The 43,713-nt window shown below is 32.4% G+C and carries 31 protein-coding genes and 2 pseudogenes; 20 read left to right on the top strand and 13 right to left on the bottom strand.

The features are described 5' to 3' along the window. Positions 1–311 precede the first annotated feature (311 nt). From VKJ25_RS12890 to VKJ25_RS12880, 3 genes are all read left to right on the top strand, one after another. On the top strand, positions 312–2,102 hold the full coding sequence (locus VKJ25_RS12890; RefSeq protein ID WP_324237032.1) for a sodium:solute symporter family transporter: 1,791 nt from the start codon (positions 312–314) through the stop codon (positions 2,100–2,102). 295 nt (positions 2,103–2,397) lie between these two features. Continuing rightward, on the top strand, positions 2,398–2,901 hold the full coding sequence (locus VKJ25_RS12885; RefSeq protein ID WP_324237031.1) for a hypothetical protein: 504 nt from the start codon (positions 2,398–2,400) through the stop codon (positions 2,899–2,901). Positions 2,902–3,412: 511 nt separating this feature from the next. After that, positions 3,413–4,009 (top strand): hypothetical protein, encoded by a 597-nt coding sequence (locus tag VKJ25_RS12880; protein ID WP_324237030.1) that lies wholly within the window; start codon positions 3,413–3,415, stop codon positions 4,007–4,009. 76 nt (positions 4,010–4,085) lie between these two features. Here the strand turns inward: VKJ25_RS12880 and VKJ25_RS12875 are convergent. The 4 genes and pseudogenes from VKJ25_RS12875 to VKJ25_RS12860 all read right to left on the bottom strand — a co-directional run bounded on the left by VKJ25_RS12875 (position 4,086) and on the right by VKJ25_RS12860 (position 7,276). Beyond that, positions 4,086–4,649: pseudogene (locus VKJ25_RS12875) on the bottom strand (Uma2 family endonuclease). Between the two features lie 491 nt (positions 4,650–5,140). After that, positions 5,141–5,440, bottom strand: coding sequence for a TMEM165/GDT1 family protein (locus tag VKJ25_RS12870; RefSeq protein WP_324237029.1), 300 nt, complete (start codon positions 5,438–5,440; stop codon positions 5,141–5,143). Between the two features lie 601 nt (positions 5,441–6,041). Then, positions 6,042–6,509 (bottom strand): TMEM165/GDT1 family protein, encoded by a 468-nt coding sequence (locus VKJ25_RS12865; RefSeq protein ID WP_324237028.1) that lies wholly within the window; start codon positions 6,507–6,509, stop codon positions 6,042–6,044. Positions 6,510–6,928: 419 nt separating this feature from the next. After that, complete coding sequence (locus VKJ25_RS12860) at positions 6,929–7,276, bottom strand: YkgJ family cysteine cluster protein (RefSeq protein ID WP_324237027.1); 348 nt, start codon at positions 7,274–7,276, stop codon at positions 6,929–6,931. A gap of 243 nt (positions 7,277–7,519) precedes the next feature. Between VKJ25_RS12860 and psb30 the strand changes: the two genes are divergently transcribed. Then, entirely contained in the window at positions 7,520–7,660 is a 141-nt protein-coding gene (gene psb30 / locus VKJ25_RS12855) for a photosystem II reaction center protein Ycf12/Psb30 (RefSeq protein ID WP_324237026.1), read from the top strand. A gap of 477 nt (positions 7,661–8,137) precedes the next feature. Here psb30 and VKJ25_RS12850 read toward each other — a convergent pair whose 3' ends face one another. Further along, a complete protein-coding gene (locus VKJ25_RS12850; RefSeq protein WP_324237025.1) occupies positions 8,138–8,365 on the bottom strand; it encodes a GNAT family N-acetyltransferase in 228 nt (75 codons plus the stop codon). A gap of 445 nt (positions 8,366–8,810) precedes the next feature. Here VKJ25_RS12850 and VKJ25_RS12845 point away from each other — a divergent pair, with 445 nt between their 5' ends. Further along, positions 8,811–10,643, top strand: coding sequence for an ABC transporter ATP-binding protein (locus tag VKJ25_RS12845; protein ID WP_324237024.1), 1,833 nt, complete (start codon positions 8,811–8,813; stop codon positions 10,641–10,643). Positions 10,644–11,096: 453 nt separating this feature from the next. Here the strand turns inward: VKJ25_RS12845 and VKJ25_RS24620 are convergent. Then, positions 11,097–11,216 (bottom strand): annotated as a pseudogene (locus tag VKJ25_RS24620) (DUF2887 domain-containing protein); the annotation flags it as partial. A 314-nt stretch (positions 11,217–11,530) separates the two neighbouring features. On the opposite strand from VKJ25_RS24620, the gene VKJ25_RS12835 reads away from it, so the two are divergent. Then, positions 11,531–11,854 carry a hypothetical protein gene (locus VKJ25_RS12835; RefSeq protein ID WP_324237023.1) on the top strand — a complete coding sequence of 108 codons (324 nt, stop codon included), beginning with the start codon at positions 11,531–11,533 and terminating at the stop codon, positions 11,852–11,854. Between the two features lie 639 nt (positions 11,855–12,493). On the opposite strand, the gene VKJ25_RS12830 is transcribed toward VKJ25_RS12835, so the two are convergent. Next, complete coding sequence (locus VKJ25_RS12830) at positions 12,494–13,438, bottom strand: alpha/beta fold hydrolase (protein WP_324237022.1); 945 nt, start codon at positions 13,436–13,438, stop codon at positions 12,494–12,496. 720 nt (positions 13,439–14,158) lie between these two features. Here VKJ25_RS12830 and infC point away from each other — a divergent pair. Together infC and VKJ25_RS12820 are read left to right on the top strand one after the other, a co-directional pair. Then, on the top strand, positions 14,159–14,692 hold the full coding sequence (gene infC, locus VKJ25_RS12825; RefSeq protein WP_324237021.1) for a translation initiation factor IF-3: 534 nt from the start codon (positions 14,159–14,161) through the stop codon (positions 14,690–14,692). Positions 14,693–15,450: 758 nt separating this feature from the next. Then, on the top strand, positions 15,451–18,495 hold the full coding sequence (locus VKJ25_RS12820) for a HEAT repeat domain-containing protein (protein ID WP_324237020.1): 3,045 nt from the start codon (positions 15,451–15,453) through the stop codon (positions 18,493–18,495). A gap of 328 nt (positions 18,496–18,823) precedes the next feature. On the opposite strand, the gene VKJ25_RS12815 is transcribed toward VKJ25_RS12820, so the two are convergent. Further along, on the bottom strand, positions 18,824–19,891 hold the full coding sequence (locus VKJ25_RS12815) for a Gfo/Idh/MocA family protein (RefSeq protein WP_324237019.1): 1,068 nt from the start codon (positions 19,889–19,891) through the stop codon (positions 18,824–18,826). 440 nt (positions 19,892–20,331) lie between these two features. Here VKJ25_RS12815 and VKJ25_RS12810 point away from each other — a divergent pair, with 440 nt between their 5' ends. The 3 genes from VKJ25_RS12810 to VKJ25_RS12800 all read left to right on the top strand — a co-directional run bounded on the left by VKJ25_RS12810 (position 20,332) and on the right by VKJ25_RS12800 (position 21,687). Continuing rightward, positions 20,332–20,622: a 2Fe-2S iron-sulfur cluster-binding protein gene (locus tag VKJ25_RS12810; RefSeq protein WP_324237018.1), complete on the top strand. Its 291-nt coding sequence runs from the start codon at positions 20,332–20,334 to the stop codon at positions 20,620–20,622. Positions 20,623–21,027: 405 nt separating this feature from the next. Beyond that, positions 21,028–21,321: a ferredoxin gene (locus VKJ25_RS12805; protein ID WP_324237017.1), complete on the top strand. Its 294-nt coding sequence runs from the start codon at positions 21,028–21,030 to the stop codon at positions 21,319–21,321. A gap of 57 nt (positions 21,322–21,378) precedes the next feature. Further along, a complete protein-coding gene (locus VKJ25_RS12800; protein WP_324237016.1) occupies positions 21,379–21,687 on the top strand; it encodes a ferredoxin in 309 nt (102 codons plus the stop codon). Between the two features lie 102 nt (positions 21,688–21,789). Here VKJ25_RS12800 and VKJ25_RS12795 read toward each other — a convergent pair whose 3' ends face one another. Next, entirely contained in the window at positions 21,790–23,442 is a 1,653-nt protein-coding gene (locus VKJ25_RS12795) for a SpoIID/LytB domain-containing protein (protein WP_324237015.1), read from the bottom strand. Between the two features lie 885 nt (positions 23,443–24,327). On the opposite strand from VKJ25_RS12795, the gene dps reads away from it, so the two are divergent. The 3 genes from dps to VKJ25_RS12780 all read left to right on the top strand — a co-directional run bounded on the left by dps (position 24,328) and on the right by VKJ25_RS12780 (position 26,409). Next, positions 24,328–24,831, top strand: a complete 504-nt coding sequence (gene dps / locus VKJ25_RS12790) for a DNA starvation/stationary phase protection protein Dps (protein WP_324237014.1) — start codon at positions 24,328–24,330, stop codon at positions 24,829–24,831. 412 nt (positions 24,832–25,243) lie between these two features. Beyond that, a complete protein-coding gene (grpE, locus tag VKJ25_RS12785; protein ID WP_324237013.1) occupies positions 25,244–25,870 on the top strand; it encodes a nucleotide exchange factor GrpE in 627 nt (208 codons plus the stop codon). 182 nt (positions 25,871–26,052) lie between these two features. After that, positions 26,053–26,409, top strand: a complete 357-nt coding sequence (locus VKJ25_RS12780) for an STAS domain-containing protein (protein WP_324237012.1) — start codon at positions 26,053–26,055, stop codon at positions 26,407–26,409. Positions 26,410–27,197: 788 nt separating this feature from the next. Here the strand turns inward: VKJ25_RS12780 and VKJ25_RS12775 are convergent. Then, the gene (locus tag VKJ25_RS12775) at positions 27,198–28,331 is read right to left on the bottom strand and encodes a PP2C family protein-serine/threonine phosphatase (protein WP_324237033.1); all 1,134 of its coding nucleotides are present in this window, start codon (positions 28,329–28,331) and stop codon (positions 27,198–27,200) included. A 411-nt stretch (positions 28,332–28,742) separates the two neighbouring features. Here VKJ25_RS12775 and VKJ25_RS12770 point away from each other — a divergent pair, with 411 nt between their 5' ends. Further along, the gene (locus tag VKJ25_RS12770) at positions 28,743–29,234 is read left to right on the top strand and encodes an ATP-binding protein (RefSeq protein WP_324237011.1); all 492 of its coding nucleotides are present in this window, start codon (positions 28,743–28,745) and stop codon (positions 29,232–29,234) included. Between the two features lie 147 nt (positions 29,235–29,381). Here the strand turns inward: VKJ25_RS12770 and VKJ25_RS12765 are convergent, their stop codons facing one another. After that, positions 29,382–30,164, bottom strand: a complete 783-nt coding sequence (locus tag VKJ25_RS12765; protein WP_324237010.1) for a DUF1350 family protein — start codon at positions 30,162–30,164, stop codon at positions 29,382–29,384. A gap of 743 nt (positions 30,165–30,907) precedes the next feature. On the opposite strand from VKJ25_RS12765, the gene VKJ25_RS12760 reads away from it, so the two are divergent. From VKJ25_RS12760 to VKJ25_RS12750, 3 genes are all read left to right on the top strand, one after another. Then, positions 30,908–32,869 (top strand): CASTOR/POLLUX-related putative ion channel, encoded by a 1,962-nt coding sequence (locus tag VKJ25_RS12760; RefSeq protein ID WP_324237009.1) that lies wholly within the window; start codon positions 30,908–30,910, stop codon positions 32,867–32,869. 420 nt (positions 32,870–33,289) lie between these two features. After that, entirely contained in the window at positions 33,290–34,201 is a 912-nt protein-coding gene (locus tag VKJ25_RS12755) for a ribonuclease T2 (protein ID WP_324237008.1), read from the top strand. Positions 34,202–34,651: 450 nt separating this feature from the next. Beyond that, positions 34,652–37,099 (top strand): putative PEP-binding protein, encoded by a 2,448-nt coding sequence (locus VKJ25_RS12750; protein ID WP_324237007.1) that lies wholly within the window; start codon positions 34,652–34,654, stop codon positions 37,097–37,099. 13 nt (positions 37,100–37,112) lie between these two features. Here VKJ25_RS12750 and VKJ25_RS12745 read toward each other — a convergent pair whose 3' ends face one another. Both VKJ25_RS12745 and VKJ25_RS12740 read right to left on the bottom strand, forming a co-directional pair. After that, positions 37,113–37,772, bottom strand: a complete 660-nt coding sequence (locus VKJ25_RS12745; RefSeq protein WP_324237006.1) for a DUF2232 domain-containing protein — start codon at positions 37,770–37,772, stop codon at positions 37,113–37,115. 65 nt (positions 37,773–37,837) lie between these two features. Beyond that, positions 37,838–38,542: a Crp/Fnr family transcriptional regulator gene (locus VKJ25_RS12740; protein ID WP_324237005.1), complete on the bottom strand. Its 705-nt coding sequence runs from the start codon at positions 38,540–38,542 to the stop codon at positions 37,838–37,840. Between the two features lie 1,239 nt (positions 38,543–39,781). Here VKJ25_RS12740 and VKJ25_RS12735 point away from each other — a divergent pair. Next, positions 39,782–41,494, top strand: a complete 1,713-nt coding sequence (locus VKJ25_RS12735; protein ID WP_324237004.1) for a hypothetical protein — start codon at positions 39,782–39,784, stop codon at positions 41,492–41,494. Positions 41,495–41,505: 11 nt separating this feature from the next. Further along, complete coding sequence (locus tag VKJ25_RS12730) at positions 41,506–43,449, top strand: hypothetical protein (protein WP_324237003.1); 1,944 nt, start codon at positions 41,506–41,508, stop codon at positions 43,447–43,449. The last annotated feature ends 264 nt before the right edge of the window (positions 43,450–43,713 follow it).

Raw genomic sequence — 43,713 nt, 5'->3', positions numbered from 1 at the left:
TCAAGAGGATGGCATTGGGAAGCCAAATCCCTACAATCAAATATTACACTTTTTTTTGCACATAAAAAAACAACTAATTACTGAGTTTTAATATATTTAATTGAGGAATAGTTTGATGGAAATAATTGATTATATAATTGTCACAATTTACTTGTTATTTATCATAGCTTTGGGATTGTTTCGAGAAAGAAAAGCTTCAAGAGGATGGCATTGGGAAGCCAAATCCCTACAATCAAATATTACACTTTTTTTTGCACATAAAAAAACAACTAATTACTGAGTTTTAATATATTTAATTGAGGAATAGTTTTATGGAAATAATTGATTATATAATTGTCACAATTTACTTGTTATTTATCATAGCTTTGGGATTGTTTCTAGAAAGAAAAGCATCCACAGGAATTGAATCTTACTTTCTCGGAAATCGTAATCTTCCTTGGTGGGTTTTGGGTGCTTCTGGTATGGCTTCTAATACCGATTTAGCTGGTACTATGGTATTAACTGCTTTAGTTTATGCTTTAGGAACTAAAGGATTTTTTATTGAAATTAGGGGCGGTATTGTCTTAATTATGGCTTTCTTAATGACGTTTATGGGAAAGTGGAATCGTCGCGCTCAAGTAATGACTATTGCTGAATGGATGGAGTTACGTTTTGGCAAGAATAGGGAGGGAAATATTGCTAGAATTATTAGTGCGGTTGCTAATATTATTTTTGCTATTGGTACGATGAGTTATTTTGCTGTGGGAGGAGGAAAGTTTTTAGGAGGATTTCTGGGTATTGATGATAGAGTTGCAGGAATATTTCTGATTTTCTTGGCTCTTATTTATACTGCTGTCAGTGGATTTTATGGGGTGGTTTTGACTGATGTTTTTCAGGGAGTTTTGATTTTTGTAGCGATTTTATATATCTGTTTTATTGCTTTTCAAACGGTAACTTTGCCAGAAACTTTTGCTATCTCAATTCCTGGTACGGAACAATTACAAGAATGGAATTTAACAGAATGGAGTAGTATTATTCCTCCAATAAAAATTGATTTGCCAGGAGATTATAGTATCTTTAATTTGTTTGGTGGAGTCATGTTATTTTATATCTTTAAAGTATTTCTAGAAGGTGGTGCTGGAGGCGGTGGTTATATGATTCAACGTTACTTTGCTGCCAAGAGCGATCGCGAAGCTGGTTTACTTTCTTTATTCTGGATTTTTTTATTATCATTTCGTTGGCCTCTGGTTACATCTTTGGCAATATTAGGAATAGATTATGGTTTAAAAAATCAGATTATTTCTGACCCAGAATTAGTGTTACCTACTGTAATTTCTGAATATATTCCGGTGGGAGTTAAGGGTTTATTGGTTGCTTGTTTTATTGCTGCTGCGATGTCAACTTTTGATTCAATTATTAATGCTAGTGCTGCTTATTGGGTGAAGGATATTTATCAAGCCTATCTTCAACCTGAAGCTACTAATCAACAATTAATTAATCAAGGTCGTTTAGCTTCTATTTTAATTGTTGTTTTGGGATTGATTTTTAGCTTTAATATTACGAATATTAATGATATTTGGGGATGGTTAACTTTAGGATTGGGAACTGGGTTGTTTATTCCTTTAGTTTTAAGATGGTATTGGTGGCGATTTAATGGCTATGGATTTGCTATTGGTACTGGTGCTGGTTTGGTGGCAGCGATTTTGACAAAAGCGGTTATTTTACCTTTATTGAACTTGCCTCAGCTTCAAGAATATATTCTGTTTTTAGTGCCGAGTATTTGTTCTTTGTTAGGATGTATTTTCGGAACATTGTTAACTCCAGCAACTAATTTAGAAGTGATTGATAATTTTTATCGGGTAACTCGACCTTTTGGTTTTTGGGGAGTGGTTAGTCAGAATTTACCAACTAATATTCAGGCAAAAATTGAAAGAGAAAATCGACGAGATATTTTGGCAACTTTGATTGCTATTCCCTGGCAGTTAGTTTTATTTTTGATGGGAATGATGTTTATGATGAAACAGTGGGATAATTTTGGTATTTTATTATTGATGTTTATTTTGTTGTCGATAGGATTATATTTTACTTGGTTTAAACATCTGGATAAAATACAAGAATTATGAATAGGTGGCAATATTGGTTTGGGTTGGGAGACCAAACCCCTACGGTTTTTTTTACCAATTATTCAAGATGAAAGAGAAAAAACTGTTTTTTGAGATTAATAAACTATTCTTTATCCTTTTAAATTTTATAAGTAATCTTTAGTAAATTTTAACAATTTTTCTATTTTCCTAATAACTACTCCCTACTCCCTATTCTTGATGAGAAATAAATTGTAAAAATACTTAATACTATTTAATGCTAATTTAGTCGAATTTTTGTTAACCTATAAATAAGTCACTAAATATATATAAAGTCATGGCAATTATTTCTCCAAATCTGGAGTCCAATCAACAACGCTGGCAAACAATAATTTGTTTAACTCTAGGTTTCTGGTTAAGCGCCTGCATAATTTTAGACCTAGTAATTATGCCAAGTATGTATGTTTCTGGAATGATGAATACTTCAGATTTTACATTGGCAGGTTCAGTAATGTTTTCTTTATTTAACCGAGTTGAGTTATTTTGTGCCAGCTTAGGTTTAACAGGTTTATTAGTTTTGAGTGCTGTGCCAAATCATTTCATTAAAAGCAATAAAACAGCAATTATTTTCTCTATCTTATTATTGGCGATCACTATCATTGATACTTATGGTTTAACTCCTCAAATGACTGCTTTAGGTATTAATCTAAATTTGTTTGAGTCAGTTAATGAAGTTCCTGTGGCAATGAATCAAATGCACGGTGGTTATTGGTTATTAGAAATAATTAAGTTAGTTGTTGGTGCTACTTTATTTGCTTGGTGTTATCGACAAAAAAATTGAGTTAGTAATTATTTATTACGGTGCTAGAAGATAGTTAAAAAAATTCGGGTGAGTAAATTTTACTTGAGATATAATTAGTCTCAATTAGTAAATATTTACTGACCCTAAAATTTGGAGTGTGAGGAAGATGGAGAGTGTCGAGATAATGAAAGTATTTGGGAGTAAGAATTTTGTATGCTTGGTTAAAAATTAAGGTAAATTTAATCAATTATCAGAAGTTTCTCCCGGTAAATTTCTACAAGAAGTTTGAGAAGATTATCTATTAAGTAGATTAGAAAAATATCTTTAATCAGAGATTTATATAGATGTAGAAAAATTAATGCTTGGGAAAATTCACTTGAGAGGAAGTTATGACAAATTTTCATCTGAAGGTAGTTGAAGACTTGGGTAAGTTTAATCAATTACTAGAAGTTTATCCTAGTAAATTTCTACAAGAAGTTTGAGAAGATTATCTATTAAGTAAATTAGAAAAATATCTTTAACCAGAAATGTAATAAATGTAGAAAAATTAATGCCTTATAGTAAATTTACCTTAGAGGAAATTCTAGCAAATTTTAATTTGAATGTCGTTGAAGACTTGGGTAAATTTAATCAATTACCAGAAGTTTTTCCCAGTCAATTTCTACAAGAAGCTTTAGAATATTATCTACCACTAGCAACAGCGATCGCTTCAGAAAAAGCTCGTTCAGAATTTATTATTGCGCCGATATTAGCAGAAGTAAAAAAAATATCTAATAATCAAATAAGTTTATTTTCTGGCATCGAATTTAATGTTAATCCAGAATTAGGATTAAATGGTTTTTGCGACTTTATTATTAGTTTATCAACCCAACAAATAGTTCTCAAAGCACCAGTGATAACTTTAGTAGAAGCTAAAAATGATAACTTGAGAAATGGTTTAGCTCAATGTATGGCAGAAATGGTTGCTGCCCAAATTTTTAATCAAAACAAAGGTAAAGAAATTCCCAAAATTTATGGGGTTATTACGACTGGTACTACTTGGCAATTTCTAGAATTAGAAGCTGAAATAATAACTATAGATTTAGAGGAATATTCTGTCTATAATTTACCGAAAATTTTAGGAATATTAAGTAGTTTTGTTAGTTAGTATTTACAACTGTAGGGAAGTTTCATGGAACGTCCCTACTTTGGTTTTTATAAATCTAACTCTAGTTTTTATAAACCTAATATAACCAACCAAATAAATCTGCAATAGATAATTGCCAATCTGTTAATAAATTGAGAACTGGTAAATTATCAGAATTATATCTAATTTCTGGTTGTTTATTAGGTTGGAAAATTACTACAGATTCATCTTCAGGCTCTATTAACCAACCTAACTGAGTACCATTATTAAGACAGAAAATAATCTTATTAATTAATTGATTAGCACCTTGGTTTGGGGAGAGAATTTCTATTACCCAGTCTGGTGCTATTTCAAATTAATTTTCGATTCTACCATTAGGTTTTCTTGGAATACGTTGCCATGCAAAAACTGAAATATCTGGAACTATGGAACGTCCGTTAAAAGTACATCTTAATTCTGGGAATGCCATTACTGATTGTTTTGGTCTACCAATTTGATTAATAGTTGATACTAGATAAGCTTGAATTGTGCTATGTTCTCCTTGTGGGATTGGTTTTTGATAAATTTGATTATTAATATATTCGTTTTCTGGCTTTGTTTCTGGCAGTTCTAGAAACTCTTCCAGAGTAATTTGTTTAGATGAATTAACAGCGGTTAACATAATTATTTTACCTCTATCTGGATTTTTCTTAATTAGTTAATTATATCTATTTTTTAATATCTACTCATCTGGATTTGGAAACCAAACCCCTAGGATATTTATTGGAGAAAACATACTGCTTCAGCAAAGGTAAAAGGGTAAAATTATTTTCTTGTTTTTCGATTAGGGAACGTCGCTGCAAATATTTAATAATATTCGATAAGAAAGGATTAATTTTAACTGTTAAAGTAAATTATGAACCTAAATTACTAACAGTTAAAACTTATAATCTTCAAACATAAATTTATTACATTAAAGGGAAAAAACAATATTTCAGAAATAGATAAATCTGAAGAAAATTCATCATAAGCAAATAATGTACAGTAATCCTAAATAGGTTGTAAGATTTTATAGTAGGGGTTTGGTCTCCAAATCCCCTTTTTTTTTGGGTTTGGAAACCAAACCCCTACAATTTTTTTTTACAAATTATCTAGGCATTGCTATATTGAAATTTAACTATTTTCCGAATCTTCAGGTTCCTCTTCACCAGACAATAAAAGACGAATACCCATAATAGCAAATCCAATCGCAGCAGTAATTTTTACTATATTTGTTGGTAAAATTTCTGCTATTCCTTGACCTACTAAAACTCCTAAAAAACTCGTTAATAATAGAGCAGATGCAGTACCGAAAAATACCGCTTGGGGAAATTTGGAAGAACCACCCAAAGCGATCGCTGCTAATTGACTTTTATCTCCTAATTCTGATAGGAAAACTGCGATAAAACTTAAACCTAAAAGTTGCCAATCCATAGTTAATTAATAAGTAACAAGTAAGGAGGAAAAAGGAAAAAGGAAAAAGGAAGAAGTAGGAAGGGAGAAATAGGAAGTAAGAAGTTAAAAAGCAAGTAAGAAGTAAGAAGTTATACCAATTATTCAAAACTTTGCTAGACTTGGATTTTCTATTTCTAAATACTATCTATTAATGTCATTTTATTGTTAAGTAACCTCTGTGATTTTTCTAGTTATTTTTATAAACTTTTAAGCATAAAATTACTTTTTATAAATGTTATTATGCAGTGAAAATTGTGGCAATAACTATTACTAGCTAAGTCTTTCAGCAATCTAAAAGTCATAAATTATCTATTCATCATTGTAGGTGCTGTAAGCTTTGGCAAATAATTTTTTCCCTCTTCAAATCAAATCGTTTTTGAGAATAACTTTGAGAATAACTTTGTACTCTCCAATTAAGAAAGAAAAAGCAAATTTTTCATTAAATACAACTCTTTGATTGAAAATTTAGTAGAAGTCAAACATATAATTACTTCATTGATTAAAAATCTGTTTCCTCCTGTCGCTGACATAAAGCATAGCGCAACATAAATGCATATAATTTTGGAGTATGAGCTAATAGCTAATTGCCAAATAATTGAGGAAAACTTTCATAAAAAACTTCTACAATTAAAGTAAAAGATATTAGTAATAAAATAATTCCTGCTGACCTTTCTATAGTTTTTGGAGAAAGATGACTAGCTAACCATTGCCCTAACAATACTCCCAATAAACTTGTAATTACTAATGCACTACCTGCACCGGCAAATACTATCCAAGGAGATTGAGATTCGGCAGCCATTAATAATGTAGTAATTTGAGTTTTATCACCAATTTCTGCTAAAAGTATTGTCACAAAAGTTGAAGTAAATACTGCCCAAGCTCCTGTTTTTTTTCCTTTTGCTTTTTCTGGTTCTGATTGATAATTAATAGGAGGTAAAATTTCTCCTTTTTGTGAACTAACTCCTGAAGGTAAGCTCTCAGAAACTTTTTTTTGTTCTAAATTTATTTCGGTTTGACCTATATTTTCATTGTTCTGGAAAAAATTCATTTACAACTATAATAAATTACTAAATTACTGAATATATCTATAGCAATGCCCATACTTGTGCGACACAAAATTATAGGTTAAGTAAGCATTAAGCATTTAGCTGTCAGCTATTAGCCTTCAGCTATTTCTTTGAGTCGGCAATAAAAACTTTATTAATTGAGCTAGAAAAATCTTACTACAAAAATTAGCTCCAAAGTCTATATTCATTAAAACTCCCCCCTTAATACTAGGATTTTATACTGTTAACGCAGTTCCTCCCCAGGAAATGCTTAAGGTTTTAAGGAACCGGGAAAAGAAACAGGAAATAGAACATAAAAACAAAATATATGTACCTTATTAACCAGGGAAACACTATAGTTTTTTTCAATCTGATTTATTGTTTCAGATAACACTTTGAATGTCAAATAACTAATTATTAATTATTCCACTGCTTGATTAAACCGAAGCATTTCTAAACTCTTCTCCCCATACATATCTCCAATATGTTGCCGACAACAGTCAATAGCAAATTCATTTAATTCTTCTGGTTCTATACCATACATTTCTTTAAAAGTATCTGCTTCAACTCGACAAAACCTTGGTCTATCAGAATAAATACGACATTCTCGACTTAAATGGTTATAATTAATACACCATCCATCTACTCCTATTAAACTGATATAATGCTTGATTTCTTCTGGAGATAAATATTCCTCCAATTCTGGGCGCTCCGTCGGTTCTAAGTAACAACAAGCACCACAATTTTTTACACAACGCCAAGTAACCATACTTTTTTAATTAAAATTTAAAATTTAAAAACTTATTTTTCAAAATTAGCAATAACAAACTCTTGATGATAATAAACTAAGACTCAAGCTATGGGAACCCAGAAACCGGGTTTCTTAGCGTAAGTCCTGTAAACTAAAATATTGATTTTTGTAAAATTTATTAAATTAGATAGGCGATCGCTTGATACAATAAAAAACGGTTTTCAGTTCAGTATCTATTTTATTAATCTATAAGAGGAAAATATGGGTTTTTTAACTGATTTTTTCAATTTTTTCAGCAATATTAACTTTGAAACTATTGCCCAGTTAACAATGCTGGCCATGGTTGTAATTTCTGGCCCGATAGTAATTGTGTTACTAGCAGCTCGGGGTGGCGATCTTTAATACTTTTCGTGTAGAACATTAGGTGGTAGGTAGTAAACCAATACATCTAAAATTTTGCAATAGTAGGGGTAGGTTATTCTTCAAATTAATAACATTATTTGATGAGACAAACCAACCCCAAAATTCAACGTACAAAATTATAGCTCGGAGCGGATTAGTTTTTTAAATTTATCAATTCATCAGATAAAATAAACCCGCGACTACAAATAATATTACTCATAATTTTCTCAACATTTATTGGCTTTATTTCTGTAGAATATTTAAATAAATATCGTAAACATTTAGCAGTCAGCTATCAGCTATTAGCTATTGCCTTAAGTTTTAGATAAAAGCTTTATTGATTAATTGAGCTAGATTAAATCTTATGTTTACTTCTCCTCTACTCTCCTTACTTAGGGTTAAGACATTATTGCTGAACGCTGATAGCTAATAGCTAAGTGCTTACGAACTATCAGACTGATATTCTTTTCTTGATATTTAATAATATAACACATTAGTTTGATAATAATAAACATCTTTTTCGTATTTCATTCCCAATTTTTCCATTACTCGTTGATAAGCAATATTTTCAGGTTTAGTTATCCCTACAATTTCCTTGAGTTTCAACTCTTCAAATCCATATCTCAAACTGACTTTTGTCGCTTCTGTTAATAATTCTTGATACCAATATTTAGGATTTAATAAATAACCAAGCTCAATTTCCAAAGTACGGTCTAGTCAGTTATCATTTATCAGTTATCAGTACCTTCTACTGAAGTAAAAGGTTTAAAATACTGAAGTTTATTTGTAAGCATTCACCTGTCAGCATTCCGCAAAAAATGCTGCCTAAACAGCCATCAGAAGAGTGCTTTTAGTTTTTGATAAAAGCTTTATTATACGGTTCCCGATAAATCAGAATTAATTTTACTATAAAAGCCCGTTTTCAAGTCTATATTCCTGTAAATACCTTCCTTAAAAATGAGGTTTATATTGCTAATAGCTGAATGCTTAGGTTGATTTTTTTGCATCCCCTTGAAAGGGGAGACTTGAGACCTGATTTTCTAGTCATAATTATAGCCTCAAAAAAGACTATTAATTGTCAAAAAATAGTTGATATGGTACCTTGTAAAACATCAAACCATTCACAGCTTAACTGAAAAAATAAAACTTCATGAGTAGTATCTCACCAAAAAACAATAGTAGGAAATACCAAAATAATAATAGTGAAACAGACTGGCAACTAATTCAACGCTTACTAAACTACGGTTTCCGTCACAAAATATTAGTAGCTACCTCACTAATATTATTATTTCCACTCTCAATTTCCGGAGCAGTTCAACCGCTATTTATCGGACAAGCAATTTCTCGAATTTTAGGAGAAGAAACATGGTTATTTCTCCAACAAATGTCATTATCTCAAGGATTAAATATTTTAGCAATTGTATTAACCTTAACTATTATTATCAGACTCATATTTCAATCTATCCAAGGCTTTTTAGTTCAAAAACTTGGGCAACAAATTACTAATGATATTAGAAACGATTTATTTAAACATGTTCTTTCCTTGGGAGTTAGATTTTTTGACAGTACTCCAGTGGGAAAATTAATTACTCGTCTTACCAGCGATGTTGAAGCTTTAGGAGATGTATTTTCCACTGGTGCTATTGGAATAGTCAGCGATTTATTTTCAATTTTAATAATTGCTATAACTATGTTTAGTCTGCAATGGAAATTAGCTTTAATGTTAATATTAATGATGATACCAGTCACCATAATTATTATCTATTTCCAACAACAATATCGAAAAGCTAATTATAAAGCTAGAGATGAACTTTCCAGTTTAAATGCTCAACTCCAAGAAAACTTATCTGGTATAGGAGTAGTGCAATTATTTCGCCGAGAAAAATTTAATTCAGAATTATTTAGAGCCAATAATTTAGACTATGTTAAAGCCGTAGATAAAACCATTTTTTATGACTCAGCAATTTCTGGTATTTTAGAATGGATTTCTTTAATAGCGATCGCTGCCGTTTTATTCTTAGGAGGGCGATTTGTTTTAGCAGGAAATCTAGACTTTGGTACTCTATCTTCTTTCATTTTATATGCTCAACGTTTATTCGATCCCTTAAGGCAATTTGCCGAAAAATTTACAGCTATTCAAGCTGGATTAACTGCCGTTGAACGTATTAGTAATCTTCTCAATGAAAAGGTAGAAATTATTGACCCAGAAGGAGAAATTAAAAAGTTACCAAATCTGCAAATTAATAACTCCCAAATAGGCGAAATTAGGTTTGAAAATGTGTGGTTTGGTTATAAACCAAATGAATATGTTCTGAAAAATCTCAACTTCATTATTAAACCAGGAGAAAAAGTTGCTTTAGTCGGACCAACTGGAGCTGGAAAAAGTTCTATTATTCGCTTACTTTGTCGTTTATATGATGTGAATAAAGGTAAAATTTTGGTTGATGGAATTAATATTAAAGATTTACCTCAAGCCGAATTAAGAAAACATATTGGAGTTATTTTCCAAGATGGATTTCTATTTGCTGGAGATGTAAAAAGTAATATTGCCTTGGGAGAAAATTACTCATTTGAAGAAATTCAAGCATCAGCAAAAAGCACAAATATAGATAAATTTATTTCTGAATTACCCCAAGGATATAATACTCAATTGAGAGAACGAGGAGCTAATCTTTCTGGAGGTCAAAAACAATTATTAGCATTTGCTCGTGCAGCTATTCGTAACCCTAGAATTTTGGTACTTGACGAAGCAACTGCTAATTTAGATGTGGTAACAGAAGCTTTAATTCAATCAGCATTAGAACAACTTTTAGTAGAAAGAACTGCCATTATTATTGCTCATCGACTTTCGACAATTAGAAATGTTAATCGAATATTTGTGTTGAAAAAAGGAGAGTTAATTGAGTCAGGTACTCATCAACAATTATTAGAAAAAAATGGTCTTTATGCTAGTTTATATAATTTACAAATGTTAGGAACTTGATGAATATTTAGGTTTTGAGAAAAACGAATTTTCTTTAAATCATCAATACCAAACATACTTTCTAACTCTTAACGAATCATTTGTGGTAACTCTTCCAATATAATAGTCTGGAATAAAGGAAATAATTTGTTGGGTTTCCTTACCTCAACCCAACCTACAGTTTCAGTTAATTTAATTTACCAATAACTTGCCGTACTTGCTCAATTTTCAACTCGAAAATTTCTGCAACAGCAAATTCTTTTCTTAATCAGCCAGGAATCACCTTTAATTTTCCTATAATTTCTCCTTCAGTTTTTGATTCTGTCATTAATTATTCAGCAAAATGAATTTTCTTTAAATCATCAATACCAAACATACTTTCTAACTCTTAACGACTCATTTGTGGTAACTCTTCCAATATAATAGTCTGGAATAAAGGAAATAATTTGTTGGGTTTCCTTACCTCAACCCAACCTACAGTTTTTGAAATTGTACCTCCGTAAAATAAATTGGTTGGTCAGTATCTTGAGGTAAAAATACCCCATCTATTTGAAAGGAAGTCTGTTTTAATTCTACTGAATCAAAACGATAATCGCTGAAGTTTTCTGGTAGTTATCCCCACAACTCAAAGAAAGTTTCGGGTAAATCTTGGAAAATTCGATAAAATATATGGTCGGTTTTCATGTTGTATGAAGTTGAGCGAGAAACCGGGTTTCTAGAAAATTATAGCAATCTGAAATAAGTTGTAATATTTTATCTAACTAGGTTTGGTTTCTACATCCCTTTTTCCATTTAGTTTGGAGAACAAACCCCTAGAGTTTTTTTCACAAATCATTTAGGATTCTTATAACTTAATACTAGGTGTTTCAGCCGATGATAAGATAAGATTGAGAGGAAAAAGATTAATTATGAAGACAACTGCCAAAGTAACCCTATTCTTCAGTTTATATATCTTGGGTTCCACACTTTCTTCATGCCAAGTAATGGCAGGATATCTTGTTGAAAAAGTTGCTGACTGTGCATTATTCAATCAATGTCCGCAACGAAGACAAAATACCTACAGACAGTCGCAACGAGAGACAGTTACCAAACAAAATACCTACAGACAATCACCAGCAGAAACACTTCCCAGACGAGAAACTCAAAAACAGTCTTCATCATCAGAACAAGCTTTAAGAAATTACTATCAAACTCTAAACAATTATAACTATCAAAGTGCCTGGAATTATTGATCTTCTGAAATGCAATCAACAGGTTATCAGTCCTACATAGATTGGTGGACTCAAGTTAAAAGCATAGAAGTATTAAGCACCAAATTAGTATCAGAAGATAGATTTAATTCTACAGTAGACAGCAGATTAAGGTACATGATAAGATCAGGATACAAATCCAATGAAAAGCTTCGCTTTTATTTAGCTTGGGACAGAGATTCCAATCGTTGGCTAATTGCTCAAGTAGAATATTATTAGTATCAGAAGAGAGATTTAATTCTACAGTAGACAGCAGATTACGCTACATTACAAAATCTGGTCGATAAATCAATCAAAAGCTTAGGTTTGATTTAGTTTGGGATACAACTTCAAACAATTGGCAAATTAATAAAATTGAACGTTTAGCATTTCTGAATTAGGCTCTGAATTTCTGAATTTGAGCTTGTATTCTGTGAATATCTTAAAAAAACGGCGACAAGAGGATTTTCCCCTTGCATCGGCAAAAAAATCATGTTATGGTTTGTATCGTGGTTTCTTTCCGTACATAAGCATGATTTTTTATTCAATGTCAAGATACAGAAAATTGCTCTATTAGGGAATGCTAACAAAATGTAATACACAGCCTATCCCAACTATTTCAATGCGTTAGGCTCCGCTAACTTAAATATTAACCACCCAATCAAGAATTAAACCATTAACAATTTCCGGACATTCATCATGGGCACAATGACCAGCATTATCCAATTCTACTAACTCCAAACGAGGATTAAGTTCAGTAAACTGACTAGGATTAGCCAACTTCGGAGGAATCAATAAATCCTGCTTACCCCAAATTAATAAAATCGGAACCTTCAAAGTAGGAAGTACCGCCTTCACACTAGGCCCCAATTTAGTACTACCCATAATCTTAAATACAATACAAAAAGCACGGGCAGCACCCCGGTCTCTAGGTGGCCTTGCCAAGATGTCCACCAATTCATCCGTAATTAAATCCCCATTATAATAGGCAAATTTAACCCACCGACGGATAACCGCAGGCTTACGAACAATAAAAAATAAAGCCCTTAACAGAAATGGAGAAGCAACCATATTTTGAATAAACTCAACAGTAGGTAAAAACTTAGGTGGAATTAATTCAGCTTGAGCCATTGGATCCGGTAGACTAATCATTATCAACCCTGTAACCATATCTGGATAAGTAGCAGCAGCAACCAGAGAAATTAATGAACCAGTCGAGTTACCCACCAATATTACAGGTACTCCAATAAAAGTCTGCCAAAACTCATATACTTGCTCTACCCAAAAACTACTATCGTAATTAGCGATCGCCTTTTCAGAAGCACCAAAACCCAATAAGTCCAAAGCATAGACCGTATGTTTTTCAGTTAAGACATTAATATTATGTCGCCAATGGCCTATTGATGCCCCAAAACCATGTAAAAGAAGAAGAGGAGGATTAGCTAACTTATCCCCCGCTAAAGTCTCCTGATTATTTTTACACCGAGAATAAGTGTAGCGAACTTTCCATCCTCGCCATACCCAGTCTCGTTGATTACCTATTTTTTCTTCCCAGTCCCTAGTATTATGACCCATACCAATTATCATAAACTTTGCTATATTTGGACTTTCTATTTTTAAATATTATTTGTTCGAGCAAATACTTGATATTTGGTTAATTCAGTTATCAAGAAAAGTAATTTTGCCAGTTTTCAAGTATAAGTACTTATGCCAAATTAATTACACATTACTATTATAAATCTCCTATCTTATCCAGAAATCATCAATTCTTTCTCCCTGTTCCCTGTTCTAGGATTACTTTAATTTATTTTTTATTTCTCAAAAAAAGATTTGTAGCGTTACTAATTTGGCATAGAAATTATCATTTTTTTCCTTCTACTTCCTACTCTCTACTCCCTACTCCCTATTCCCTTTTTAGTATTTAATTCAACTTAAGGCTTGAAATCCTATACTAAACTATTGTATAATACCCAGAGGGTAAACTGTAAAAAAAACAGTCAAGTAAATCTATTAAACTCAAACAAATGTCCCGAAAATAGTCGAGAAAAAGTTAGATTAGCAAAGTTTTCTGAACCAAATTAAAAGCCATAGTAGCTTAATTTACTACTAAATTTCAGCTTGGGTCTAAAATTTAGGTTACAGATCCTAGTTAGAAGTTATAAGTGAAACAGAAAACCTAGGCTTCTATAACAAAAAACTCTACTTTGGGTAAGTTTAGTAGAACAGTAAAAGTCGAAATTATGTAAATACCGTAACCTAATTCGGTACGGATGTCCCTCTAAATAATAATTTTAATCATCTTAATTAATGCCAATCGAAAGAAAAAATAATCGTAATGTCCCTCAAGTTAACGAAAAAATTAGAGTTCCTAAAGTTAGGGCTGTTGATGCAGATGGCCAGCAATTGGGAATTGTAGAAACAAGAGAAGCCTTGCGGATGGCCGAGGAAAAAGGTCTCGATCTGGTTATGGTCAGTGATAAAGCCGATCCACCAGTTTGTAGAATAGTTGATTATGGTAAGTATCTGTTTGAGCAGAAAAAGAGAAAGAAAGTACAGGAAGCCAAACAACACAATGCAGAAGTTAAGGAAGTAAAGATGCGCTATAAAATTGAGGAGCATGACTATAATGTCCGCTTATCTCATGCCAAGCGCTTTCTCGAATCTGGTGATAAAGTCAAGGCTACTATTATGTTCCGGGGTCGGGAGATACAACATAGTAACCTAGCAGAAGAATTATTGCAACGTATGGCAACAGATTTAAAAGATTTAGCGGAGGTTCAACAAGCTCCTAAAAAGGAAGGACGCAGTATGATGATGTTGTTATCTCCTAAAAAGTCCTAAAAAGTAAGTTTTGTATACTCTAAAGTATTGACAACTGTTACTAACCTATATTATAGCAATTCCCATACTTGTGAGGTACAAAATTTTCCCTACAACTGAAAATTTAACTGGGAAAAGGGAATAAAAAATAGGAGAAAATTGAAAATTATAAATGTGCCTTATAACTCTGGGAAACGCTATAAAAGTCCAAAAAAATATCTAAGCATTCAGCTCTCAGGTCTCAGCTATTGCTTTTAGTCCGCGATGGAAGCTTTATTATATTATTTATTGATCCAGAAAAATCTTGCTACAAAAGCCAGTTAACTTGACATTAGAATTCATATTTATTGAAATTGTGTCCTTAAGCACAAGGTCTCTTCGCTGTTAATGAATTTCCTTTTTAGGAATAACTATATTACTATATTAACAGCAAATAATGAATAATTTTTTCTAAGGTTAAAGGAACTTGCCTTGGCAGTAACTTTTAATTATCTGTCAATTTATAAATTGCTTTTACCTTCTCTTCTTATTAATAGCTGATGGCTGAATGCTTAACTTTTTTTAAACTAAGTAAAGCTACTAAAGAATAACCAAAATAATTGATTAATTCAATCTGAATCAGATGAGTTTATAATCACCTTTTTCCTTACTGCCTGATAGAAAAATATCAACCAAAAGAATAAAAAAATTCTTTTAGCCAATCCTCTTCTTACTTAATAAAAGAAGAGGTAATTATTAATTATTAATTATTAATTATTGAAAGTTATTCAGTAAACTACATGGAACTGAGAAGTTTAAACAGTTATACAGGATTAGGAAATAGATTATTAAAATTTCTAAATCTTCGTTATGAGGAAGTAGAGCGAACCCTACTCATGTTTTTGGTATACACTCTTACTTCCGTAGGATTAGTTTGGTTAGAACTGAGTACAGTTAGTCTATTCTTAGACCAATATGGTGCCGACAAACTACCTTGGATATATATTGCTAGTGCTGGCATCGGTTCAGGTTTAGGTTTTGTCTATTCCTGGCTCCAAAAAGTTATGCCTTTGCGCCGAGTAATAGTAGTAATTTTATTACTAATTGCAATTCCTTTATTCTTATTTAGGTTTGGAATTGGTATTGAAAATATCAAGATAGCTGGTCTAAGTTTAGCTTTTCTGACTACTTTTATGATGTGGTTATGGGTAGAAGCTTGTTACTTACTTAACGATTTGAATACTTCAATCACAGCTAATCAATTATTTAATATTAGGGAAATTAAACGAACATATCCAATCATCAGTAGTGGTTTTTTAGTAGCAGGAGTAATTAGTGGATTCTCTTTACCTGTAATGCTGTATTTTGTGTCATTAAATAATGTCACAATATTATCAGGATTAATGATAGTATCAGGGTCGGGAATCCTATTATATTTATCAGAGAGATATCAACAATCTTTTCCCGATTCTAGTCGTTGGATACCAGAGGATGATGAAGAAGAATTTTCCACTCGCAGAATAAAAGGTCCTCTCAAAGTTTATATACTGCCATTAATCACATTTTTTGTCATAGCAGAAGTTTTATATGTATTAATAGACTTTCAATTCTTTTATCAACTAGAATTAGAATTGCAAAACGATACTATTGATAAAGCTAGTGAAATAGCAAGTTTCTTAGGTTTATTTGAGGGAATTTTAAGTAGTTTTCAAGTAGCAACTCAATGGTTTGCCTCTAGTCGTTTGGTAGAAAGAATAGGTGTTTTTGGTACAGCAATGATCTTACCAATAGGGGCAATAGTTTTAGGATTATTTTCTTTTACAGGTGCAATAACAGGATTATTTTCAGTATTTATAGGATTAGTAATTCTGAGATTTTTAGATGAATTATTACACTACACATTAATAGAAACTACCGGACCAGTTTTATTCCAACCTCTACCAGAAAATATTCGTAGTGATGTTCAAACTATGGTAAATGGAGTCGCAGAACCATTTTCGACTGGTTTGAGTGGGTTCATAATATTACTAATTCTCTGGTTATCTAAATTAATATTGGACACTAATGAAAAAGGGTTATTTGAAAACCAACAAGGTCTGATATTTGTTATAGCGATAATCATATCTGGTTTGTTATGGATAGGAATAATATGGTTAATTAGAACTCAATATGTAGGTTTGTTAGTCAAAAGTGCCGGGAAAGGAAGATTTAATGTCTCAGATGTAGATATCCGTAGTTTAAAACGCTCAGTAGTAGAAACTTTAGAGAAAGGTACTTCAGAAGAAAATAAACGTTCTTGCATTGAGCTATTGAATCAAATAGACCAAAAAAATCTAGGGGAAATATTGGCTCCGCTGCTACATACAATGTCAACGGCACTACAATGCCAAAGTCTGGAAGCAATGTTAAATCATCCTAATCCAGCTTATCTCCAACAAGTAAAACAGTTAACCAAGTCGTCATTACCACCAGAAGTATTGGCTTTGGCTTTGCGCTATATTTGGCTTACAGAGTCAAAACCAGATGTTAATCAGTTGCGTCCTTATTTACAACCTTCAGTAGATGCAGTAGTGAGAGGTACGGCAGCAGCTTTAATTATGCGTAAAGGAGACATAGAGCAAAAAGCTGAGGCCACTAATGTTTTACGCCGGATGATTACTTCTAAAGTGGAAAAGGAAAGAGTAATGGGGGTTCGTGCCTTGGGAGAAGCAGATTATTTGCAAGGGTTACGACTGTATGTACCTAGTTTATTACAGGATGAGTCATTACGAGTGCGAAAGTATTGTATGGATGTAATTGCTTCTACTCATTTGGAAAGTTACTATCCTTCATTATTACGGGGATTGTCATACAAGTCAACTAGAGAAGCGGCATTACAAGCATTGGTAAGATTGGGAAATGATGCTATTCCTATGTTAGTTAAGTTAGCTAATGATAGCAATAAGTCAGAACTATTACGATTACAAGCTTGGACTGTTATTAGTGAAATTGGTACAGCAGAAGCACTAGATTCTCTGGTAAATAGAATGATGACATCTTGGGGGGCAATACGTCATAATATTCTCCGCAAATTATTGAAAATGCCAGGAGAAGTGGGAATAGAAGGGGTACTGGCACGAGTTGGTCGCAGTGGAATTGAAATTTTAGTAGAGCAAGAATTAATGTTCTTGGGACAGGTATATGCAGGTATAGTAGATTTATCTGAAGTAGATATTCGTTCAACTAATTCTCAGTATCGTGGTTGTTTAGAGGAAAGTAATATAGGAATGATAGTTGATTGTAAAGAAATATTTTTGCAGTCTTTACGATTACTGGAGTCAGATGCTATAGAACAATGTTTTTTATTAATGAAGTTTCTTTATCCATTGAGTTCGATTCAGGCAGCAGCTTTTAATATTAAGTCAGACTCCCGTTCAAATGTGGCCCGTGGTTTGGAAATTTTGGATAATACTGTAGATATTTCTTCTAAGCGATCGCTGATTGAAATTTTGGATCAACATAGCTATAAAGGCAAATTAAATAGTTTATCTGAGATGGTGATTTATCAACCAATGGCTCCTAGCGATCGCCTACGGTATCTTTTAGATTTGCGTCATTTTCTGTCTGACTGGGCTTTGGCTTGCTGTTTACAGATGGCTCGTGCAGCTCGTTGGAGTTTAACGGCGGAACAAACTTTGGTTTGTTTACGTCACCCTACTGGTTTTGTGCGGGAGGCAGCTTTGGCTTATTTGAAGATGGCATCTCAACGTGCATTGGTGGAATTATTACCTAATTTGAGAAATGACCCCAACCCTCTGGTAGCTGCTCAAGTGGAACAAATGATTGTTGATTTTGGTATTGGTTAAGTTAGCTATAGCTATCAGCTATTAGCAAAAACCGCCAAGGAATTAATTCCTTGGCTCAAAGCTAAAGTCATCTGAAGATGACTAATTAGCAATAACGGCTGTCACAGAGAAACCCGGTTTCTTCAAGAAACCGGGTTTCTGGGTATTGTGAAGCTGGGTTTCTGGGTGTTACAGCGCTTTTCATCTCGGTAAACCACAGTAGGGACGTTGCATGCAACGTCCCTACAACATTTTGGTTATGACGATGTGGTTCATTCATTTGAAAAGCGCTATAAGAAACCGGGTTTCTGGGTGTGATGAAACTATTGCCCATTCCCTATTCCCTTATTTATTTAACTTCAAGAGTTGTTCCCGTTTCTGATGATTTTCTACTATAATCAGCAACTTTTAAAGTATATAAACTTGCTTCTGGAGTTACATATAAAGGAGTTCCATTTAACAAATTTTCAATTACCATCTTTGTATCTTTAGCAAATAAACCACGCCTAGAACCCACTTCTATAGTTTGTATTTTTTCTCCTTGTAATAGTTGACCTTGTTGGGGAGTAAAAATTAATGTACCTTTTTCGCCGTACAGAGTAAAGAGGTTTTCTGATTGCCAAAAAGTTTCCCCTTTGCCATAAACAACTTCCCCAATTACATTATTATTAAACCTTAACTGAACAGTACATAAACAGGCTTTATAAAAGTCAACTTCTCTGTACCAAAACTGACTTTGACAATTAACAGTATTAACTTTACCAAATAGATCGGTAAACCGATGCAGACGAGAAAGCGCTCCGACAAAAGGAAAGCCAAATAGTGAAGAGCGATAAGTCCATTTTTCGGGGGCAGGTTGTTTAGAATTAATTGTGACGTAGCGAGCGTAGAAAATTTTACCAATTTGGGGCAAAGATTCTTTGATGGCATTGTGGAGGCCACCAAGAAGTTCGATATGTTCAACGTGCAATAATTTATTTTTTTTGGCTGCTAGAGATATTAATGATTCGGCTTCACTTGGGTCTAGAGAAAGAGGATATTCTACTATAATATGCTTGTCATTTTCCAGAGCAGCACGAGCGATCGCTCCATGATCTCTATTAATAGTAGAAATAATGACTAAATCTAAATCTTCTCGTTCTACCAGTTGTTGCCAAGAGGCTGTACTCTGGACTTGGAAAGTTTGACTAAATTCTTCGGTTTTTTCTGGGGTATGGCCTGTAATGGTGACTAACAGCGTTTGCACAGCATTCGCAAGGGATAGCTCATCTCGTTTTAATGCCTCAGCTCTAGCCTTAGCAGCGTAACCAGTTCCCACAATACCAATTCTAATTGGGATAGTGGGGCAAAAAGGTGATGGGGTAATGGGGTGATGGGGTGATGGAGAGTCTGATGGAGAAATATTTATCTGAGTCATAGCAAAGCTGTTGTGAATATTGTATTTTTGGCAGAAGGAGTCAGAAGACAGGAGACGAATATAAAGGTATTGGAGAGCCAAATAAACTGGGTTTCTTTGGATATCCTAGAAACCCGGTTTCTCGTCTTTTTTAAAGAAGCCGGGTTTCTCGTCTCTCTTATGGCAGACTTTGATTTGCTTTTGATATATTCGTGATATAATTTATGTCCCAAATATTTAAACTGATATAATTGGCCAAGTAAATATAAGTAATTAAGATTAAATTAGAATTATTTATAATAAATTCTATAGTAATTTTGAATATAATAGGTTTTACAACTTGGCTTTTTTCCTTTAATATCAAAGTTAGAAAAAAAACAAGTACAAAGATTCTAGGTAATCAAGCCTAGTAATTTGTATAAGTTTAAATTATAAATATAAACTCCAGAGAGGAAGATTAAATGGCTACTTACAAAGTTACTCTAAAAACACCAGATGGCGACAAAGTAATTGATTGTCCTGATGATGAAATTATTCTTGATGTTGCTGAAGACCAAGGAATAGATTTACCTTATTCCTGCCGTGCTGGTGCTTGCTCCACCTGTGCTGGTAAAGTTGAGTCAGGTACAGTGGATCAAAGTGACCAGTCTTTCTTAGACGACGATCAAGTAGCTGAGGGATGGGTACTAACTTGTGTAGCTAAACCAACATCTGATTGTGTAATCCTAACTCATCAGGAAGATAATCTATAGTTATTAACTACTGTAGGAATTTGTTAAACCTGATTGATCCATAAGAGTCTAAAAAATAATTTGTCAATCTTAGATATCTTAGATTTTCGACTGTTGCAAAAAGCAAAATTATTTGACGAAAAGATAGGAAAGGGTAGATAAATTCTAAGACATTTAAGTAGTGGAAGGTAGCAAAAAAGTAATTCTCACATATACCAAGAGTTGTGTGAGAATTGCTGGTTATCTTGCACAATCCTTATACTTGTTTTCCAGAAAATTGAAAAGTTCAGTATGACAATTTTCTACAGCTTATTTAATACAATAATTGATTAGAGTTGATAAATTTTTCTGATTTAATGGTTGGCGAACGCTGAACTTAGACAAACTTCAAACTATAAATTAAGCATTGAACTAAACGAGAATAATATGACAACTTACAAAGTTACTCTAAAAACTCCAGATGGAGATTCAACAATTGATTGTGATGATGATACATACATTCTTGATGCAGCAGAAGAGCAAGGACTAGATTTACCCTTCTCTTGTCGTGCAGGTGCTTGTTCTACCTGTGCTGGTAAAATAGAATCAGGTTCAGTAGATCAGTCTGACCAATCTTTCTTAGATGATGACCAAATGGCAGCAGGATATGTTTTAACTTGTGTTGCTTATCCTACTTCTGATTGTACGATCACAACTCACAAAGAAGAAGAACTTTACTAAAGACTTTAGTTGACAATTTTAAATCAATCAATATACCAATTTTGAGAGAAAAATAAGATGGCTACATATAAAGTTACTCTGATTAATGAAGCAGAAGGAATTAATCAAACTATTGATTGTCCAGATGATACATATATTCTTGATGCTGCGGAAGAAGCAGGTTTAGATCTACCTTACTCCTGTCGTGCAGGTGCTTGCTCAAGTTGCACAGGAAAGGTAGAAGGTAACGCAGATGACTTTTTAGATCAAAGCGATCAGTCATTCTTAGATGATGATCAGATCAGTGCAGGATATGTACTAACTTGTGTAGCTTATCCTAAAAAAGACTGCACTATTATGACTCACCAAGAAGAAAATATAAGTTAATTATCAATTATCTGAGAATGTGAAATAATTTAAAATTTTTTGATTGTTTATAGTTAATTTCTATTAACTATAAACAACCAATATATTTTGTTTTGATCGCTATTATTCTTTTTGTTCAAGAGTAACTAACTCACTGAGAGATTGGACTTCAGTTCCGGGAAAATAAAAACCGAGGATGCGATCGCTACTCCAACCTAACTCAGCAAGTTTAATAGATCCCTTCTGAGACAAACCTACTCCATGTCCAAATCCACCCCCAATAAAAGCATAACCCCACAAAGTTTGGTCTGGTCTGTATATAGGGTCTACATAAAATAATGTACTCCAAGGAACCCAAAAAGCATTTTGTACTTCATCTTTATTTAATTCTATAATTCCTATATCCGTTTCTACGGTCATTTTCAAAACACGACCAGCAGGCGATCGCTCCGTTACTTCCACTTTTTTAATTTTTTGCAATTGAGCAAAAGGGCTTTTTTTTCCTTGAAAATAACTTTTTAAATATTTAACTATTCCTGGTGAACTAACAACTTCTCGCCAACGAAATTCTCTCCAACTTTCTTCATTAAATCCTTTTTTAATACTCATAAACTTACGGAAATTTTCTTCAGAAGCTAAACTATTTTGAGATAAATCCCAAACATTATTAGTCGCATCAAGAACAGGTTGTAAATAAGGACGTTCTTCACCATTCCATAAATCATTAAAATCTGCGGTAATACCCCCACTAACAGCAGAATAAACTGCATCTATTAATTGGTTTTCATAAGTTAGCACTTTTCCCCTAGTTGATGCTACTGCTGCATCTGTTTCTGGGTAGACATCTAATCCTTTATAAACTTGACAGTGAGTATTAGCGCACAATTCATAATTATCAACTGCAAACCGATGTAAATTTTTGAGTGCATAAGTTCTAGCTAAAATAGTTTGAGCTTCTAAAGATGCTTTTGGTGGCCAAGAACCTAATTCATGGGGTACTACTCCTCGAATATAAGTTTCTATTGGTACATTATTCACTAATGTGTAAGAACCATAAGCATTAGGTTCTAATTTTAAGGAACCAGCATAACGTCGTTTTTCTGGTTTAGTTGTATCTTGGTTAAATTGATTATTGATAATAAATTCATTTTTCCCAGCAGTAATATGTAGTTCATGGCGATGATAAGTATAGCCATTCATCTCCCAGTAAGCTGTAGGTTTTTGTTTTAAAGCTTTTAGTTCAAGATAGACATTTGTATTATTATGATCTTGTATACTTTCTAATAGCAACCGTCGTAATAAAGGAGTTTTATAGACATCTCTTTTTGCCCAAACATTCCATCTTTTTGGTTGAGCTACTTCTACTTCTATTCCTTGATTTTTCCAGAACTGGGCATCTTGTTCAGCATTTTCATAACTACGGTGACTACTAAGAATTAACCGCTCTTTTAAGAGAGGTTTTTCTAGAGGTTTCATTTTAATTTTTAATTCTAGTTTTTCAGTAGTCAGAGTTTCTTCCCCTGCTGGAGTTTTAAACCGCAAAGTTAATTTATCTCCAGGAATAGCTTCAAGAATAATTTTATCTGTTGGTTTAGTACCAAATCTTTGGATAATTCCTATTTTCAGTAATTTATTATGTTTTTCTACAGCTTTGACTGGCATTATATTTAATCCTAATCCTAATCCTAATAGCAAAGCTGTTGTGAAGATTAATCCCCCTAAATCCCCCTTTAAAATGGGGGCTTTGATTTGTTTTTGATATATTTGTGCTGACAATTTTCTTTCTTTATCTCTGAAGTTTACATTTTACTTAATTATTATATCAAGTGTGATAAATAATGAATAATTAATAATTAATAATTAATAATTAGGGTTTGCTGATTGATCGGGAACCGTAAAAGTATTTTTAAGGAGATGGAGAGTAATTTTGTTACCCAAATATTCCCCAAAATACGCTCCTTTTTGAAGAAGAAATGCACAAAAAGTTGAACTTTTACCGAACCTAAAAATGCTCAAATATTTACCTATCAAAACTTTTATATTTCTATAAGCAAGCACTAATTACTTTTTCTTTTTAGGGAGAGAATTGACTAAGAGACTAGCTAAATTATTTAATTATTAATTACTTTATCAAAGTTTAAATTAAATCAATCGAAGTTCTGAAAAAAAACAACTTTATAGCTCTATTCCCTATTTCTTGACTTTGGAAACAAGTCTCATAAACTGGAGCAACTATTTTTCAGAATCTACGATGCAGGATATAGCAATCCGTGCTTATGTTGCGAAAAATTAAATAGATAAAAAAACTGAAACTATTACCTGTTCCCTATTCCCTAAAAGCAGTAGGATTTTTATAGACAAATAAAATAGGATTACTATATATAGCAATATAGAATGATTTGTGAGAAAAAAAACTGTAGGGGTTTGGAGACCAAACCCCGCATTTATAAATCTGACAACCTATTTAGGATTACTATACCTTAATAAAATAGAATTGCTGTATACTTTTTTTGTAATATTCTTTTTGCAAAGTGGTAAACTTTTGGCAGCTCTAGATTTAAACCCAGAGTTGCTAAAAGCTGATAGCTGAATACTCAAAGCTAATAGCTAGTTAGTTTTTCGATGATTATCCTGTAGTAAAATTTATCTAGGAGTAAAAAAATGAAGCTGGAAGATTTAAAGAAACATACTTACAAATCTCGAATAGATTTACCAGAAGAAAACCGCTCGAAAATAGCCGAAATTATTAATAATACATTAGCCAATACTATTGATTTAAAAACTCAAGTTAAACAAGCTCACTGGAATGTCAAAGGAATGAATTTTTATCAATTACATCAATTATTTGATGAAATGGCTAGTGAGTTAGAAGAATATATTGATATGTTTGCTGAACGGATTGTTGCTTTAGGAGGTATAGCAATAGGAACAGCAAGAATAGCTGCTTCTGACTCATATTTGCCAGAATATCCTTATGAAATTACTGATGGAAAAGAGCATCTTTTAGCACTGGCAGATCGTTTTTCTATATATGCAAAATTAGTCCGAGAAGGAATTGATAAAACAGATGAATTAAAAGATGCAGATACAGCAGATTTATATACAGAAGTTTCTCGTACTATTGACAAATATTTGTGGTTTTTAGAAGCACACTTAGCTAATTAATAATTAATAATGGATAATTAATAATGGATAATTAATAATTAATCTATTATGATTCATTATCCATTAATAAACGGCTGAATAAGTATACTTTTAGTTTAGTTGTCAGCTATTAGCTAAAGATTTACAAGGAAAAGGGGGAGAGAAAAGGAAGAAATATAGATTAATTTATATATAAATACAGTTCAGTAAAGGAGCTTTTTTATAGTTATGTTATCTCAAGAGCTATTCTACCTTATGAGTTTTGGTTTGATCTGAACCTTATTAAAATATATCTGTATGATTTACCCAAAGAAACTCGCTTTGTAAAATAAATTTTATATATAATATATTTTAATAATAGACATTAGAAAAAAACCGTTCATAGGTATGGTATTAGTAAGTTCTATCATCTGGTTTAATAAATAAATTTAGTATGAAAAATTATGCTTCTGTGTTAAAAAGTTTCATGGATAAACGAAGTATTTCCAACTTAAAAGAATTAAGTCAAAAAGCTGGAGTTTCTGAACTACAAATTATTCGTTTACAACGTGGGTTAGCATCACGAATGCCAGTAGATATTTTACTCAAAATTAGTCAGGCATTAGGAATAACTTTAACAGAACTATTGACTAATTTTGCACCTGAACTTACTCAAAGATTACCAGAAACTTCCACCTCAGCATTAGAACAAAAATATAATAATATCCAGAAAGAATTAGAGCAACAAAAAAAATTTTTAATGCAAGAGTTTCAGCAGTCTAGTTTAGGAATATTAGAATCTTGGCTACAACAATGGCCCACTGTTGTTGAGAAAGCAAAACAAAACCCCAGTTTAGCAGCAGTCAAAATATTACCTTTGTTACGTCCAGTAGAAAAACTAATGGCAGAATGGAATGTAGAATCTATTGCTACTGTTGGAGCAGAAGTTCCTTTTGACCCCCAGTTACATGAACTGATGGACGGGTCTGTACAGAAAGGAGAAATGGTAAAAATTCGTTACACTGGCTATAAACAAGGGGATAAACTGCTATTTCGCGCGAAAGTAAGTCCTATAAGGTAAGAATTTAGAATTTAGAATTTAGAATTTAGAATTGAAGCAACTATTCAGGTGGTGGGATTGACAAATAATCATATATATTTCTGGCCAAGAAATTAGGAATTAGTTGAGATATATTTGGACTCAACCTAAGTAATGAGCTATACTGGGCTAAGTGTCTTAATGCTAAGAATTATTCTAAAAAAATGAGCAATCGTGTTGTTAAATATATTGACCCCTCTGGTATTTTAGACGGTACTAAAGCTACTTCATTTCGCCAAGAGATTAGCGAACAAGTTGATGCCGGGGCTGATGTTATTGTGATAGATTTTAAAGAAGTAACTTTTATGGACAGCTCCGGTTTAGGCGCTTTAGTTTTAGCTCTTAAAACTGTTCGTGCTGCTGGATGTCAGTTAGTTGTATGTTCTATTAATGAACAGATTAGAATTTTGTTTGAACTAACCAGTATGGACAGAGTTTTTGAAATATTTCCTAACCGAGAAGAATTTGAAAAAGCAACTATTGAAACTAATACAAATCTTCAACATCAAAGCAAATCCTAAAATTTATAAAAAATAGGTATCTTAGATTTTAGAATAGTTATATATCTCCATTCAATAATTAATAATTAGGGTTTGCTGATTGATCGGGAACCGTAAAAGTCTTTTTGCCCTTGGTAGGGAGTAGGGAAGAGTCAAGAAGAATCAGGAGTTCTAGAGGACATACTTTAAGGAGCCAAAACCTTGTACTTTTTTAATGTCTAAAAAGACTCAAACCTTTATCTGTAAAGACTTTGAAATTTAATCAGCCAGCCCTAATCAGGGTTTGCTGATTGATCGGGAACCGTAAAAGTCTTTTAGTTAAGAAAGGGAAGAGAGAACAGTTTAGAGTATCTTCTACTTTGAACCTGAGCTACCTAAAAGGTGGTACTTTATTAGTATCTGAAAAGGCTAAATTTTTTACCTGTAAAAGGTTTCATAATTAATCAGCCAGCCCTAATTACCTCTTCTTATAAAAAAAGAGGATTTGCTAAAAAGAATTTTTGCTTTTTTATCCATGAATGGAGAGCCTTTATACCTTGATTTTTCGGTAAATAGGAAATAATAATTAGAGGAAAATAATTGATAATTTCTCTAGAATAATTCATTTTATTTTGGATTATTTGGAGATATCTGAAGTAGATTAGATATTCCTCTATAAATCTCTCATACGCCAGAAGAAAAGCTAATATATCTGTAAATAATGAGTCTTTCAATGCTAAATTTTTTAATCTAAGAAACCTAAAAATTTGCAGTTTTTAATATCCTAAATTGAACTTAACTTTTGCATAGCTTGATGAGAGAGAGATAGGTTAACCAAACACAACTTTGAGTAAAGAAAAATCATCACTAAAAACCTTACTACCATTTAACTCTCTTACATAATCTAATATCTTATCCAGGTTACAAAAACCATTTCTACTACATTCTAAAATTAGATTAATGTAATTATCTATACCCCAAATATCACCTCCAGGTTGAGGTATTTCATAGACACCATCACTAAATATATATAGAGAGCTGAACTTTTCCACAATACAAAAATCATCCATATAAGTAGCATCTGGAAACATACCAATAGGCATTCCCAGAGTTTTCAATTTATTAGCTTGAGTAAGCTCACCATTACCCGAAACTAAAATAGCTGGTGGATGACCCGCACTAGAATAAATTAATTGACCTTGAGAACGATTATACACACCATACCAAATAGTAAAATATTTATCATTTTCATTAGTTATCTGATAAGTATTATTTAAAGCTCTAAGTACATCACTAGGTTGATGATAATTGATATGAGGTATGGCCTTTGACCTCAACAAATTCAAGACCGAAACCGAAGGAAGTGCAGCTCGTAAACCATGACCTGCAACATCTAATAAATATATAGCTAAGTAATTTTCATCTAACCAATAATAATCAAAACAGTCTCCTCCTAACTGCCGAGAAGGAATAAACAGGGATTCAATTTTTACTGGTTCTGTTATAGACTCTGGTAGGAGAGAACGTACATAGTCAGCAGCTTCAGCTAATTCTTTTTCTAGTAGTTGCTTTTGAGTCTGTAAGTCTTGAGAAAGCTGATGTAGTCTTAGTCCAGCTCTGACTCTAGCCTTCAGTTCATTCATTTCTATAGGTTTAGAAATAAAGTCATCCGCACCAGCATCCAGACCTTTGACTCTATTCTGAACCGTTCCTAAAGAAGTTAACAAAATAAAGAAAGTAGTGGACAAAGTAGGATTAGCTTTAACTTTACGGCATACTTCGATTCCCGTAAGTCGTGGCATTACCCAGTCACAAATAATCAAAGCAGGTTGTAGGAGTTTTGCTTTTTCCAAACCTTCTTCACCATCACTTGCTACTGTCACTTCATAACCCTGTTTTTGCAGAACTCTTCTCAGCAATTCTTGAATGGCAGTATCATCATCAATTACTAAAACTTTATATATCATGGACTTAGTTAAACGATTCAGTATTTCAGCTCAAGCCCACATAATAGTGAGTAGACTATTAGGAGTTTATAATTTTTATTATTTAGGGTTTGCTGATTACACTTAAAAAAATTGACAGATAAAGGTTTTAACCTTTCTAGACTAGGAAAAAGTCCTAGCTTTTCAACCGAAAAGCTCCTCAAGTGGGTATTTTAGAGTAATTATAGGAGAAAAATTAAGGGGATATAATCAAGGATCAACCTCCTATAAAATTTCCCATTCTTTTTGATTCTTAACTACTTCCTACTCCCTGTCTCAACCAAAAGATTTATTCAGCAAACCCTATTTACATAAACTTTATACATATACTCCATAATATAACCTAGAATATACCTGAAATATTATCTAAAATAATTTAAGAAGTGAAGTGTGACTAACGTGAAAAGCCCTGATAAATTACCAAAGTATCACGAATCTGATTTGCGAGTTCATTCAGACTTGGGAGAAAATGACAGAGTTTTGTCATGGTTTGAGGAATTGCATCAAGCACCAATTCCTAAGACAGTTTGGTTGCAGTGTGAACTAGCTTTAGCAGAAGGTTTTACTAATGCAATTCGCCATGCTCATAAATATTTGCCCAGAGATACACCTATAGATATTGAAGTTAGAATGTATTCTAACCATTTAGAAATTAGAATTTGGGATTATGGTCCGCCTTTTGACATGACAGAATGGTTCAAAGGACAACCAGAACCAGATATCTTTTCTCCTGGTGGACGAGGTATAAAACTTATGTATGCAATAGCAGACCATGTTAGTTATACTCGTACCTCCGATCGTCGTAACTGTTTGTTAATTGTTAAAAATTATTGGTTATATCCCCAAGTTAAAAATGAAAATTCTGATTTTGATAAAGTTTGAGTTTTGATAATAGGATTTGGGTGGGAAATAATTGATTTTATTTCTTAAGTGCTTATACAAAATTAATTGTATAAATACCAGTAAAATTAATTGCATGCTACTATTATATATCTCCAATCTTATCCAGAAATTATCAACTTTTTCTTATTAATCCCTACTCCCTACTCCATTCTTAAATGGATTTAGCCAAAGTAAAATTTCACGTTTCAGTTGATTTAAGTCCCGATAAATCTCTTGTTTGAACCATTGACCAATCGCGTCTATGGGAGTATATACTTTTCCTACAGACCAACTTAAGTCTTGACCTAAAGGTGTTAAATGGTTTCCTTTTAATTTCTTAACTGTAACCATATTGGGAAAACGTAGTCGTAATAGATCGTTCAAACGAAGAGTTTGATCTTGATCATCATTATTAAATTTAATCAATAAGTTGCGCCGAATTTTATAGTATTTTTGAATTAGGCTATTTGTTTCTTTTGGAGACGGAGTAAACTCTACATTCACGACAGAAGATATTTGTTCGGCCAAGGGTATGGCATCACGAACTGTAGAATTATTGAAAGATATGAGAATATTGCCTGCTCTTTCTATGGAAAATGAACTACCTATAAGAAGATGTAATTTACATCCCATACTATGGCCAATTCCATATATGGGTAAAGATTTTTTTTTGAGTATTCCACTTATATATAGTCGATCGAGACAACTATCAAAATCCCTAAGAATATTTTGAGCTATTTCTAAGTGATCTAAGGTATTGATAAAAGGAGTAGTTATGACTGCATAGCCTTGATTTGCCAGAACTTCCAATAAGGACCGATAAGTAACATGGGGTGCAGTCGCCACAAATGCTCCACCTAAAAAATGTATGATTGCTTGGGGGCGGGGAGGTATTAATACCCAATTACCAGAATTTTCTTGCCATTCCATAATTTAAAATTATAAATACTTTTTATTGACAATTACAAAATTTAGTGATATAGAACAATAATTTTACTTTAAATATAGCAATTATTAAAATTATTAAGTATAGTTATTTTTCTTTTTGTTGAGGTAGGGATTAGCAAGTAGGGAGCAGTTAAGAATCAAGATTAAGAGGAAATTGTAGAAGAGATAGTTGTTTATTAATAGCCCCTTAATTTTTCTTCCTTACGTTACCCTAAAATACTCACTTGAGGATTTTTTTTCACCGAAAAGTTGGTACTTTTTCTCTACCTAAAAACTCTAACATCTTTATTTTTCATTCTTTTTAGATTTAAAGAAGATTCCACTAGGTTTGAGGTACATCCAAGGGAACAAGATGCTCGTGAAACCAAATATTTAATTATTAATATCTGTACTTCTTAATTGCCCCATCACCCCTTTTAAGGGGATGAAAGAATTTTAACTTATTTCAAGCCTCCGACTAAATTCGGAGGTTCACTCTCTACTGATAACTGATAACTTAATAACTGAAATGACCCCATCTCCTTAAAAAGGCTTTTTCTGCAAACCCTAAATAGAGCGATCGCTTTGAAACACTCACCATTAAGAAAAAGAAAAATTAAAGGTGTGTTAAGAGGAAGTCAAATAGTTAGAAAACCCTTGACGTATAAGATTATAATCTTATAAGTGACTCTGAATGTAAATTAATAGTTTAGCATAAACTTAATATTAGTTTGAAGAAAAAATCTATGTCTGCTCAAAGTAAATTTTCTTGGCAAGAAAAGTTTAAGTATAGATTTGACAACTTTATGTCAAAGGGCGGTTTATCTGTATTTTTGGGATTAGTATCAGCTTTTTTTGGGGCATTTGTCGTAATGACAATTATACGCTTCCTCTCTGAGTTGATTTTTCCAAATGAAGAAAAAACGGATGTGCTTTGGGATGTATTTATACAACTCATTGGTCTGGGAGAGACGGGAGACGACGCAAATTTTGCTACTAAAGCTGTAGGGATATTAACGATTTTTCTGGGTTTAGTACTTTTCTCTAGTTTAGTGGCTTTTATTACCCAAGAATTTGAAGCACAACTAACTTTGTTGAAGAAAGGTAAAAGTTTAGTAGTGGAAAAAAACCATACTTTAATCTTAGGTTTTAGTGATAGAATTGTCGATCTTATTACTGAGTTAGTAATAGGAAATGAATCAGAATCTGATGCGGCAATTGTCATTTTATCAGAACGAGATAAAGAAGATATGGATGATTTCCTCCGGGAGAAATTAGGAGATTTAAAAACTACTAGGATAGTTACTCGTAATGGAGTAGTAACAAATATTAATAACCTGAATAAAGTTGGAGTTAAAGTTGCTAAGTCGGTAGTTATTTTAAATGATGCCAAAGGAATAGATGAAGAAGATGTGAGAAAGTTATCGGATGCTAGAGTTGTGAAAGCAATTTTAGCTACGGTAGCAGCTAATGAAAAGAAGAAAGATTTACCACCAATAATCGCTGAAATTCACTCAAACAAATATCGAACTTTAGCGAAAAGTATTGCTCCTGAAGCTGTAACAACTCTAAATGAAGCTGATATTTTAGCCAGAATTTTAGTTCAAACTTCACGTTCTATAGGGTTAGCAAAAGTATACTTAAATTTAGTTGGTTTTGCTGGAAATGAAGTTTATTTTTACCGTCCTGAAGGTGGTTGGCAAAATCTAACTTTTGGTAAATTACCATTTCGTTTTAATCAAAGTATTCCTTTGGGTGTGCGCACTAGAAATGGGGATGTAGTTATCAAACCAGATAGTAATTATCGGTTAACAGATACTGAAGAAGTAATTATTTTGGCAGAAGATGATTCAAAAATTCAACTTTCCAAAAGACCTTTAGCTAAACCTAAAGTATTAGGTTATGGTGACTTCAGAAAAACTTTTGACGGAGAAACTGAAAAACATTTAATTATTGGTTGGAACTCAAAAACTGCAACTTGTCTTCGAGAATATGCTAAATATGTACTTCCAGGTTCAGAAGTTAATTTAGTTACTCATCAATTCACACCGGAAATTAAAGCTAAGTTTTATGAAATTAGTCAAGCTTATCCTGAAGTTTCGATGGAATTTGAGGTTATTAATGTAGATGCTATTGCAGAACTTAAAAGTCTAGAACTACATAGGTATGACAGTATTTCTATTTTGTCTATTAAAGGTAAAAATCTAGAAGAAATTGATGCTAGAACTCTGACTATATTATTAGAAATTAAGCAAATATTCCGAGAATATGAGCAGGAAACTGGAAATAAGGTTAATACTGAATTAGTAGTAGAACTTGCTGATTCAGAAGAAACTGATTTAGTGGTTAAAGCGGGGGTTCAAGACTTCTTACTATCAGATCAATTTGTCTCGAAAATATTAGCTCAGGTGTCTCAAGAACCCAATGTAATGAAAGTCTACAATAATTTATTTTCGGCAGACGGTAGCGAAATGTATATTAAACCAATAGAGCTTTTTTTTCCTCCTCAAAAACTTGGTAAATTATCTTTTGCTGACTGTGTATTTGCAGCTCAATCTCGTGATGAAATTTGTCTGGGTGTGAGAATAGATTCTCAAGCTCAAGATAAAGAGAATAATTTTGGTATTTATCTAGCTCCTAGTTTAGATACTGAATTTACTCTAACTTCTAAAGATCAACTGATTACTATTTCTGAAGATCAAACCTAATTTCAGTTATAACGTTTTTTGTTGCCCGTGAGGTACATCTATCCCGGGCAAGATGCCTAAAATAATTTGACAATTCCAACAGCTCATTAAACCTTTATTTATTAATCCTTCTATAATTTAATTAGCAAACCCTATTTATTTGTCGAGGTTCATTATTTTATTGCTTTTAGGGAACAGGATTAATTTTAAGAATAATTTCATAAGGCTAATCACAGACTTACTGTAAAGTATTCAAATATAGTCATAAGAAATAATTTGTGAGAAAAAAATATTACAACTTATTTGGGATTGTTATAGTAGTTGTACAACAACAATAAAAAAGGAGATGTCGTGAGACTAATCATCACATTCTTGTTATCTTTTTTCCTCCTTTGCCAAAGTCCAGCTTTGGCTTTCTACAATCTTCCTGGAGATTTTACCATGAATAATTGTGAAGCTTATACTAGCATCAAAAAGAAAAGTGAACCTGTGACTTTGGAACCAGGAAAAGTTTACCAAGCTCTCGGACTAAATAAAGAATCTGGAGATTATATTTCTATCAAAGTAGGCAACCAAAATAAATGGATTAACAAAAACTGTGGTCAATTTAATCCTACTATGAAAAGTAGCAATGAAACTCAAAATAGCGAAGCACAAGAAAGTAGCTATCAAGAGATAATCATAACAGAAGAAAACAAAATTGTAGCAAGTTGTCCTCCTCAAGGTTGTGCAGAAGAGTATGTACTTGCTATTAGTTGGCAACCCAGTTTTTGTCAGGGAAAGCAAGACAAAATAGAATGTATTTCCCAAACTGAAGACCGCTTTGATGCAACTAATTTTACTTTACATGGTTTATGGCCTGATAGAATTAACTATTGTGGGGTTTCTTATCAAGATATCAATGATTCTAAATATAGAAATTGGGATGATTTACCAAGTTTAAATTTGGATGAAGAAACTACTTCTGAATTAGAAATAGTTATGCCTGGTAAGCAGTCTTATTTACATCGTCATGAATGGATTAAACATGGTACTTGCGATGGTCGAAATGAGGATACTTACTATGACATTTCTATAGATTTATTGAATGATGTTAATACTTCAAAAGTACAAGACTTATTTGCAGCAAATATTGGCAAAAGAATTACTCGTTCTCAAATTGAAACAGCTTTTGATAATTCTTTTGGAAAAGGTGCAGGAGAAAGTGTGAAGATTAGCTGTAATGATGGGTTAATTACTGAACTGCAAATTAAAATGCGCAGACCTTTACTTGGGGAAAAATTAGCAGATGTTTTGGTGCCAAGAAGTGGAAGTTCTTGCAGTAGTGGAATAGTTGATCCAGTCGGTTTTTAGAAGCTATTATTTTCAATAATTAACAATTAGTAATTATCTAAGCATTCCACAATAAATGCTTACATAATTACCTCTTTTGCTCTATGAATAGAGAGGCTTTATACCTTAATAATTTTTTGGTAAAATTTTATATCAAATCTGGTAGCATCAGTGTAGAAAAGTATAGAAACCGGACTTATATAATTTTTCGGGAATCATCATCCCACTATTACTAATATTTGTCTCCAATAAAACCGGTTTCTAATAAGATTTCCATTGCCAAAGGATTTGATATTAAAACCTATTTAGGATTACTATAGTTCGTCAAAATTTGCTATTGATTTATATACTAATTGACCCTCCCACCTTAATTAACACTTGGCTTTTTTGCTCAAGTTTTATATTAAGAAAAACCTTGATAAAGCATAGACTTTTTGATAACTAATAACTGAAAAGCAAAGTGATGGTCTTGTGTATAATTTTTACTGGCTAAATCAACTACAATCATCAGACCAGGAAATAGTAGGGGAAAAAGCTGTTTATTTAGCTAACCTGATGGAAAAAGGTTATCCAGTTAACCCCGGTTTTGTCATGCCCGCAAATAGTTTATGGGAATTTTTAGAACATATTGATTGGTTAGATCCTTTATTAGCTGATTTTCCAAATTCTTCTTTACATTTTAATATTAATGACTATCAGCAATTACAACAGATTTCTCAATTAATTAATAACTATATTTTTGATACTAATTTACCACTTGATTTAGTCGCATCTTTAACATCTGCAATTAATAATCTTAATACCCAAGTCTTAATTTTTCAGCCTTATTTAGCTTCTCCTAATTTGGAAACTTTTGGAATATTAGAATTAACAATTTGTCAAGCTAAATCAGAAGAATTTACTCTAGCAATTAAACAAGTATGGTCAGAATTTTTTAAGGCTAAAAGTTTATTATATTGGCATAGTCACCAAGTTTATATTCAACAACTTCGCCCAGTAATTTTAGTACAACCTTTACAGTCAGCGATCGCTTCAGGAACGATTCAAGTTTGGGCAGATAATTATTGGGAAATTAAGGCAACTTATGGTTTAGGAATATCTATGGAACTGGGGAAAGTTATTCCGGACTGTTATCTAATTTCTGGGGAAAATCATACTGTAAAAGACAAAAAATTAGGGAATAAAGTTATAGCTTATAACCTCGATCAAGCTATTATGAAAGTAAGCTATACTAATATCTGGCAAGAAGTTTATCATCCTCAAATACCTATTTCTGATAATTTACCAGCACTGCAAGTTTTTTCTTTGCCAGAAAATCTACAAAAAGAGTTTGTTTTAGGAGATAATTATCTCGAATTGTTATTGGAATTAACTCAGAAAATAAGCAATAATTTCCCGATTGATTTTTCTTTGAAATGGAGTTTATTTAAAACAGATAATGATGCTGAACCTCAATTATTAATTACGGATTTTCTGAAACTACAAAAAGACCATAAAAATTTAGAAAATTTATCTAATTCGACAACAGAATCAAAAAAACAATCTCTTGAAAATAGTGATATTTCTATTATTAAAGGTATCGGTACATCAGCCGGAAAAGTAACAGGTAAAGCTATCGTTATTCAGGGTTTAATTCCACAATTAAAAGAAATTCCTCAAGGAGCAATTTTAGTTGTTTCGGCAGTTATTCCTAGTTATTTGCCATTATTAAAAAATGCTGCTGGAATTATTTCTGAACAAGGTGGTATTACCAGTCATGGTGCAATTTTAGCCAGAGAAATTGGGATTCCTGCCATTGTGGGAGCTGCTAATTCTACTCAGATAATTAAAACAGGTAATTATTTATTAGTTAATGGCAATAATGGAGAAGTACATCTGATAAAAGAACAAAGAAATCATCCTCAAACATTGGATATAGAAGTAGGGAAAAATTCTCTTCATTCTCAAAACTTTTTTCCCATTGGCAGTAAATTATTTGTGAATATTAGTCAAATTAATTCAATTAAAAAAGCGCAAAATTTACCCATAGATGGAGTAGGATTATTACGGTCAGAATTAATGGCAATTGAACTATTAGAAAATCATCATCCTTTATGGTGGATAGAAAAAGGTCGTCAATCAGAATTAATAGATTTAATGGTACAGCATCTAACTAAATTTGCTGCTGCTTTTGCTCCCAAACCAGTTTTTTATCGTTCCCTTGATTTGGTACTCTTTAATTCTAATTATTCTAGAAATCAAGATAATCAGTTTAGCCAAAATATTCATCCCCAAAATCTCAATCAAGAATTAAATTTGTCTGACCAAACTAATTATTATAATCCTATATTAGGGAAGCATGGCACATTTAGTTATATGCTAGAACCAAGTTTACTAGATTTAGAAATAAATATCTTATCTAAAGTACATAAATTAGGTTATAATAATGTCAATTTAATTTTACCTTATGTACGTTCTGTAGAAGAATTTCAATTTTGTAGAAATCAAATTGAAACCAAATGGAAAGATAAACCAAATCATTTTCAAATTTGGATTATGGCAGAAGTACCATCAGTTTTATTCTTATTACCTGAATATGTAAAAGCAGGTGTACAAGGTATTGCTATTGGCACTAATGATTTAACACAATTACTATTAGGAATAGACCGAGAAAAAGAAGAAATTAAAAATGTTTTTGACGCTCGTCATCCAGCAGTAATGAGAGCAATCCAAAAATTAATTTCTCAAGCAAAAATTGCTGGTATTCCTTGTTCTATTTGCGGTGATGCTCCTGCTTTATATCCAGAAATAATAGATGATTTAGTTCGGTGGGGAATTACTTCTATTTCTGTTAATATAAATGCTGTTCAACAAACTTATCAAGCGATCGCTCGTGCCGAACAACGTTTGATTTTAGAAGCAGCTAGACTAAATAATTAATAATTAAACCTAGCTAATCATAATCCAGCAAAACTTGTACCCATTTAGGAGGTCTAGGAATAGAATTTCCTATCCTGTCTAGTAACAATAAAGCCACCAAATGAACAACAAACAAATAGATAATATTATTCACCAAAACCACGATTAAAGCCATCACTTGAACTAATACTAAATTTGGTTGAGCTAATAACCCTAATTTAATAAATCCCCATTCTAATAATTCTGTAACTTGTGTAGTTAAATATATCCATAAATCTCGCCCTAACAAAATCGAAAGTAACCAAAGTCGAAAAAAGAAACCAACAGAACCAAGAAGAGAACCTAAACCAATAGAAACTAACCAACTTCCCCTTCGCTTCCACACCGCTCCTAACATTACCCCCATTAAAGCAAAAGGAATTACAAATAAAATACTACGAGTTGGCCCCATAAGCACAGATAAAAGTAATCCTGATACTGTTGCACCCATCCAAGATGCACGATTTCCCCATCTTAAGTAAAGTAAAGCAATTGGTATGGGAAAAAAAATCTTTAATAACGGTCCTATGGGAAAATAATAGTTGATAAACCAAATCAGGCTGGCGGTACTGGCCAAAAAAGCTGTTTCTACTAGAGCGATCGGTTTATCTTCTCTATAACTTGATGGTTGTTTGTCGTCTGAAGTTGTTTTCACAGATTTGGTTTAGATTAAAAATTCAATTATTAATTATTAATGATTAATTATTAATTATCAATTATTTAAACAAGTGTACGTTCTAAAGAGATAACATCGGGAATACATAAAGTGTCGCGATCGCGCTTAATTAATAATTTTTTCTCTAATTTACTTAAGACTCTAGTTACAGTTTCTCTAGCCAAACCACTCAAACTACTTAATTCTCTATGAGGCAAATTAGGAATTTCTATTCCATCTGGAGAAGCTATACCTTGGCTTTCTGCAAGAAAGAGTAAAATATCTGCAACTCTTGCTTGAGCATCTGCTTCTCGTAATCTGAGTCGTCGATTTACCTGTCGTAAACGTCTGGCCATTAATTGAGCTAATCTAATTCCTGCTATGGGTTCAGTCTGAATAAGATGGGCAAAATCTTGAGCTGGCATATTACCAATTAAAGTAGGAGCTAAAGTAATTACATCAGTAGAGCGAGGTACTTCATCTAAAGCTGCCATTTCTCCAAATACTTCTCCTTTGCCCAGAATATTCAATGTTACTTCTTTACCATCTAAATTATAGGTACGAATTTTTACCCATCCATCTAAAATGAAGTATACTGAAGTACCCCAATCATTTTCCAATAGGATCACCTGGTTTGGTGGATGTTGACGGCTAACTAAATGAATTATTGCTTTTTCTAATGCCTCTCCTGGTAAGCCGTCAAAAAATGGGGTGGACAGCATTAATTGTTTAATATTTGACTGGGTGTCTTGAGCTTGCCTATCTTCCATGAGATTATATGTTTTACTAATTAGGGCAGGAGATTTAGCCTGGAGGTCATTTCAGTTATCAGTTATCAGTGAACCTCCGACTCAGGTCGTAGGCTTGAAATGCTGATGAGTTAAATATTTCTCTTGGTCTATTAGATATGGTTAGGGAACCCATCCATCTCTCGACTACTTTTTTATCCCCTTAAAAGGGGAGGCTTTAGACCTGATTTTTTGGTAAATTTTAAATAATTAAAATAAGTTTTTTGAGATTTCTCGTTTAGCATATGGATGTACATGATTAGCAATACTAGGCAAATCTATAATAACTAATCACTCAAAGCCATTATTTCAGGTTGATACAACTGTAGAGTTTATTCTCATTGTTATTTTCAGCAACCAACTTGACTATAAATATATTATGTGGTAAACCAAATCTGGTTATATTATAGTGATCGGCATTTAGCTTAGAATATAATTTTAGCTATGAGAGTAATGATACTGTTTTCTTGTCGCTTAAGCCTAATTATTTTAACTAATAATGTAGATAGGCGTTAAAATTTATCGTATTTATGAAGGTAAGAGGCATAAAGTATAAGGTAAATAGGACGTAAAAGGGAATAAGTTTCAGAGCCACTTTACTTTTTTAGGACTTACACGGGAGGAACCCGGTTTCTACGATAAATCATTGTTTTGAGCAGCAATAATCTACCCTCGTACCGGGTTTCTGGGTTCACATGGCTTGAGTTCTGTTTTTGTGACATACTTATTTTTTTCCTACCTACATACTTATCATTATTGCTCTGATGATTAAATATCAAACCATTTAGACATAGAGGTTTGAAAAATTTTAGGTGTTGATTTATCGGGAACTCTAAAAGTCACCAGCTTTTTAGTTGATGGAGGGGAAAAAGTGAAGATTTTGGGGTCATTATGACAGAAAAACTAAAGGTGGATAGGACATGACCACCTCTTCTAGAACTTCCCGCTTCTCCTAACTCTTAACTACTCCCTACTCCCTACTCCTTACTCCCTATCCTTATTACTATATATAGCAATCTGCCCATTGGTTGTAACAATTCAAAAACGAGAAATCAAGACCAAAACTTTTACCCATGAACCATTGCCTTCCCAACTCCATACCAAAAATTAGCAAGATTTTTGACACGAATAAAATATGATTGCTATATCTCTAATTATCCATTAACAATTATCCATTAACAATTATCCATTATCCATAGATGACTAAGAGAGGTGGTATTCTTGAAGAAGCAAAATAATAACACAATTCAAGTAATAATCAAGGAGATAGATGAGGTACTCAATGATTCTAGTAACCAAAGTTCTCCTGAAATTCTCGTAGAAACACTAAAAAGAGCCAGAAAAATCTTACAGGAAATGTTAGATTATTTGGCTCAGGATGTAGATAAAACTTCTAATCTTAACTTATTTTCTGCTGACCAATCTTTAACTTCAGAAAACACTATTGACCTTCAGATTAAACAAAATCCACAACAAATAGAAGAGTTTTTTGCCACTATTAATCAGTATCTACGAGAAGACTTCAAAATACTCAAACAAAAACGACAAGCTCTCGAAGAAGAAATTAGACAACTTGAGCAGCGCCGACAAGAAAGTTATAGTTTAGCTCAACAATACAGTAAACAAGACCAGATTATTTCTGAATTTTCTCAAGCTTTATTGAGTCCAGTTAAAGAAGCATTATTGGAACATTTATCTAAGTTGACTATTCAGCATTCATCTTTTAGTCAAAGTATTAATACTGAAACTTCTAGAGTTCTGAAAATTTCCGAGCATAAACAAGAGAAAGTTTCTCATATTGAAAGTTCATTTATTGATGGTTCAAATAGTGAAGAAGAAGAAAATGATGTAGAAGATAATATTACTGATGAAAATTTACAAATTCAAAGGTTATCTCCTCAAATTGATGAATCACAAGAACCGGTAAATCAATTTGCATTACCTTATCCAGGTTATGAGTTTGTCAAAAAACAAGCTTCAGAATCAACAATCACAAAAACAGAAAAAAAATTTATCCTAGCAGATAAGTTAGATCATCAAGAATCTTCCCTCGAACCTCAATTTAATATCGATCAAAACCAAGATTTAGAAATACTTAAAAGCAACCAGCAGGAAAAAGAGAAAAGTGAGGGAAATGAAATCTTATCTCAGTTAGCACCTCCCACTTTTGAAGATAATTATACTGATAACCATAACTCTCAGAATCAAATTTTTACAACAGAAGATCAAGTACCAATAACTCCAGAATTACAGTTAGGTACATCAGAAAATGTAGAAAATGTAGAAAGTCCGGAAATGCTAGAATCTCTGAGCAATTTATTTGGAGATCTAGAGGTCGATAAAGGATTAACTAAGCAAATAGTTACTAATAGCAAAAATCAACAAAGTCTCACTAACTCAATAGAGAAATTAGAACCAGATAGATATATTAAGTATACTAAGGAACCTTTGACACAAAGTCTTTTACCAGAAGGACCTGATAGAAAACTTAATGAACTATTATTAGATACTAAAACCCTAGAATATTTGTCTTCTGATTTAGAAAGTTTAGAAGAAATTAATGTAGATGAATCAATAGATAATTCAGATACAACTGAATTGCAAATAGTAGAAGACCAGGAGCAAGATTTAACAGAAAATAATTATGAATTTTCTGATAATAGTTTGGTTATTACTTCTGAACCAGAATCAACTAACTTGGAAGATTTATTTAGGGATGTTGATGATATTTCCCAAAAATTAACTACAAGTAACCAGGAAAATATCTCTAGTTCAGAAGAAAATACAGAAAATGAAATGACTCTAGATGATATTTTAGATAGCTTAAAAAATACAACCGAAGAAGAAGAAGAATTGACAGAAATAGATAATGAAGAATTTTTAGCCCTAGAAAACCTAATTCAAAATTTATCAAATTCTGAAAAGAAAAATTGAGCCGATTAAAAATGGAAACAGATACAACACAAACAAGTTTATCATGGCATTTAGGAATTGACTTTGGTACTACTGGAATTTCCGCAGTATTATTTAATCACAGTAGTGGCAAAATTTATCCTCTTTATTGGGAGCTAGTAAAAGTTAAACCAGAATTAGATATTATTAAAATTAATCAAGAGTTTATTCTCTCTACCAAAACAGTTAAAAATGGTTTTAATTCTACCAAAAAAATATATAGACTACCATCAATTATTTATGTTGAAAATTTACAACAAAAATCTTTATTACTAGAAAACTTTAAGCCTAGTTTAAAAGTTGCCATACCTTACATTTCAATTAAACTTAAAAAACAAAAGTTACTAGGTAAACCAGAAGGAACTTTTCTCCTAGCTCCTAATTTTTCTCCAACAATCTCCCATGAACCTATTTTACAATGGTCTGAACAACATCAAATTCCTTTAAGCTTAGTTAAACAGGGATTAGTAACTTTATTGAAGACTTTTCGCCCTCCAAATAATTTCCCGAACTTGACTTCTATGATTGAGAAAGAAACTAAGACAAAGATTATTATTAATGATTATATTTGTGGTGCGGTGGGGTTGGAACATAAAACTTTTGTCTCAGCTATGGCAGAATTAAAATCTGTAATTATGGGTTCTCCTGCTAGTTGGTCAGAAGCTTATCGCTTTAATCTACGAGAAGCAGTTTTAGAAGCAGGTTTAGTGAAAAATGTCAATCAAGTAATTGTAATTGAAGAAGCGATCGCTACAGCTTTAACAGAATTAAATTTAGTAACAGAAAATACAGAAAATTATGCCATTACCAAATCTAGACGGGAGAGAATTTTAATTATTAATGTAGGAGCAACGACAACAGAATTGACCTTAGTGACCTTACCAGAAAATGGGCAAAATTTAACTTACTCTAATTTCCATTGTCATAGTTTTGCTTATGGAGGCAATGCTTTAGATCAAGATATTATTTGTCAACTTTTACTAAAAGATGATACAATAGAAAATTTACCTAATAATGAAAAGAATCAGTCAGAATTAGGTCAAGTCTGGCCACGACCAGGATATCCAGATTTGTTAATTAGATATCAACTACAACAGTGGTTACACAGTTCATCTTATAGACAAGAATTATTAGTAACAGCTCATAATTTAAAAGTAATTTTGCCTGCCGAAAAAGAATTTACTGTGAATATAGATGATCAGATTAAATATTTACAAGAAAAAGATTTGAACACTAAAGTCTTAGAACCTTTTGTTCAACAATTGAATCAAGAGTTGAATAGTTTTTTCAGTAAAGTAGGAATATCTCCAGTAGGAATTAACCGTGCTATTTGTACTGGAGGAAGTGGTTGTTGGGGAGCGATCGCTAAATGGTTACGTCAAAAATTGTCGAATGCAATTATTATACAAGATGCCAAAGTTGAGCTAGAAAATCAAGAGTTAGAAGCCAATAATTCTTTATCTGAAATGGCAGAAATTAAACGAACTATTGGTAGAGTTGCTTATGGTTTAGCTACTTTAACTCTCTATCCAAAAATTGTAGATATATCTCAAGAACAATACAATGATTATTTTTTAATTTGGGAAATAATGGAAGTTTTTTCAGATTATCCTTTATCTGTAAAAGAAGTTTTTCAACTATTAGAAAAACGAGGGATAAATACTCGTGGTTGCAAAGAAAAAATCCAGACTATTTTAGCAGGGAAATTGCCTGATGGTTTAATTCCGGAGCCGGAAGATTTTATTTTATTCACTGAAGTTTCTCGACAAAATGATGATTATCAAATTTTGAAAAGAAAGCCTCTTTTTTCTCAGAAAATTGAGGATAGTAAATATGAGTTAAATTATGAACAAGCAGAATATTTACGGGAATATTTAAGTAAGTTAGTAGCTAATAGTAAGCAAAAATTAGAGGAACCTTTGATAATTAATAATTAATAATTTGGCTAGGAGTTTTTGCTCTTTTCTGATCTGATGGTAAACTTGATTTTCTAAAGCAACCAGATTTTTCCCATTATTAAACATTATTAAAGTTTTCCATTTATACCCTCTCAATAGGAAATTCCCACATTTTTATTTTCTGAAGCTCCTGAAAAAATTTCATATAGAAAAGAGGTTGCATCCTCAAGCAAATTGTGATATGATAGATATTACCTGGTGTTTATCGCCTATATGCATGACTTTTTATTCAATCAAGGTTAG

The sequence above is a fragment of the Okeania sp. genome (assembly GCF_035285525.1).
Lineage (GTDB): Bacteria > Cyanobacteriota > Cyanobacteriia > Cyanobacteriales > Microcoleaceae > Trichodesmium.
Note: the sequence above shows the minus strand (reverse complement) of the source record. Positions and strands in the feature narration are given on the sequence as shown.

Coding starts and splice junctions, on each gene's coding strand:
- VKJ25_RS12810 (WP_324237018.1), top strand. CDS start 20,332: ATGGCTACTTACAAAGTTACTCTAAAAACACCAGATGGCGACAAAGTA.
- VKJ25_RS12880 (WP_324237030.1), top strand. CDS start 3,413: ATGCCTTATAGTAAATTTACCTTAGAGGAAATTCTAGCAAATTTTAAT.
- VKJ25_RS12870 (WP_324237029.1), bottom strand. CDS start 5,440: ATGGATTGGCAACTTTTAGGTTTAAGTTTTATCGCAGTTTTCCTATCA.
- VKJ25_RS12845 (WP_324237024.1), top strand. CDS start 8,811: ATGAGTAGTATCTCACCAAAAAACAATAGTAGGAAATACCAAAATAAT.
- VKJ25_RS12860 (WP_324237027.1), bottom strand. CDS start 7,276: ATGGTTACTTGGCGTTGTGTAAAAAATTGTGGTGCTTGTTGTTACTTA.
- infC (WP_324237021.1), top strand. CDS start 14,159: ATGCCAATCGAAAGAAAAAATAATCGTAATGTCCCTCAAGTTAACGAA.
- VKJ25_RS12800 (WP_324237016.1), top strand. CDS start 21,379: ATGGCTACATATAAAGTTACTCTGATTAATGAAGCAGAAGGAATTAAT.
- VKJ25_RS12755 (WP_324237008.1), top strand. CDS start 33,290: ATGAATAATTGTGAAGCTTATACTAGCATCAAAAAGAAAAGTGAACCT.
- VKJ25_RS12885 (WP_324237031.1), top strand. CDS start 2,398: ATGGCAATTATTTCTCCAAATCTGGAGTCCAATCAACAACGCTGGCAA.
- VKJ25_RS12865 (WP_324237028.1), bottom strand. CDS start 6,509: ATGAATTTTTTCCAGAACAATGAAAATATAGGTCAAACCGAAATAAAT.
- VKJ25_RS12835 (WP_324237023.1), top strand. CDS start 11,531: ATGAAGACAACTGCCAAAGTAACCCTATTCTTCAGTTTATATATCTTG.
- VKJ25_RS12740 (WP_324237005.1), bottom strand. CDS start 38,542: ATGGAAGATAGGCAAGCTCAAGACACCCAGTCAAATATTAAACAATTA.
- VKJ25_RS12760 (WP_324237009.1), top strand. CDS start 30,908: ATGTCTGCTCAAAGTAAATTTTCTTGGCAAGAAAAGTTTAAGTATAGA.
- VKJ25_RS12815 (WP_324237019.1), bottom strand. CDS start 19,891: ATGACTCAGATAAATATTTCTCCATCAGACTCTCCATCACCCCATCAC.
- VKJ25_RS12780 (WP_324237012.1), top strand. CDS start 26,053: ATGAGCAATCGTGTTGTTAAATATATTGACCCCTCTGGTATTTTAGAC.
- grpE (WP_324237013.1), top strand. CDS start 25,244: ATGAAAAATTATGCTTCTGTGTTAAAAAGTTTCATGGATAAACGAAGT.
- psb30 (WP_324237026.1), top strand. CDS start 7,520: ATGGGTTTTTTAACTGATTTTTTCAATTTTTTCAGCAATATTAACTTT.
- VKJ25_RS12730 (WP_324237003.1), top strand. CDS start 41,506: ATGGAAACAGATACAACACAAACAAGTTTATCATGGCATTTAGGAATT.
- VKJ25_RS12890 (WP_324237032.1), top strand. CDS start 312: ATGGAAATAATTGATTATATAATTGTCACAATTTACTTGTTATTTATC.
- VKJ25_RS12830 (WP_324237022.1), bottom strand. CDS start 13,438: ATGATAATTGGTATGGGTCATAATACTAGGGACTGGGAAGAAAAAATA.
- VKJ25_RS12805 (WP_324237017.1), top strand. CDS start 21,028: ATGACAACTTACAAAGTTACTCTAAAAACTCCAGATGGAGATTCAACA.
- dps (WP_324237014.1), top strand. CDS start 24,328: ATGAAGCTGGAAGATTTAAAGAAACATACTTACAAATCTCGAATAGAT.
- VKJ25_RS12765 (WP_324237010.1), bottom strand. CDS start 30,164: ATGGAATGGCAAGAAAATTCTGGTAATTGGGTATTAATACCTCCCCGC.
- VKJ25_RS12820 (WP_324237020.1), top strand. CDS start 15,451: ATGGAACTGAGAAGTTTAAACAGTTATACAGGATTAGGAAATAGATTA.